This window comes from Geobacillus sp. B4113_201601 (assembly GCF_001587475.1).
GTDB lineage: Bacteria > Bacillota > Bacilli > Bacillales > Anoxybacillaceae > Geobacillus > Geobacillus icigianus.
In genome coordinates, this window is the sequence record NZ_LQYX01000047.1 from 1 (window position 1) to 54,102 (window position 54,102).

Here is a 54,102-nt window from a genome sequence, read left to right on the forward strand (position 1 = left end):
TTGTTTGACACCCCTGCATCATACCAAGAGGGCTTTTTTTGATCAAGTCCCCGGAAAAGCTCCTAACGGGAATGCTTCTTTTTGGTGAACATCCCGGGCATATAGGCGCTCTCTCGTGTCGTTCACGAATTCGCGCAGCTCCTTAAACTCCTCGTCCTCGCGCGCAAGCCGGCTGTAAATGTCGTCCAAAAGCTGCTTGTACCGCTCAAATGTTTCTTCGGAAATAATGCTTCGCTGAATTTCATGCTTCAGCCGCGTCATGCGATCTTCGAGCGTTTCAACGTCGATGCGCATTTCGTTGATTTGTTTCAACGCCGCGGCGAACTCCCCTTTTTCCAGCTGCTTGCGCAACATGAGCTGGTTGATCGACAACTGAAATTCGCTGTAAAACTCTTTCGTCGCAAACACAAGCTCCAACCCGTCTTCATCGAGCGTGTAATATTGCGTGTTCGTTTTCGCATCAAAACCGTGCGCTTTCAAAAGTGAATATTCGATCGCGCTCTCTTCGCGCCGTTCCCAATCGTAAAACGGATAGCTCCGCTTTTTTCCCGATGTCGGGCGGAACGTTTGAATAATCGTCCGCGCCAAATGTTCGCACGCTTCGTCATCCAATGCGTACACGTTTTCCGTCAATTGTTTTAAAAACGCCGCGAGCTGCTTAACTCCTGTTTTATACTGCCGCATCAGCTTTTGTTCGAAGAAAAAGAGGAGCGTCAACAGCCCGAGCCCTTTCATGTCAATCGGCTGCCCGCCGAGGTCGGCAAAGCGCATTCGTTCAAGGTCCAAAAGCGGGCTAAAAAGCGCCAGCCGCCTCATGCGCTCGCGATAGCCGTCTGTGACCCCTGCCAATTCTAGCTTGTCCACTGCCATTCCCTCCAAATGTGCTGCAATTCCCGCGTTTTAAGCGTCTCTTGCGGATAATACCGACCGGAGGCGAGCAGCTCGCAAAGCCGCTCTCGCTCATCGGGCGCAAAATAGGAAAGAAACGAAGCAAGCGCCTCCGTCCGCTCTATTTGATACTCTTTGCCGCGCGCCGGTTCTTTTTGCAAGCATGCCCGATAAAACGGAAGCGCGGGCAAAGCCGGCTTCTTTTGAAACAGCGAATGCCAAATCGCCACCCCTTCGCGGTCGATGTCCCCGAAATAATAAAAGCGATGGTCGGCTTTCACCGGATATTGCAGCGAGAATTGAGCGATGCTGCTGATGACGGTTTTTCCTTTCCCGTAAATGAGCGTCGAAAACACGGTATCCAAAAGCGCGGGCAACAGCGCTTGGTACGTCGTTTTATTTTCGACAATGAGATGAAGCTGCACCGCTTGCGCCATGTTCCCTGGATGGACGGCGAACATGAGCGGATCGGAAACGGGGATGATGCGGAGGCGATCGAAGAGGCCGATGCGCTCAAGCACCTCCCTCCCGCCGCCTTCCGTAATCCATTTCTCATCGCCGACCAGCTCCATGCTCCGCTCCGGCGCGGCCACGGCCTCGTGAGGAAGCGAATGCGTGTTCAAATAGTCGTCGATTTGCACAATAAACGGTTTGTCCCGCTCCCAAACGGACGGGTCTTTGCCGTAATATGCGTCAAGCTGAATCGCCGGATGAAGCCGATTTTGCCAGCGCTGCAGCTCGCGGTAATAATCTTCCATCAAGCGGTGTTTATGAATTCGATATTGAAACGCAAGCGACGGCGTCCGCGTCGTTCGCCCTCTTGCCTTTACCATCTCAAGCGTCCCGTCCGCCTCGAGCCCGAGCACGATTTCGGCAAACGCTTCGTACGTGCGTGCAAAAGGCTTTATGAGCTTCTCAAGCTCCACAAGCGAAATCGTCCGCTTTGGAAACGCCACCAGCCGCTTTTCGATTTGTTCCAACGTCGCGTCACTCCCACAAACTGGATTCTCTTTTTATTATACAAGAAAGGAGAAAGGGCGTATATGAATGATTCGCGGCAAATTTAAGAGAAATTCATAAGATGAAGACGGCATCCCGTTTTACGGCGATGGGCACAACGGCAATGTGCCGGACAAAACGTGGAATCCCGAGGGGCTCTCCCGTGTCCATGAACAGCTGAAGTAAGCCAAGATCCATTGACGTGGCGGATTCCGCTGCGATGACGAAAGACACACTGACACTCTTTTGCTTCTTCTCGTCGCCTTATCATAGAGACAAAACGCTTCCGTGAAGGTGTGCACCATCCGCCAAACGAGCGAATGCCCCCCAGACGGATGGATGATCATTGTGCGAGTAGTGCCAATTATTCCTAAGACACAAACCTCCGTGTGGGTAGTTGGTAGCACACCGATTCTAACCAAGGAATCGAGTTCATATCTCTTTTTTGTTTAGTTGTCAATTTATGTTAGCGAATTTGCTCATATACATTTATGAAAAAGAAAACTTTAATGAAAACAGTAATTTTGGCAGCTTCATTTTCTGTTTTATGTACTACTTTCACACCTCTCTCATCCGCTTTTGCAGCTGAAAATGATCATACAGAAGTTATTTTAGGCAAATGAAAATGGCCAAAATACTGCAATATCAAGGATTTCACGATGCGGATCCTAGAAGGCTGGTGAAAAACCGCTGTCGCACACCAATCGGCAGCATTTTCATTCAAAAAAGAAAGCTGGTTCTACAAAGTTTCTCTAATTGAGAAAAAGGTGGAATCAGTAGCATTTTGCACGAAATCACCAGTCTCCTAGAAAAAAATGCCAAATTTTATAAGGAAACGATTTATTAATAGGCATGTACATACGACGAGTTACACGCAAAAACAAGGATGGAACAACCGCAGCGTATCTTCAGCTTGCTCACAACGAATGGGATCCGAAGGCCAAAAGGTGAAAGCGAAGGGGATGGATTCGTTTGGGCGCGAAGACGAAGCGGATCGCGCTGTCTTGGAGCGTCTGGCCAAAAGCATTTCACAATTCCTTTATTGAAGACTGATTATCCAAAATCTTTGGCTAACACCGACGGAAATTCATCTCCCACTGATCGTTGGGCTACGCCCTTCACACGCTTGAAGTGGGAAACTTCTTGATGTTCGTCGCCTTAGGGCCCTCGTTTCCGCAAATAAAGAAGCGGCCATACAAAGCCGCTTCTCTATTTCCCGCTTATAAGGTCGGTGAAAAGCCGCTGTCCCAGTCCAATCAACGGCATTTTCATTCAAAAAAGAAAGCTGATGCAAAGTTTCTCTAATTAAGAAATGGTGGGATCAGTAACATTTTACACGAAATCACCGGCCTCTTATGCTGACGGGGATTTCTGTTTTTTTCCTTTTAAGAAAAACGCCATGACGAGCGCCACCACCGTTAAGCCAGTCGCGACGAAAAAGGCGTCGTTGATTCCTTCCACCGTGGCGCGCTGTTGCACCAAACCGTACAGCAGCTGGGCAATGGCGTCATCGCTCGGGATGACTTGCTTCAGCTGGCTGACGAGCCCCATAAAGAACGGATCGTTTTCCGTCATTTCATTGCGGTACGTTTCGACATGAAACTTGGCCCGGTTGGACATGATCGTCACCAAGAACGCCGTTCCGAGCGAAGCGGCCACTTGGCGAATCGTATTCGACATGGCCGTGCCATGGCTGTACAGATGGCGCGGCAAGGCGTTTAACCCTTCGGTCATGATCGGCATCCCGAGCATCGACATGCCGAACATTCGGAAAATGTAAAGCCAAATCAAATGGCTGTATGGCGTATCCATCGTCAGCTTGCTGAACTCCCACGTCGTCACAGCGGTGATGATCAAGCCGACAATGGCAAGCAGCCGCGCGCCGATGCGGTCAAACACCCAACCGGAAATCGGCGACATGATCGCCATGACGATCGCCCCCGGCAGCATGAGCAAACCAGCATCGAGCGGCGTAAAACCGCGCAAGTTTTGCAAATACACGGGAAGCAAAACCATCGCGGCAAACATCGCCATATTGATGACCGAACCGATGACGGTCGCCAACGTAAATACGGGGTAGCGGAACACGCGGAAATTAAGCACCGGATGTTCCGAACGGAGCGATCGCCATGTGAACATGATGAGAAACAGCACGCCGATAACGAGCGACACCACGACCTCCGTCTCGCCCCAGCCTTTGCTGCCGGCCTCGCTGAAGCCATATAAAACGCCGCCAAACCCGATCGTCGAGTAAATCGCCCCTTGCACGTCCAGCACCGGATTGCCTTTACGCGGCGTATGTTTCAGCCAGACGGAGGCAAGCACAATGTCTACCAGCGCGATCGGCAACACGACGTAAAACAGCAGCCGCCATGTGTAATGCTCGACAAGCCAGCCGGACAGCGTCGGCCCGATCGCCGGCGCAAACATCATGGCGATTCCCACCGTTCCCATCGCCACCCCGCGGCGTTCCGGCGGGAAAATCGACAACATAATGACCATCATCAGCTGCATAATAATGCCGGCACCCACCGCTTGCGTCAACCGCCCGGCAAGCATGACGGCAAACGACGGAGCGATCGAGCAGACAAACGCGCCGATGGCGAAAAACGACATGCCCGATAAAAACAGCCGTTTCGCCGGAAACTTGGCGATTAAAAACGGACTGATCGGGATGAGCACCCCGTTGACAAGCATATAGCCGGTCACGAGCCATTGAATCGTCGACGTTTCGACGTTGAAATCTTGCATCATATGCGGCAAAGCGACGTTGATTAACGTCTGGTTCAAAATGGCGACAAACGCACCGAGCATGACGGTCGCCACAACCTTGCCGCGGCTGCCGATCTCCCCGAGGCCGGTCGGCCCGCCGCCCGCCGCAGGACGTTCCTCTGCTTCCGTCGAAAGCGGCGGTCTTTCCGTTTCCTCTGCCGGCTGAACGCGACGGTCGGCCGCTTCGTCCTTTGCTTTCACCGCCGCCCGTCCGCGCCGGCGCAGCGCGATATTGGCGGCCGCCAAAATGAAAACGGCAAATATGATATAGCCAATGACAAAAGCTGTCATCATCGATCACCTACTTATGAATGCGGACGGTGACGTTCATGCCCGGCACAAGTCCGGCTCCGCTATAGTTGTCAATGGAAATCGTCACCGGAATGACTTGAGTTACTTTCGTGTAGTTGCCGGTTGCGTTCGAGCTTGGCAGCAGGCTGAACGTATTCGCTGTCGCGGTTCCGATTTTTTCAACTTTGCCGCTGAGCTTGCGATCCGGATAGGCGTCCACATAAATATCGACGTCTTGCCCGGCTTTCACATCTTCAATATCCGTCTCTTCAATATTCGCCGTCACCCACAAATCGTTCAAATCAAACCCGCGAACGAGCGGCGTCCCCGCGGCGACAAACGAGTCTTTGACCGCGTTTTGCTGGGCGATCGTCATCCGATGCGGCACGGTCACCGGCACCGTCATTTTCCCGTCAGACACCGCACCGATTTCTTCCCCGGCAGAAAACGTTTTTCCTGTCTCTCCCCGCCAAGATGTCAGCTTTCCGGACAGCGGCGCAGCAACCGAGATCACTTGGCCGTCAATGCGGGCGTTGTCCGTTTTAATGTAGTTGGTCGTTTCATTGATATAATAATAGGCGGCAAATCCTCCACCGACAAGCAAAATGAGCACAATGATATTGAATACGAGCAAACGTCTGACGTTCAACGCTCATTCCTCCTCAAGCAAAATCGTTTTAATTTTCTCATGCAGCTGCAAAAATTGTGCGATTTCTTCCTCTGAAACCCGTTCTGCGACGAGGCGAAGCCGCCGGCGCAGCACCGACTGCTCGCCAAACGCCAAGGCGACAATTTCTTTCCCTTTTTCCGTCAAGCTCAAAATGACCGCGCGCCGATCTTGTTTCGACGGCTCGCGAACAACAAGGCCGGCGCCGACGAGCCGGTCGACCGTGCCGCTCACATTGCTGTTGCTTAAATTGAGCTTTTCCGCCAAATCGTGAAGGCGGATGTGTTCCTTTTTCATCAGCGTGTACAGCACGACCAGTTGCACTTCCGTAATCCCAACGCGGGCGGCGTCTTCACGAATGAGGCGATACAGCGCCTTTTGCGTCCGAAACACCGCGTACATCAAGTCACGACTTGTTCCTTCCATCGCTTCCCTCCTTTCGTTCATCCCCTAAATAGTTTCAATGCGAATTATTTCTACACGAAATATGATTATAGCACGGAAAACGGAAAAAGCAACTATATTGTTCCCGATTTTTTTTTCAACTCATCACCCTGCGGCGCAAAGAAAAAAGCGCCCCCGTTTGGGACGCCTTTGTCTGTCGCTGGCAGAATCCGCGCCGCGGTTGCCGTCGGCTGAATGCAGTTTCTCAACCACGCTCCACCAAGTGGGTGTTCGCAGGAGCGTTCCTGTCGTCCTCCATCACGAATATTGAGGCGTGACATTCCCGCTCCAATGTAGAACTCCCTTTTTATTGCCATCGGTTGAAACTTCATTCTACAACGCACAACGCAGCAGCGGATTGGTGATTCTTATCATACACGATGTTCTTTCCGTTGACAAGAGGGACAACCATCCATTTTTTCAAACAGGATACACCCCGTGCTTCCGCTCAGAAAAGACCATATACTTGGACCTATAGGCTTCAAATCGACGGATCAGCTCATTGCGCAACTCGTTCGGCGCCACGATTCCATCGACGACGAGCTCGGAAGCGAGCCGATAAATGTCGATATCGCGCCGGTATTCCTCGCGTTTTTGTTCGACAAATGCTGTCCGCTCTTCTGGCGGCAGCTCGGCGATTTTGTTGGCGTAAACGGCGTTGACGGCCGCTTCCGGACCCATGACGGCGATTTGCGCATTCGGAAGCGCCAAACAGCAGTCCGGTTCAAACGCCGGCCCGGCCATGGCGTACAGTCCGGCCCCGTACGCTTTGCGGACGATGACCGAGATTTTCGGCACCGTCGCTTCCGACATGGCGGCGATCATTTTCGCCCCATGGCGGATAATGCCGGCCCGCTCGACTTTCGTGCCGATCATAAAGCCAGGGACGTCGGCCAAAAACAAAAGCGGGATATGGAACGCGTCGCAAAGCGTGATGAATTTCGCCGCTTTATCAGCCGAATCGTGGAACAACACGCCGCCTTTGATGCGCGGCTGGTTGGCGATGATGCCGATCGGCTGGCCGGCAAGGCGCGCCAGTCCAGTAATGATTTCCGGTGCAAACAGTTTTTTGATTTCACAAAACGATCCTTCGTCAATGATCCGCTCAATCAAATCATACATGTTGAACGGCGCATTTTGATTTTCCGGCACAATGTCTTCGATCGTTTTGTCAAACGATTTCGGCGGCTTGGCCTCGACCACCGGCGGCTTTTCGCTGTAATTGGATGGAAAATACGACAAGTAACGGCGCGCATAGGCGATCGCTTCTTCTTCCGTTTTCACGAGCACGTCGCCGCAGCCAGAAACGGTGCAATGCATGCGGGCGCCGCCCATCTCTTCGAGCGTCACTTTTTCCCCGATCACCATTTCCGCCATCCGCGGCGAGCCTAAGTACATCGAGGCATTGCCTTCCACCATGATGACGATATCGCAAAACGCGGGAATATAGGCGCCGCCGGCGGCTGATGGACCGAACAGCAGGCACACTTGCGGCACTTTGCCGGACAGCTTCACCTCATTGTAAAAGATGCGCCCCGCCCCGCGCCGGCCGGGGAACATTTCCAGCTGGTCGGTAATGCGGGCGCCGGCCGAGTCGACCAAATAAATGAGCGGACAACGCAGCTTTTCCGCCGTCTCTTGGATGCGAATAATTTTTTCGACCGTGCGCGCTCCCCACGAGCCGGCTTTGACGGTCGAATCGTTCGCCATCACGCAGACCGTGCGGCCGTTGATTTTGCCGATGCCGGTCACCACCCCGTCCGCCGGCAAATCGCCCGCCAAACAGTTGGCAAACAATCCGTCTTCCACTTCCAAACCGTGATCAAGCAGCAAATTCAGCCGCTCGCGAACAAACAATTTCCCTTGGGCCGCATTTTTTTCATGATATTTTGGCGCCCCGCCTTTCTTGATCTCCGCCGCTCTTTTCTCCAGCTCCGCGGCGAGCGTGCTGGGTTGGTTGGCTGTTTCCTTCATCTCGCTGTTTCCCCTCCTTGTTTTGATGGATCTGGCTGTTCCATCCCGCGTGTTCGTCTGGAACAAGGTTGGATGCCGTGCCGGATCCCCGCGAAAAGCCGGGTCGGCGAAAGCGCTTCGTGCGGCTTCCGGCCCCCTCCTTGTCTAAGCGGGCTTACTCGCCTTTGTACACCGGCTTCCGCTTTTCTTTAAACGCCTGCAACCCTTCCAACCGGTCTTTCGTCGGAATGGTCGCCTCATAGGCGAGCTGTTCAATGGCAAGACCGGTCTCCAAATCAACGTTAAATACGCTTTGGATCGCCCGTTTCGCCTGCCGGACGGCAATCGGCGCGTTTTCGGCGATTTGCCGGGCCAATTCAAGCGCCCGCTCCATCAGTTCGGCGCGCGGCACGGCGTATTCGACAAGGCCGATGCGCTCCGCCTCTTTGGCGGTGATGCGCTTGGCGGCAAAAATCAATTCTTTCGCCTTTCCAATGCCAACAAGGCGTGGGAGCCGCTGCGTTCCCCCCGCCCCCGGAATGATGCCGAGCGACGTTTCCGTCAGCCCAAGCTGGATGTCGTCGGCAGCCAACCGGATGTCACAAGCCAAGGCAAGCTCCAACCCGCCGCCAAACGCCGAGCCGTTTAAAACGGCGATGACCGGCTGCGGCACTTTCTCCACCTCGTTGATCGTTTTGCTGATCAAGGCAACGGTTTGCCGCACTTCCGTTTCATTCATCCCCGCCCGCTCTTTCAAATCAGCTCCGGCGCAAAATACTTTGTCTCCGGCTCCGGTCAGCAGGACAACGCGCACGTCTTTCCGAAATTTGATCTCCTGAAAGAGCGCGCCAAGCTCTAGGAGAAGCGCTCTGGACAGCGCGTTGGCCGCTTCCGGACGGTTTAAGGTCACAACGGCGATGCCATGTTCTTGTGTTTCAAACGATACAAGTGTGCCCACGTGTTTCCCCCCTATGATCGAACCGTTTGCAAATAGCGGCTCGAAAGCGGGCGGCCGATTTTGTCGCGGATAAACAAAGCCGCTTTCGTCAGCCGCTCGACATCGATGCCGGTGTCAATTCCCATGCCATGAAGCATATACACTAAATCATCGGTGGCGACGTTTCCCGATGCCCCTGGGGCGTACGGGCAGCCGCCGAGGCCGCCGAGCGAGCTGTCAAACGTCGTAATCCCCATTTCCATTGACACTACAATATTGGCGAGCGCCGTCCCTCTCGTGTCATGGAAATGCATCGCGATCCGATCCGCCGGAAAACGACGGAGCACCTCGGCAAGCACGTCTTCAACTTGTTTGGGCGTCGCCACGCCGATCGTATCGCCAAGCGACAGTTCGTCAACCCCCATCGCCAGCAGCCGGTCGGCGACCGTGAGCACTTGATCGACGGGGACCGCCCCTTCATACGGGCAGCCAAACACGGTCGAGACGTAGCCGCGCACCGTTTTTCCGGCTTGTTTGGCCGTCTTCACAACCGCTTCAAGCACCGGAAACGTGGCGGCGATCGTTTTGTTAATGTTTTTTTCGTTGTGCGTTTCGCTCGCTGACATGAAGACGCCGACTTCATCCACCCCGGCGCCAAGCGCCCGCTCAAGCCCCTTTTCGTTCGGGACGAGCGCCGCATACGTGACGCCGTCTTTGCGGCAGATGCCAGCTGCGACTTCGGCAGCATCGGCGAGCTGCGGAATCCATTTCGGATGGACGAAGGAAGTCACCTCAATGTACGACAGCCCCGTTTCTGACAATAGGTTGATCCAAGCGATTTTATCGGCGGTGGCGATCGGCGCTGCTTCGTTTTGCAGGCCGTCGCGCGGGCCGACTTCTTTGATCGTCACCTTCGCCGGCCATCGGCTCATGCGCTACTCCCCCTTTTCGCTTCGTCTCCGCCGTTTTGTCGTTGACCGTGCCAAACGGTCCCCTTCCCCTATCGTTGGCGGGTGTTAGTCAAGGGCGAATCCGGCTCTCCCCATCCCCCTCGATGCTCAATGAGGTCGGCGTGGAGTGTTCGTTCAGCGTTAGACGCTACCTGTTGGCGGAACCGTCTGCTTCCCTACTCGATCTCAACGAGCACGTCGCCTTCGTTCACAAAATCTCCTTCTTGCACATGAATGTGCTTCACAACGCCGGACGTCTCAGCGGCAACCGGAATTTCCATTTTCATTGATTCCAAAATGACGACGTCTTGCCCTTCTTCGACGCGGTCACCGACGGCAACGACAATTTTCCAGACGCTTCCGGCCATCGTGGCGGCAACTTGCTTCATCGTTTCTTCCTCCGTTTCTGCTTCATTTTGTTTTCGTTGGCTGCCAATAGTTGGCGAGAAAATCGGTCGTCGTTTCCCCGGCACGGAACGCCGGATGGGACAATACGGCTTCCAGCAGCGGAATGTTCGTTTTAATCCCTTCGACCCGATAGTCGCGCAGCGCGCCGAGCAAGCGTTCAATCGCCGTTTGTCGATCCGGGCCTTTCGCAATCAACTTCGCGATCATCGGGTCGTAAAACGGCGTGACCGTGATGCCGCTTTGAACCGCTGTTTCATGACGAATCCATTCGCCCTGCGGAGCCGAAAACGCCGTAATACGGCCGGGCGACGGGTAAAACGTGTTCGGGTCTTCGGCATAAATGCGCACTTCAATGGCGTGCCCGTCGCGGCGAATGGCTTCCTGCTGATAGCGGAGCGGCGCGCCGGCGGCGATGCGCAGCTGCTCTTCGACGATGTCGATGCCGGTGATCTCTTCCGTCACCGGGTGCTCGACTTGCAGCCGGGTGTTCATTTCAAGAAAATAAAAGCGTTTTTGTTCGTCGACCAAAAATTCCATCGTGCCGGCGTTCGCATAGCCGATGTAACGGGCGGCGCGCACGGCGGCTTCCCCCATCTTCCGCCGCGTTTCTTCATCCAAAAACGGCGACGGTGCTTCCTCCACCACTTTTTGGTGGCGGCGCTGGATCGAGCATTCGCGCTCCCATAAGTAAACGCAGTTGCCGCGCCCATCGGCGAGCAGCTGAATTTCAATATGGCGCGGGCGTTCAATATATTTTTCAATGTACATCGTCCCATCGCCGAAAAACGAAGCGGCCCGCTTTTGGCTCCCTTCAAACGCTTGGCGCAGCTCCGCTTCGTCGCGGGCGATGTGCATGCCGATGCCGCCGCCCCCGGCTGATGCCTTCAGCATGACCGGATACCCAATCGAAGCCGCCGCCTCCGCCGCCGCATCGGGGCTGTCCAACGCAAACGTGACGCCTGGAACGATCGGGACGCCGGCTTTTTCCATCGTCCGCCGCGCTTCGATTTTGCTGCCCATCGCGGCAATGACGTCCGCCTTCGGGCCGATAAAGACGATTCCTTCCTCCTCACAGCGGCGGGCGAACGCCGGGTTTTCCGAGAGCAGCCCGTAGCCGGGATGGATCGCCTCTGCTTTCGCCGCTTTGGCAACCTCAATGATTTTTTCGATATTTAAATAGCTTTCCGCCACGCGCGGCTTGCCGATCAAATATGCCTCATCCGCCAGCTTGACGTGGAGTGAATCGGCGTCCGCTTCCGAGTAGACGGCGACCGTTCGGATGCCGAGCTTTTGGCACGTGCGGATGACGCGGACGGCAATTTCGCCGCGGTTGGCAATCAACACTTTCGAAAACATGGTCTCACCCTTTCACGAAAACTGAGAATGCCGCCGGGCGGTTTCGTCCGCCCGGCGCGGCGGGTTACGTCGTCAAGCCGAGGCGCTGTTTCGCCATTTCTCGCAGCTTGAATTTTTGAATTTTCCCGGACGCTGTCATCGGGTATGAGTCGGTAAATTCGATGTAGCGCGGGATTTTATGGCGGGAGATGTTGCCGCGGCAAAACTCGCGAATTTCCTCGGCTGTCGCTGTTTCCCCGTCCTTTAAGATGATCCACGCCATCACTTCTTCGCCGTACACTTCATCGGGCACGCCGACGACTTGAACGTCCAAAATTTTCGGATGTTTGTACAAAAACTCCTCGATTTCGCGCGGATAAATGTTCTCCCCGCCGCGGATGATCATATCTTTCAGCCGGCCGGTGATGCGGCAGTAACCGTTCTCATCCATCGTCGCCAAATCGCCGGTATGCAGCCAGCCATCTGCGTCGATCGCTTCGTTGGTCGCTTCCGGGTTGTTGTAATATCCTTTCATGACATGATAACCGCGCGTGCACAGCTCCCCTTGCACGCCGCGCGGCACTTCCCTGTTCGTGCCCGGCTCGACGATTTTCACTTCCACGCCCGGCAAGGCGCGGCCGACCGTTTCGACGCGCAGCTCAAGCGGATCGTCGGTGCGCGTTTGCGTGATGACCGGCGACGCTTCCGTCTGCCCGTAGGCGATCGTAATGTCTGTCATCCCCATTTTTTCGATGACCCCCTTCATCACTTCGACCGGGCAAGGGGAGCCGGCCATAATGCCGGTGCGCAATGATGACAAATCGTATTGGTCGAAATCCGGGTCGTTCAGTTCGGCGATAAACATCGTCGGCACGCCGTGGAGCGCCGTGCACCGTTCGGCCGCCACCGTCTGGAGCACCCGCTTCGGATGAAACTCGACAACCGGCACCATCGTCGCCCCGACCGTCACGCAAGCCAACGTGCTCATCACGCAACCGAAGCAGTGGAAAAACGGCACGGGGATGCAAAGGCGGTCTCCTTCGCCAAGTCCCATGCATTGCGCGACTTGGTGAGCGTTGTTGACGACGTTGTAATGCGTCAACATGACCCCTTTCGGGAATCCGGTCGTCCCGGACGTGTATTGCATGTTGATCACATCGTGTGGGTCGAGGCTCGCCATCCGTTCATCGAGCTCTTCTTCTGACACGTCGTGCGCCATCGCCAAGATGTCGTTCCATGTAAACATGCCCGGGTACCGTTTGTCGCCAAGAAAAACCACGTTTTTCAGCTTCGGCAGCCGTTTCGATTGCAGCTGTCCGGGCGCCGACGTGCGCAATTCGGGAACGATTTCATATAAAATATCGATATACGACGAGTCGCGATATTGCTCAATCAAAAAGAGCGTCGTCGAATCGGACTGGCGAAGCAAATACTCAAGCTCGGCCGCGCGGTAGTTCGTATTGACCGTCACCAACACCGCCCCCATTTTCCCGGTCGCAAACTGGCAAGCGATCCATTCCGGAACGTTCGTCGCCCAAATGGCGACATGCTCCCCTTTTTCGATGCCAAGCCGCATCAAGCCGCGCGCGACGAGGCGGCAATAGTCGTTCAACTGTTGATACGTCAGACGCAAGTTGCGGTCGGCGTACACGACCGCCTCGCGATCCGCATATTGCCTAGCCCTCTCTTCCAACAATTTCCCCACCGTCACCGTCAACATCGGCCTTCTCCTCCCCTTTGTCCGAATTCACTGTTATGGATATGCGCATCGTTCCGCTTTTAGCATCCGAGTTGGCGAGCGATGACGAGCCGTTGAATTTCCGATGTGCCTTCGCCGATTTCCATGAGCTTGATATCCCGCAAATGGCGCTCAACGCCGTACTCTTTCATGTAACCATAGCCGCCGTGAATTTGGATCGCCTGATTGCAGACGCGAAACCCCATTTCCGACGCGAACAGCTTGGCGAACGACGCTTCTTTTGTAAACGGTTTCCCTTGATCTTTCAACCAAGCCGCCTTGTACACCATATTGCGGGCAAGCTCAATTTCCATCGCCATGTCAGCGAGCTTAAACTGAATCGCTTGAAACTTGGAAATCGGCTGGCCAAACTGAATGCGTTCTTTCGCATATTGAAGCGCTTTCTCAAACGCCGCTTGCGCGATGCCGACGGCTAAAGCGGCGATCGAAATGCGGCCGCCATCAAGCGTGTACAAAAACTGGTTAAACCCTTTTTGCGGGTCGCCTAAGACGTTTTCTTTCGGCACGCGGACGTTCTCGAAAACAAGCTCACACGTATTGGACGCGCGCACGCCCATCTTGTCGTAACTCGAACGGATTGTAAATCCTGGGGAGTCAGTTGGCACGATGAGAGCGGTGATGATGTTTTTGCCGCGCGCATCTTTGCCTGTCACAGCGGTGACAATGACTTGCCGCGCGTATTGGGCGTTCGTGATCCAGCATTTTTCGCCGTTAATGACATATTCATCGCCGTCGAGCACCGCCGTTGTGCGCGTGCCGCCAGCGTCGGACCCGGCGTTCGGCTCGGTGAGCCCAAAAGCGCCAAGCGTCTCTCCTTTGGCCATCGGCACGAGCCACGTTTGTTTCTGCTCCTCTGTTCCAAAGTAATAAATCGGACTCGCCCCAAGCGACACAGCGGCCGCGTAGCTTAGCCCGGTGCCGCCGCAGGCGCGGCCGATTTCCTCAACGGCGATGGCGTACGAAATCGTATCGCCCCCGGCGCCGCCGTATTCTTCCGGAAACGGCAGGCCCAACAGCCCGAGCTCGCCCATCTTGCGGAACACATGCAGCGGAAAATGCGCCTCTTCATCCCATTTCGCCGCGTATGGGGCAATTTCCTTCTCGGCAAAGTCGCGAACCATTTCTTTAATCATTTGTTGCTCTTTTGTTAATGAAAAATCCATCTTGTCCCTCTCCCCCATAAAAGTGTTCTATAAGTTTAAACCGACTAGTCGGTTTTGTGCAAACGACGTAGCCGCAAGCACCGCAGTAAAAACGCTTTCAAAACCGACTAGTTGGTCTGTAAGCGGTGCGCGGATCATTCCGCGGCGGGCGGCAACAAAAACCGCGCCGCTGTTGGGTTCTCCGGTGTGCGGAGCACCGCATGCAAAATGAAGTCAGCGAAATACGCCGCGATCTCCTCAATCGACAGCGGACCGTCCGGATTGTACCATTTGTACGTCCAGTTGACCATGCCGATGATCGACATGCCGGCAATTTCCACCGACAGTTCCGGACGAAATTCCTCGGCTTCAATCCCCTCGCGGATGACGCGAAAAATAATTTGTTTAAACTCTTCGCGCTTTTCATTGATCGGTTCAGCATATTCCGGTTTTAAGTACGTGCTTTCCTGATAAAAGACGGTAATATGTGGTTTATATAAATGAAAAACTTTTACAAATGACTGAACGATGGCGTACAAGCGCTCGGTCGGCGTTGAACAGCTTTCATACGCCTCCTGCGCTTTGGTCAGCGCATACGTAATAAAGACGTCATGAATATGGTACAGCAACTCGTCTTTCGATTTAAAATTATGGTAAAACCCGCCTTTGGACGTGTCACTTTCGGCAACGATGCGATCGACCGTCACGCCGTGGTAGCCGTACTTTTCAAACAAATGAAGCGCGGTGTCGATAATGCGGTCTCGAAGCGGTTTCTCTGCCATAACAGTCTCCTTCGTCTGAGCTGTAAAACATTTCGGAAAAAGCAAAATCTTCTTCTTGTTTATTAAGATACTCGACTCGGGCTGTCATTGTCAACAAAAATCGTTCGGCGCCCAAAAGCGAAGCGTCTTTCGCCGCCTCCGCATCGGGCAAGATGCCTCTTCTAGGAGACCGATGATTGAAGGGAGCAAGCTGCTTACCAAGCCCGTTTCTCCAATAGAAAAGCCTTGTCGCCTTAGGATCTCCTTTCAAATGATCCCTCATTGCTCAACAGAAACAACCGTTTTTCACCAGCCTTCTAGCCGCACAAGCAAAAAGAAAGCGGTCGCTCCGTACATAATCACGACCGTTTTTCCAAAAGATAAAACCGGAGGTGGTTTCGCTTGGAACCGATGCTATGTCCAAACTGCAAAACGAACCGGACGCGCTTTCACCTCATCGAGCAACACCCGCGGGCGGTCAAGCTCGACCCGCACACCGGCGACATTGAGCATGAATACACAAACGAAGCGCTCGAACCGTTCCATCTCCCGTATCGCGGCCCGAGCTACCGCGTCCAATGCGGCGTCTGCGGGCTGATCGAAGATGCGGATATGTTCATTCAGCGCGCTAAATCGTCTCCATTGGGGTGATTCCATATGGCGAACAAAAAACAAACACCTTCTTCCATCGTTGACCAAAAACAGCTCGTCAACGACAAGGCGAAAGCGATGCGGGAGCGCGGCGATCAGCACATTCGCCGCGTCACGCCGAACGGCGCAGACGGGCAATAAACGCCGGCTTGCTTCTGCGCAGAAGCAAGCCGGTGAAGCTTCCGCTTTTCGTTGCTAGCGGTACATCGTCCACAGCCCGATATCGCGAAACCCAAGGCGGTGGTAGATGCGGCCGGCGGCTGGATTGTCGTAAAACAGGCACGGCATCTTCCCTTCAGCAAGCAAATCGCAAACGAGCTTCGCCACGATGGCGCTCGCATACCCTTTCCCGCGGTGCTCCTGATCCGTGCAGACGCCGACGATCATCGCCGACAATGAATTTTCCGCTGATGTCGATGCCGCGGCCACCATTCGGCCATCTTGTTCCATGTAGTACGTTCTCGCTGAACTCGTTTCCATCGCCTTCACCAGCATATCGCGCGCCGTCGGTCTTGTGTCAAATTCAGGAATGCGGCCCCGCAAGTCGAGAATCCGGTCGACATCGGCCAATCCGGCTTTCTTGACGGCGAACGCCCCCTTTTCTTGGCGGGCGTATTCATCCGTCCGGCACTCGCAAAAGTAAAGCGTTCGCTTCGTCCCAAGCGGCAGCCGCCCTTCGAACTGCCTAGCAACTTCCTCTTTGCCGGACAGCTGAATGGACAAAGACGGGCCGGCCGTCTCGCGGATGAGACGAGCAAAGCCATCGGCATCAAAATCGCCAGGCGCGTACAGAATGTAGGAATCGTAATAACGGAGCAGCACCGCCTCCAGCGAGCCGTTGCCGTCAAACTGCCCCCAGACGTCCTGAAAATCGGCGTCATAGCCAAATGACTCAATATCGCCGATAATAAACAAGTTGAACGACGGGTCTTGCTGTAAAAATAAAAACACTTGCTCATGGTCTTCCTTCGTTAACCGACGAATCATGGCGCTCCCCCGCTTTTCGAATGATATTTTTTCTATTATACTATAGCGTATATCCGTTGCCAATGGCCAAAAACGCGGCCAGCCTCGGCCGAATGAGAAGAAAAGGAGGAAGTCCGCCCTTCACAAGCAGGGGCGGGCATGCGCATGAAGTTGATTGACGATCTGTACGACTATTACAAAGACCGGTTGACCGGAGATGAAGAAGACGCCGAAGCGGTGGCGATGTCGATTTTAGACGAGCTTGACCGCCGTCATGTGCTCAAGCTGATCAATGAGATGAGCGATGAAGAGCTGCTTGGAATGTTTGGTTTGTACGTATTCGAAAGCTTGAAAGCGAAAATGGCCCGCGAAGGCCTCGGCGCGACGCGGCCGCAACATGTACCGCACGTGCATTGAAAAAGCGGCTGTCCCTCGGTACAGACGACATCATCTGACCGGGGCAGCCGCCCTAGCGGAGACGCCTTAGCGCCTGCTCGGGACGGCTTCAGGCACAACCGCTCGTTCGAACAAACGGGACGCACGATCTTCGCGCGGCCGATTCAACGGGAAAATTGCACATCATATCCTTCTTTCAACAGCACTTGGTAAATTTGCTGAATATGGTCTTCGTTTTTCGTCTCGAGCGAAAAGTGAATTTCCGCCTGACCCGGCAGCACTTTGGCGCCGATGCGCTGATGATGAATAGACATAACGTTCGCCTCGAGCTCCGCAATGATGCGCAGCAGTTTGTTCAACTGGCCGGGCTTGTCGGAGATGACCGTTGTAAACGTAACGAATCGCCCGGCTTCGACAAGCCCCCGCTCAATGATGCGGGAGATGAGCGTCACATCGACGTTGCCGCCGCTTAGCACAGCGGCGACTTTTTTGCCGCGAAACGGGAGTTTTTGATACAACAATGCCGCCAACGGGCAAGCGGCCGAACCTTCGACAAGCAGCTTGTTCCGTTCCAGTAAGTAAAGCATCGTCCGTGAAATTTCCGCCTCTTCCACACAAACGACCCCATCGACGTATTGTTCAATATATTGGTACGTAAGATTGCCTGGTTTTTTCACCGCGATGCCATCAGCGATCGTATCGGAGGCGGCGATGGCGACCGGCTGTTTATGGCGGATGGCCGCCGTCATGCCCGGGCAAGCCGATGACTCGACGCCGTACACGTCAACCGACGGCTTCAGCTGTTTTAACGTAAACGCCAGCCCCGCAAGCAGGCCACCGCCGCCGACTGGACAAAGAACGATATCGACGTCGGGCAACTGTTCGATCAGCTCCAAGCCGATCGTCCCTTGGCCGGCGATGACGGCCAAATCGTCAAACGGATGAACAAACGTCATGCCCCGCTTGCGCTGCAGCTCGAGCGCATACTCGAGCGATTCATCGAACACATCGCCATGCAAAACCACTTCCGCCCCGTAGCTTTTCGTCGCTTCGATTTTGCTGAGCGGCGCCCCTTTTGGCATGACGATCGTGCACGGAATATGGAGCATGCTGCTTGCATAGGCCACCCCTTGAGCGTGGTTGCCGGCCGAGGCGGCGATGACGCCGCGCGCCCGCTCTTCATCGGTCAGTGACATGATTTTGTTGAACGACCCCCGCACTTTAAACGAACCGGTCTTTTGCAAATTTTCCAGCTTCATGTATACCTCATTACCGGACAGCCGGCTGAACGTTTGCGAATACTCCAAGGGCGTTTCGTGAACGATGCCTTTCATTTTCGCCCTCGCTTGTTCAATGTCTTTTAACGTTAACATCAAGAAACCATCCTTTCTTTCTACTCCGGCGAGCCGTCTTTTTTCCGCCGCATGGTGCGAAGGCGCTTCCATCGCTTGTCCCCGGCAGCACAGTTTTTCGATCTCAACACGAGCGCGCAGGCAAAAGACCGACCGCTTTCCGCAGCGCCGCGCCGAAAACACGCCGCGAACGCCTCCGCCCACCATGATTATACCGTAAACGGCTCACCGCTTCACATCCCTGTAGTTAGTTTGAAGTTCAGTTTCATTGATTATTTAGAACATAGTTTTATTTTTTAATAAAATCCGTTTTCGAATAGGCAAATAGAACGGAATTTGCTAATATGGAAGAAGGGAATGCGGAACGCGAAACCATGTTTGGCTAAGGGGTTTGAAAGCATGAATGACCAATGGGCAAGCCAGCGCATCAACGAACTGGAGCGGAAGCTGCGCGCCTATGAGCGGCTCATAGAGCAGCTTCCATTTCCGTTCACATTCGTCGACTACGAAAATGGGGTCACGATCGAAAAAAAGCGGGGGGCCGTCCAACCGCACCTTGCCTTCATTCCTCCGATTCCGCAAAAAGAGGTGGAATGGCGGTGGGACATCGACCTGTACCGCGACGTGCCGTTTGAAAAATTAGAAGCGTTTTTGACACCGTTGCTTGACTTGGTCCCGCATCATATCGTTTTCGTCGATGAGCGCGGCATCATCACGCTTTGCAATTTGCAGGCAGCGGCAGACACCGGCGTCGACCGCGACGCGATCATCGGCAAACATATTCGCGAGCTGCTGAAGCTGCCCGATGAACTGATTGCAACGATCCACTCGCTCGAGAAGCGCGAGCCGCTTTACAACTATGAGGTGCTTGATCGTTTCTACGGCATCGTCAACACCCGCTTTATTTATAACGATGACGGATCGATCAAACGGGTCATCAGTGTGTTCCAGTCGCTTAACATGATGAAAGAGACGGAAAAATTAGCGGTCGCCGGGCGGATCGCGGCGGGCATCGCCCACGAAATTCGCAACCCGTTGACGACCGTGCGCGGCTACTTGCAGCTGTTGAAACACGACTTGCCTGACCGAATGGCCTCGCTCGTCGAACGCCTTCTCATCCCTGAGCTTGATCGGGCCAACGGCATTATTACAGATTTTTTAAACATCGCCAAACCGGCCGATGTCAAAATGGAAACTTTCCATTTGCACCGTTTTTTGCGCGAAGATGTTGGCATTCTCTTGCAAAGCGAAGCGCTGCTCCATCACGTGAACGTCCATTTTGACCTCGATGGACAGCTTGACGACTACGAGATGAACGGCGACCGCCGCCAGCTTTTACAAGTATTTTTAAACTTATTTCACAACGCGATTGAGGCGAAAGTGAACAAAACGATGAACGTCACGATTCGCAGCCGGAAAAGGCCTCATCTCGTTCAACTGAGCTTTTGCGATGACGGGCCCGGCATTCCTCCGTCGGTCATCGGCCATATTTTTGACCCGTTTTTTTCAACGAAAGAAACAGGAACAGGACTCGGCTTATCGCTGTCCAAAAAAATTGTTGAATTGCACCGCGGAACGATGAAAGTGCAAAGCAGCCCGGCGGGGACATGCTTTATGATCGAGTTTCCGCTTCACAACCGGCCGCCGTTTTTTTCGCCCTAACCTGTTTCGCGACGGGCTGCGACCGCGCTCGAGAGATCGGGAACATCAAGGATTTTGCACAATGTTCCGTTTTTTCACAGACGGAAAGGAGGGTCATCATGGCAGCATCGGTTCCCGTAGATCACAAATGGCGACGTTTGTTCGCGTTGTTTCTTCCTATTTTCGTTTCCCAGGCCGGTCAGTACATGATGAACGTGGCTGATGTCGCGATGTCGGGACACGCGAGCGCGGAAGATTTGGCCGGCGTGGCGATCGGCTCAAGTTTGTGGGTGCCGGTATTTACCGGCATCGGCGGCATTTTGCTCGCGTTGTCTCCGATCGTTTCCCAGCACTTCGGGGCCGGACGCCACAAAGACATCGCGCACATTGTCACACAAGCGCTTTATTTGGCGGCTGCGCTCGCTGTGATCATCGTTCTCATCGGCGCCGGCGTGGTTCCGCTCGTCTTACGGTCCATGTCCTTGGCAACACATGTTCAATTCATTGCCGCCCATTATTTGCTGGCCTTGTCGTTGGGAATCATCCCGCTTTTTCTTTATTCGGCGCTACGCCATTGGATCGATGCGCTTGGGCAGACGAAAGTGACAATGTGGATTACGCTCACGGCTCTGCCGATAAACGTTTTGTTTAACTGGCTGTTCATTTACGGGCATTTCGGGTTTCCTCGCCTTGGCGGCATCGGCACCGGCTATGCAACGGCGATAACGTACGCGTACTGTTTTGCGGCCGCCGCCTTCGCCGCTCTGAAGTTTCGCCGCTTGTCGCGATACCGCGTGCTCGCTCGTTTTTACCGGCCTTCATGGGCCGCGTGGAAAGAGCTGCTTAAAACGGGCGCTCCGATCGGGGCAGCCATCTTTTTTGAAACGAGCATTTTTGCTGCCGTGACGCTCCTAGTCGGGCGATTTGGCGCGGAAACTGTCGCCGCTCACCAAAGCGCGATGAATTTCGCGTCCTTGCTGTATATGATCCCGCTCAGCTTGTCGACAGCGCTGACGATCGCCGTCGGTTTCGAGGCGGGAGCGAAACGCGAAGAAGCGGCAAAGCAATATTGCCTGATTGGCCTTGGCCTCTCGTTGTCAGTCGCCGCCGCTGCCGCCCTGCTCCTGTTTGTTTTCCGCGGCAGCATCGCGCAGCTGTACACCAACGATCCGACCGTAGCATCGTTGACAAAAACGTTTTTGTTGTACGCCATTTTCTTCCAATTTTCCGATGCGATCGCCGCTCCCATTCAAGGAGCGCTGCGCGGCTATAAAGAGGTCAAGGCGGTATTTTGGTCCGCCCTGCTCGCCTACTGGGGGATCGGGCTTCCGGTCGGCTGGGCGCTCGCCTCGCTGACTGACGCCGGGGCGTTTGGCTACTGGATCGGCCTCATCGCCGGATTGGCTGCCGGGGCGCTCTTTCTCAGCTTCCGCCTGCGGGCCGTCTGGCGCCGCCACGGAAATCGGCGCACGCCGCTCGCCTCGTAAGGCAGAGGCGCCCGGGCCGCGGCCTATCAACAAAGCGAAGGATGCCCATCATTCGGGGCATCCTTCATTGCGACGATGTCAAAACGGACAAGCCGCCAAACGTTCCGGTTGACAACCGGCTGTTGTTTAGTCCGCCGCCTTTGGCGACGGCTGTTGTTTCATATAGGCGAGCACGTCAAGGTCGATCTTTCCCTTTTCCAGCTCGCGCTCCTCAAAATTTTCCGTATGTATATACGTCGTCAGTGCCTGATGGAGCGCCTCATCGTCCGCTGCGCACGCCGCCGATACCTAAAAATGTTGACTGAACAGCGATGCCGAGCTCCCCCGTCGCCGGATCAAAGGCGACAATCGAAAACGTCGCCACTACGTCTTTCGGAATGCGTTTCATGTTCTCACCCTCCACGTTGTGTTGCATTTTGCTTCTTCTTACAAATTCTTCTCTCCCCCTCGACCTTCCTGCCTATGACAAAAGGGGAAAGCTGCCGTTGTCCGGCCGCTTCCCCCTCGCTTGCTCATCATCCGCTTAGCACCAAGTGGCTCCGACGATAATGAGCAAAATAAACAAGACGACGATCAACACGAACCCATAGCCGTAGCCAGGATAGCCGTAGCTAGGATAGCCAAAGCCGTAGCCACCGCAGCCCCAGCCCCCGTAGAAGCCGTATGGCATTTTCGTCACCTCCTTGCTAGCAGGTGGAGCTCATCAATAGACCCAACCACCGATACATGCGCATCCAACAATAATTAACAAGATGAACAGAACGACGATCAGCGCAAATCCGCCGCCGTAAGCTGCACCCATTTGCCAGCACCTCCTTCGTTTTTGTACTAGTAGACTATTCAAAAATCAGGAAATGGTTAGGTGTTTCAGCAAAAATGGGTATTTGTCGCGCATGGCGACGAGGAAAACATTTCCAAGCAAAAGAGCATTGCCCAAGATCGAGCGTCATTTGCCGCCCATGGCAATAAGAAAGACGGCCCGTCCACCGGGCCGCCGTTACGCTTGCAGCGAATTTCGCTTCCTATATAGCCCCTGCCTAATTTTATCTATACAAAAGTCCGGCAGGCCACAACAAAACGGGGCGGCACCCGTCCCCGCTTCCTTGCGGCTTTGCTTGGCCGCGCTGTTGACCTGTTTTCCGTGAAAATGCCGAACTGGCGTGGGATTTTCATCCATGGGTGAAGGGCAGATCGCGCTGCCCATGAAACGTTTCTGTTTTTCCATGTTGCCGCTTATCAACCGACACAAGCACAACCGACAATAATCAATAAAATAAACAAGACGATCACAAGTGTATAACCGCTGCTGACAAAACCGCTCATGGCGGGCACCTCCCTTATGGATTGACGGGACCATCATATGCGCCCGCCCGCCCAAATGGCCGGGCAAATGCCCATTTTTCCGGCAAAACCCTTATTTTTCTGTCGTTCCCGTCTCCCCCCACCAGCCTTTTCGTTTGAAATAGAGGGCGATGAGCGCGGCGACAGTGGCCATAAGGAGCAATGCGAGCGGATAACCGTATCTCCATTTCAGCTCCGGCATGAACGTAAAATTCATGCCATAGACGCTGGCCATAAACATCATCGGTAAAAAAATGACGCTCTCGACGGTTGGGATGTCCGTTCCATCGATCAGCCGTTTTTGGGCGAACGGGTGGAGCGACCATGACGAGAGAAGGCGCTCTAAATCCGGTTGGGATGCGGCGGTGAAATGGAGCCAGCATGGACCGGTTGCCCGCCGGCGCATAGCGCCTGTATGCCTCATCGACTGCCGGATGAAAGTGTTGTTGCATCGCCATCCATTGACGTCCTTTCTGTCATAAACCGTTCTAATCTGTTTGCTGGTTGCGAAAAAACTAGTCGTCAAAGGCGAGGATGGCTTCTACTAGGCCGCGGCGCGCCAACGGACGATTTTCCATCACCACCCGAGCTTCGCCGCCACCATTTTCTCGTTCGGATCCGTGCCTTTTCCTTTTTTTCTCTTCAAGGGAGCGCCGCCAACCGTAGCGGAAGCGATAGACAAACCGTCCGGCCTGATCTAACCTTGCCGTTCTGCGCGCGATTGCGGCTCAACGTGAACGTGCGTAGCTTGGATGTTGTGGCGCTTTTTCATTAAGCGCTCCACCTCGTCGGCGATCTCATGGCTTTTCGCCACCGTCAAGTGCGAGTCGACGCGAATCGTGACTTCGAGCACCACCTCATTGCCAAGCAAGCGAGCTTTAATATCGGCGACATCGCGAACGCCGCCAACCGCGGCGATTTCGTCTCTATACACCGCGAGCTTCCGCTCATCAAAACCGTCCGTCAGCGTATGCGCCGTATCGACAAACACGTCCCATGCCGTCTTGCAAATGACCGCGCCGATGACGAGCGCCGCCAATGGATCGAGCCACGGCCATTCGAAGCGGGCGCCGATGACACCCACGGCCGCCCCGACGCTTACGAGCGCGTCCGACAAATTGTCTTTTGCCACCGCCGCCAGCGCCGCGCTGTTCGTCTGGCGGGCGAGCCGCCGATTGATGGCGTAAATGCCCGTCATCAGCGCCGCTGAAACAGCAGCGGCCGCCGCGGCCAACGGATCGGGCACCGCCGTTGTTTCCTCTTGAAACAGCGAGCGGGCGCCGCCGGCAATGACATCGATGCCAATCGACATCATCAAAAAGGCGGCCAGTAGGGAAGAGATGTTCTCCGCGCGCGAGTGTCCGTACGGGTGGTTGCAATCGCGCGGTTTTCTGGCGATTTTCATGCCGACATAAACAGCCAAAGAAGCAATGATGTCGCTGAAATTATTCCAACCATCGGCTTTCAGTCCATCCGAACCGGCCGCCTCCCCAACCAGCAGCTTGCCGGCGGCAAGCAAAAGATAGACGACGATGCTCAAGAACGCCCCAGCCTCGGGCCGCTGTTTCCATTCCATATCCTTCACCAACCTAACGAATCTGATCGTTGCATGTATCAGTGTACCAGCTGAGAGGCGGTTGGGTCTACAGCAAGAAAATTTCCTTGCTGCACAAGTATAAAGACAAGCAAACTTTTTTTCCTAAAGGCAAAAAGAAGGGCGCCGGCGTATGATAAACTAAATCGAAGCGAAAGGAAGGAAGTCGATGCCTTCGTACTTGGATTGGCTGGCGGACATGGGAATTGACGGTGCCCATCCCGGCGGCTTTGAGTTAACAAAACAAATCTTACGTAAACTTAATATTGACCGCGCCACATCCGTGCTCGATGTCGGGTGCGGAACCGGTCAGACAGCCGCGTATATCGCCAAGCAGTATCGGGCGGACGTTGCCGCCATTGACCTCCATCCGACGATGATCGCCAAGGCCCAACAGCGCTTCGCCGCCCTGAAAGTTCCCGTCCAGCTGCAGCGCGCATCCGTCGAAGCGCTGCCGTTTCCTGCTGAAACGTTTGATCTCGTTCTTTCTGAATCGGTGCTCGCCTTCGTGTCCCTAAAAGAAGCGCTCGCCGAAATCCGGCGCGTGCTGAAACAAGGCGGCACATTCATCGGCATTGAAGCCTGCCATCAACGGCTGTCAGCCGCCGAACAGCAACGCATCGCCGCCTTTTACGGCTTTAGGCAGCTGTTGACGCCGGCGGAATGGAAAGAGGCGCTTCGTCAGAGCGAATTCCGTTGCCGGCATTTTTCCTATGCAGCGGCAGCAGAAGCGCCGCCCAACGCTGCCCCGATCATGATCGCCTTTCCGCCGGCGCCAGAAGCGGAACGCATATGGCAGACGCATCAACAGTTGACCGCTCAATTTGGCGATCGGCTTGGCTATTGCCTTTTTTGGTGTGAAAAGCCGCTTTCCGACGCTCTCTCCCAATGAACGACCTGCGCGCGAAGGCCCATGCTGCGCTGCCCGCGACAGCGGAGACGTCAAGCAGCAAGGGGAGAGGAAAAGAACGCGCTGTACAGCCGTTTCCCGCGATGCCGGATCGGTCAAAACGGCGGCGCCTCTCTAGCCGACGCGCGCCGCCACCTGACACCGGCGCTGCCGCGGCGTTTGGGCTCAAGAGGCGCCAAAGAGCTCTCCACCGCTGATCAGCGCGAAAAAGAAAGAGGTTCCGCCATGAGCGGAACCCCTTTTTCGTGAATTCACACGCCAAACGCGACCGGTTCTGGAAGGGCGGTGATGTAAGGAAATAACATGGCAAACCCGTATCTAGGATGAAATTCCCATCCTCCTAGACATCTCCACCGCGGCTGGCTACACTTTTTTCACCATTCGAAAATATTCTTCGAGCGTCAAGCCGCGCTTTTTCATCACCGCTGCTGCCTTTTTCCCGACATAACGGATGTGCCAAGGTTCATACTCGTAACCGGTCACCGCTTCCTTTTCTTTCGGATAGCGGATGATAAACCCGTACTCGTGCGCATGGGCGGCAACCCATCTCCCTTCTTTGGTCGCGCCGAACGCCGCCGTCAGCTGATAACCGGCCGAACGGCTGCTAATGTCCACAGCCAAACCAGTCTGATGTTCGCTTTGCCCCGGGTGGGCGACAGCTTGAACCGCTTGTTTCTCACCTTTTTTCCGCACTTCTGCAGCAAAAATCTCCTGCTGCCGCTCATACGACCGATAGGCGGACACAGCCACCAGCTCTACGCCGGTACGGCGGGCGGCGGCAAACATTTCCTCCAAGGCCGCCGCCGCTTCCGCTCGCATATACCGCTTTTCCGCCTTCGGGTCGGCAAAGGAAAACGGCACGCGCGGCGCCACTAAATCGGCCGGCTTATAGCCCGGTGGAAGCGACTGCTCTTTATTGACAAGCACCAAAATGTTGTCCGGATTCATGATCACTTTTTGTCCGTTTTGCACTTTGACGACATTCCAATATTTCTCCTCAAGCTGCAAGTCAGGAGCGGCCGGATGAGGGGAATGTGAGGATGCCCCCGGCTGACCGCCATTCGCTGCCGGCGGCGTCCCGCCGTTTGGTGGGCTTTTTGGGCCGTCTGGCGTTTCCCCTGATCGATCGCTCGGCGCCGCACTCACCGGCGGCTGTCCCGACGAGCCGGCCGTGTGGTGATCGGCGCTTTCCCCTGCTTGACAGCCGGCGAGCAATAAGCACGCCAGCATTGCCGCTTGCCATGGCTGTTTCATCGATTTTTCCCCTTTTCGTTCGAGGCCGCTTCCACACCTCATCACACGCCGCTGCGGATGGCGGCCTCCAGTGCTACTTCCATCATATCATGAAACGTCGTTTGCCGTTCTTCGGCGGTCGTTTCCTCACCGGTGAGAATATGATCGCTCACAGTCAGCACAGACAGCGCGCGGCAACCGAACTTGGCCGCCAGCGTATAGAGCGCCGCCGTCTCCATCTCGACCGCCAAGACGCCATAGCGAGCCCACGTTTCCCAGTTCGGCTCATCGTTGTAAAACATATCAGCGGTAAACACATTGCCGACTTTGAGCGCCAGCCCTTTTTCAACGCCCGCGTCATAGGCGGCCCTCAGCAACTGAAAGTCAGCGGTCGGCGCATAATCGCGGCCGCGGAAAATGAGCCGATTCATGTTCGAATCGGTCGAAGCGCTCATCGCCAAAATGACGTCGCGCACGCGCACATCCGGCTGAATTGCCCCGCACGTTCCAACGCGGATGAGCGTTTTCACCCCATAGCTTTGAATGAGCTCGTTGACATAAATGGAAATGGAAGGAACACCCATGCCCGTTCCTTGCACTGAAATGCGGTGCCCTTTGTACGTGCCCGTAAACCCGAGCATGCCGCGCACTTCGTTATAGCATACCGCTCCCTCAAGGAACGTTTCCGCGATGTATTTGGCGCGCAGCGGATCGCCCGGCAACAAAATGCGCTCCGCAATTTCCCCTTGTTTTGCTCCGATGTGGACGCTCAACGGAATTCCTCCTTTTGATGATCTCATCAGTCGATGCTCTCGTTTATCATATCACATCTTTGCGAAAAATGGCAGTCCTCGTTGAGAGTAGCGACAGCGGCGGGCGGGCACACGATGAAGGCCGGCATCAGCGGGAAAGGAGGGGCAGGAACGATGAAAAAGAAACTGGAGCAAGCCGTTGAATACGCCAACAAAACCAATCCGTCATCCAAATCGAACAACCAACCATCGACATCCAAAAAGGGAAAGACAAAATTTTAAGGGAGAGCCGCTCTCCCTTTTTCAAGATGTTTTGGAACGACGGTCATCGCCGCGATGACGGCGCGCCAAATATCGTTCGTTAATATACAGCACTTTTTTGTCTTCGCTGCGCGTATATTTTTTCTCGCGCTCGCGCCATCTAGCAGCGAGCCAGCAGGCAAACAAGTAAAGGGGCAAGACAAGCTGCATCGCACCGGCGAACACGTACCAAAAACCGCTGATGTCCGCCAAGTCGCGCAAATAAATGCCGATGCCGCTCCACCGGTAATACGAAGCCGCGACGACAGCAGCGATGACGACAATATTGACGGCATGGAGAAACGGAACGTTCCTCCAGCGGAACAACACCCGCTCGACTTGCCCTTTCAGCCAAAGCAACCCTGCGATCAAAGCACCGCATAATAGCAGCGATAACGCTAGTGCGGTCATCGTTTCGTCCCCTTCCTTCTTTTTTGCGCGCCCGCCTGCAAACATTTTCCGCCGATGAACCGCCGCCAGCCCGCATACACTACCAATGACAACGGTTCAAGGAGGGAAAACAATGGGCAAAAAGCACCGCAATCGCATCAACGGGCAGAAAAAGAACAACCATATCCCAAAGGAAGCGTTAATCGCTGAAGACGCCGCGCACGCCAAAGAGTACTCCGCCGCCGGCGGCCGGAAAAACGGGCCGGGTCATCACCAGCATCCAGAATCATAGCCAACCGCGGAGGTGTCCTAAAAGGACTGGGACACCCTCTCTCATCGCTATATAGAAGCACCAGCCGCTTCCTTGCCACAATCGTGTCTTTCTTGAGGGGAGGTCGCCTTTCCGGTCGGCCCCTATTGCGATTCCGCCGGTTCGGTTTCATCCCAGGCGAGCGTGACGACTCTCGTATAGTCCCCGCGCTCGATCTCTTCTTTCGTCGCCGGTTCGTTCAGCTCCTCGTCGTCGTCGATGCCCGGCGCCACTGTCGGCACGTCACGCCGCTGACGGCGAAATTCCATCGCCTTCGCCCCCTTTCCTTTCTTATCCGTTCCCTAAAGCGCCGGGCTTTATTCGACATTTTTCTTTTATTATACCATTTTCGCTCGCAGCAGGCGACTATCTTTTTGAATATTCCGTCAACAATCGTCTTAGCGTTCAATATGAATATTCCGTCAACAAACCGCTTGACGTTCGACTCGTTTCCAGCCGTCAGGACAAAGGCGATAGTACGTTTGTCCTTTCCGCCCTTCATCAATCAAGACGATATCCCCCGTCCCCATAAATCGGGCTTGGCAATGTTTCGGCATCAAGTCGGCAACATTGAACGTCCGATAGATGATCGACAGCGCCTCATCGTGGCTTGATGCCGTCACCGTCAGCCGGCACACTTGCCGATAGCCTTTTGGCTCCCCGCAACGCGGCGTTTGAAAAACGACGGCCTCGTACACGCGTTTGCTCATCCATCTCCGTTTCCCCCAGAAGCGAACCATCGTTTTCCTCTCCTTTCCCCTATAAATCGGTCGTCTGTATCTTATACTATTGGTGACTGCCAATGTCGATTCCTTCAGCAAAACCGCCCGTCTTTTGTCGAAAGGATATCCATTGGACGAAATCAAAGCCCTTCTACCCATCGAAAGGAGAGACGATCGATGCCCTTTCATCCGCTCGATTGGCTGCGCCACCCGCTGCAGCATGCCTATCGCTCTTTTTTGTACCGCCATCCGGTCCGCCTCGCCGACGCCGGTTTGCTTCACGAACTGATCGCTCGCCGCGCCGCCCGGCCGCCTCGCCCCGCGCGTCCGGAAGAGGAGGCGATCATCGCCGCCATCCGGCGGGCGACAGCGGAACAAAACCGCAACAACGTCACGCGCACCGCCGCTTACTTGGCCATGTTCGAGCGCTATCCCGAACTGCACTGGGCGCTTTTGGCCCATCTTGTCTCACGCAACGGCGGCTGGAATATGACCGACTTGCGCGGCGGTTTGCTGCCGCGCTTGCTGTCGAACGAAATGATCGCTCCCCTTTTTCTGTTTTTGGAGCGGGCCAACGCGTTAATTTTTCATGACGCTTATCCGCAGCTTCTGCTGTATGCGGAAAGCAAGCGCAGAGGAACGCCGCTCTTTCACCTGTTGCCGGCATTGGGCGTGTCCTCGTTTATGCAGCCGCTGTGGGAACTTTTTTGGCACACCGGGGACGCCCCGCTTCTCACGGTCGCCTTGATCGTGAACGAACAATACTACATCCAGCTCCGCGTCGTCGAGCACCCGTTTTTCCGCGCCCGCGTGCTGTCAAGCTGGCCGTTTATCGTCGAGCAATGGCTTGGTTTCAACGATGTGCTCATCCCGTTTGAGCAAAACGGCCGCGTCAATCTAGCGGGCACGACGGTGCGTGATTTCATCGATGTCCACCACCGCATTCATATCGGCAAAACGCTGTACAGCTTGCTTTTATTCGATGCTCGGCTGTTTCGCGGCGCTGTTCGGTTTGCCCGCCGCGTCCCTCATAGCGGCTCCCGCGCTGATTTTTGGCCGCAGCGGTTTACCGCCGACCGCGGCGGACACCGCCTTTACAGCCCAACGCTGGAATCCGTGTGGCCCGATCTCATTCATTCGTTTTCCGATCAGCGCGACTGGTTCACGGATCATACGATCATCCGCGCCCTTGAAACGCTTCCGCTCCCGGCTTCCGGCGACATGACCGGCCGCTACGAGCGGCATTTGGCCATGATGAAAGCCGCCGCTCAGGCAGCCGAGTGAGCTTTCCTCATGGCTTTCTTTCGCCAAGACGACAAAAACGACGAGCTGTCACTCGTCGTCGACATCGATTTCCTCATCAATCAGGCATTTTTCCAGCAAATAGTCAAACGTAATGTCAGCCAGTTCCGCAAGTTCCTCTTGCGTTGGCACAAATCCGCGGCGGATCAGCTGTTCATAAAAAAACTCCGCGATTTCTTCCGTGTCGATCACCACTTCAATTTCCTTCACTGCCTCTCGCCCCCTTTGTAATGTTGTATGTCACGGCTTTCTCCTTTATGTCAAAAATGACGCTGTTCTATCTTCGTTCTCTTCCCCATATGTATGTATTGACCATACGAAAACATGGAGGCGAAACCGATGGACAAGCCAACAGCGGCGGACAAAATGATGGAAACAGTCGTCAACGGGCTCGGCGCACTGGTCATGTGGGCTGGCGTTCCTTATTTTCTCTTCATCCTTTATCAGTTTCTATGTTTTGGTGATTGACGATCGTTCGTAGACGTTGGACAACCGTTTCCATCATTTGTTTATATTGTTCATCCCCGAACCATTCGTACAGCGCTTTATAATCATTGTACACATCGAGCAGTTCATCAACAGACGGCCCGCTGCTTCGGTTGTCGGCCGGCAGCGGCCAAAGTGCTGGCATCGCGATGACAATATCTTGCACGAGCGTGACGGACGTCTCTTCTCCTAGGGCCACCGGAATAATGTCTTCAAGCGGCACTTCAATCTCCCATCCGTCCGTCAACCGCTTCAACTCGTAAATCGTCTCTTCCCATCCTTCCCCGTAGTAGCGGTAAATTTCCGTCCGCACACCGACGACTTTAAACAAATGGCCGCCATAATCACGGACGCGGACGATCTCGCCAAGGAAAAACGGCAGTTCGATTTCGACCTCCTCGACAATCCATAAATCACCGGCAAACTCGGACAAGGCAACGAGCGCTTGCTCAGCAAACAAGCTATGGCTATGGTTGATTTCATATAAAAACGTGCCGTCAACCTGCTGAATGCCGGTGACGGTTCCGACCGTTCCGTACAATGTGTTGACGACGACATCGCCAATGGAAAACTTCGGGCGTTTCGGCGCGCTCATCGGCATCTCCCACCCTTTTGAACAAATGGTTAGTATAGTATATGCAAGGCAAACGAGGTGGACACCTTCTGGCGCGCGGAAAAAGACGTTGTGGAAGCGCTCCCATAAACAAAGCGGGAACGCCTCCTTACGATGCGGCGACCGCCCTCGCTGTCAGCGGGCTCGTGGCGACGCCTCATACACAAACTGCTCCCACAGTTCATCAAAGACGGCCATGCTTTCCAAATAATCGCCGTTCAACTCTAAATAGCCGCTTAGCTCTTCGTAATCGACCGATCCTTTCGGAAAACTATGGTCAGCATACGCCCCGTTCGCAAAACGAACGATCGGGTCTTCCGCATGCCCATAACGGAAACGCAATAAGTAGCGGTAAAATGTTTTTTCCATATTCCCCCATCCCTTTCCTTTCTCTTTGTTGCTATTATAATGAGCGCCGAACGGTTTGTGAAGTCGTTTTTTGCCTCTCGTATTGCCATCGTACGCAACAAGCGCTTTTTTCATGCCAATGATGGGCCGACCGGCAGCGCCAGCGGAACCGGAAGTTGGCCATTCGGTCCGCTAAGCGCGGGCAAAATAGGAGCGGAGCGTGAAAAAAAGACGCTCCCGGCAACAAGGAAGCGTCTTTCCATCGTCCTTTATATCCATGCCTTTTCGCCGACTTCGGCCTGTGGCGCCGGGGCAAACTCAATCTCAAATCCAAGGTCCTCAAGCATCTGATAGTCTGCCGATTTTTCTTGTCCGGCGGTCGTCAAATAGTCGCCGACAAAGATCGAGTTGGCGGCATACAGCCCGAGCGGCTGGAGCGAGCGCAAATTCACTTCCCGCCCGCCGGCGATGCGGATTTCTTTTGTCGGGTTGATATAGCGAAACAGCGCCAGCACCTTCAAACAGTAGCGCGGGTTCAGTTCGTTCGTCCCCGCCAGCGGTGTGCCGTCAATCGCATGCAAAAAGTTGATGGGAATGGAGTCGGCGTCAAGCGCCCGCAGGCTGCGCGCCATGTCGACGACATCTCGCTTCGTCTCTTTCATGCCGATAATGACCCCGGAACAAGGCGAAATCCCGGCTTCTTTCACCGTTTCCACCGTCCGCACCCGATCGTCATATGTATGGGACGTCGTAATGTTCGGATGGTGCTCTTTCGACGTGTTGATGTTGTGATTGTAGCGATCCACCCCCGCCTCTTTCAGCCGCGCAGCCTGCTCCGGCTTTAAGATCCCAAGGCAGGCGCACACTTTCAGCCCGAACCGCTCTTTAATTTCCTTGACCGCAGACACAACGATGTCGATCTCTTTATCGCTTGGCCCGCGCCCGCTTGCCACGATGCAGTAGGTGCCAATTTGCAGGCGATACGCCTCTTCCGCGCCGCGAATGAGCGTTTCTTTATTGACCATTTTATACGTTTGGACCGGCGCGGTTGAAATCGATGATTGCGAGCAATATCCGCAGTTTTCCGGACAGAGCCCGGATTTGGCGTTGATGATCATATTCAGTTTCACTTTGTTGCCGTAATAGGCGCGGCGGATGTGATACGCCCCTTGCATTAAGGCAAGCAGCTCCTCATCCGGACAGTCGAGAATCGCCAGCGCCTCGTCATCCGTCAACTCATGCCCTGCTAACACGCGTTCTGCCAATTCTATCCAATTCCCCATCATTCCGCTCCCCTTTCCACTTCGTTACATTTATCGTAGGGCACGGAGCAGAGTTTTGTCAACCTATTTAATGATTAAGTTTACTATTTTCACAAAAAACACCCATGAGTAAATTTTACTCCTCACCTAGGAGGCTGGTGATTTAACGGGGTATACAGCTTTCCAATGTCATTTCTCAATTAGAAAAACCTTGTTTTATCGGGCCTGCTTTTCAATCATTCTTCCATTGATGAAGGGAATCAGCGGTTTTTCACCAGCCTTCTAGGCATGAAAATCCATCTCTCCTTACCATAATGAATGATGAATGCAAACAGTTTGAAAAGACGTGCTTTTTAATAGTGGTTCGACCGTGTGCAAAACTGTTTGTGTCCATTGTGACCGATAAATAAGCATGTAGCTTATTCACCCGAACGCCAATCGCCCATGGATACTATGGAGAGGATGGGACTTCGTCAAGATGGTTCTGCTGGAAAAAATCTCACCGATCCGAAATACATTTTGGTTGAGGATCGAGCCCACTTGACGGATCTACCGAGGAAATATTATAATTATCCCTCAGTCTAACAAACATATCTTTTGCATAGTCAGATATGGTGCCATCAATAACTTGTCTGCGATATTTTACAACCAGAACAAGATGATAATACAACATTCATTATTATTATCATCTAATTTCATTGATATAACAATCTTTCATTTATATTAGAGGTGGAAGACTTCTTTCAAAAAATGTTAAATTCTCCAGCCTAGCGATCAATCTCTAATTTCAGTCCTTTTATACCCATCACTTTTTTGATTTCATATTCGTCTTCTGTATAGATATAACTTTCTTTTTCATGACTAATTGTCACTAACCATTCCTTTCCTTGTTTAAAGAAGGATAAATCTTCTGGTAAGTGAGGTTGAACCCAGTCGTATAAAGAATTTGTAACTTCTGTTAATACCTTATTAGCATTTGCATCCGTACGATAGTAATAAACTAGTGCTGTTTGGCCACTACCTAGAATCGTGCTTGCCCACTCTGATTCCTCTTTCATTACGATTAATGAATTTTCAAGCCTCTTTAAAATTGGTTCATATGTGGTTAAGGGTCCCATATCTTTTCTTAGCACCAGATGAAATTGATCACAAATTTCAAAAGATAAATCAAGCAAATTCCTGTATACATCTTTCTCTGGATTTTGTTTAATAACAATCATTTGTATTCTTCCTCCCACATGAAAAGAAATCGAATCATCTTTATTTTTCACGCTGCAACAGGTGTTGGAGGAGATCGACCAGACGATCGCCGAAGAACGGGACAAGATGCGGTATGACTTGAAAGACAAGCGGACGGTCGCCAAGATCGAGCGACTTTTTATTCTTTTCCTAAAAACACGCGTTAGCGTAGCATTTGGGGTCAGCCCCTTTTCATTTTCCTAATTTTTCCACGATGTCGCGGGCGATCCAGACGCCGCAGGCGCTCGCCTGTGCCAAACCGCGCGTAATCCCCGCGCCGTCGCCGCCGACATACAGCCCGGCGATCTCGGTTTCAAAACGGTCGTTCAGCTTCGGACGCGCCGAGTAAAATTTCGCTTCGACTCCATAGAATAACGTATGCTCAGAGGCAAGCCCCGGAGTGACATGGTTGAGCGCCTCCGTCATTTCGATCAAGCTTTTCATCGTGTTGTACGGCAAAACGAGGCCTAAATCGCCCGGCACTGCTTCTTTGAGCGTCGGTTCGATGAACCCTTCTTTGATGCGCTTTTCCGTCGAGCGCCTTCCTTTGAGAATGTCGCCGTATTTTTGCACGATGATGCCGCCGTTGGACAAAGCGTTCGCCAGCCGAGAAATTTCATGGGCGTATTCGTTCGGCTTGTCAAATGGATCGGAAAACTTATGTGAAACAAGAAGGGCAAAGTTCGTATTGTCGCTGCCGAGTTTTGGATCTTTGTACGCGTGGCCGTTGGCGAGCATAATGCCGGAGTGATTTTCCACCACGACGTGTCCGGACGGGTTGCTGCAAAACGTGCGCACTTGCGTTCCAACCGATGTGTTGAAAATGAACTTTCCTTCATACAGATGTTCGTTAATTTCTTGCATGACGATGTTCGATGTTTCCACGCGCACGCCGATGTCCACCTGATTGTTGATCATCCGCAAACGGCGCTTGCGCAAGATTTTGCTCAACCAAACCGAGCCGTCGCGCCCCGGAGCGATGACGATCTTTTCCGCCGTCAGCGTTTCCCCGTTTTTCAACATGACTCCCTTGACCCGGTGGCCGCTCTCTGTCCGCTCTGTCACGATATCCTCCACTTCCGTTGTAAAGCGCATCGCGATCCGCTCGCGCAAATATTCAAAAATGCTTTTTAAAATTTCCAAGTTTTGTTCGGTACCTAAATGACGGACATAGGCGCGCAATAGCTTCAATCCGGCCGCGTAGGCGCGCCGCTCGATCTCTTTCACTTTGTCCGTCATCGGGTCGGTGATCGATGTCGTCGCTCCGTGCTTCAAGTTGATCTCATCGACATAGCGGATGAGCTCAAGTACAGTCGAAGCTGGCAAATAGTCGGTCATCCAGCCGCCGAATTCGCTCGTGATGTTGAACTTGCCGTCCGAATACGCCCCCGCTCCGCCGAAGCCGTTCGTGATCGAACAGGCCGGCACACAGCCGGCGTAATCTTTTTTTCCGGCCGGCGGCGGGCATTTCTCAATTTTTTTCTGTAAAATCGGACAGTTGCGCTTATAGATATCATGCCCTTTATCAATCAAGAGCACGTTCGCTCTAGGCAGTTTGCGCGTCAGTTCGTAGCAAGTGAAAATGCCGGCCGGCCCGGCGCCGACCACGATGACATCATAATGATTGTTCATGATCCATCCCCCATTTTTCAAGTTCCATTCGAAAGTATACGGAACATTTGGGGATTCGTCAATAAAAAAACGAACTTTTTTTATTTAAATGAAATTAATGTTCGTCTTTTGTTGGTTGTGCAACTTTAAAAAAACTGGTATGGTGAGAGAAAGAAAGGGAAAGGGAGGAGAACGATGCGTTTTTTCATGAAAAATTTTGTAAACGGCATGCTGACGATCGTGCCGATTTTGTTGGCCGTCTATGTATGCTACAAAGTGTTTGCGATGTTGGACGGGCTGCTCGGCCAGTATGTGCGGCCGTATTTGGACGGCCGTTATATCCCCGGACTCGGCCTGCTCGCCACGGTGGCGCTCATCACGGTGTGCGGCTGGCTGTCGACGCAATATGTAAGCGGCCGCCTCATCCGATTGGCCGGCCGCCTGCTCGAAAGCATCCCTTTGATGAAAACCGTTTATTCGGTCGCCAAAGATACGATCGCTTCGTTCGTCGGGGAAAAACGATCGTTTTCGCAAGTCGTGCTTATTACCGTGCCCGAAAGCGGCTGGAAATGCCTTGGCTTTATTACGATGGACGATGTCGGCGCCTGGCACGACCCGCTTGCCGATTATGTGGCGGTCTATATTCCACAGACATTTCAAGTCGCCGGGCTTACCCTTCTCGTTCCGAAAGAGCAGGTCGAAGTCATCGACATCGCACCGGAAGAGGCGATGAAATTTATCCTCTCTGGCGGCGTCGCGGCCCGCAAACAAAAACGGCTGCCCGAATGACAGGGCAGCCGTTTTTGCTTCCATAGCGGCCAATGCTTGGCCATGCCGCTCGACCGTTTTGTTTCGTTGAAAAATTTGTCTGAAAAGCGGCTTCTCGCTTTATGTTTCCCGATGTCGGTAAAAGGCTCGCGCCGCTTTTTCGCCCTCTCTGCACCAACGAAAAGCCGCTCGTTCGTCAAAAATACCGCTTTTTCCAAAAGACGTACGCCGTTGCTGCCGACAGCGAACCAGCGAGCGCCATCGCGATCAAAAAGGCGTACGGAGAGTGTTGATACGGAATCGGCACGTTCATGCCGTAAAAACTCGCCACCATCGTCGGCAACGAAATGACGATCGTAATGGCAGTCAAAAACTTCATCACGATGTTTAAGTTGTTCGAGATGACGGAGGCGAACGCATCCATCATGCCGCTTAAAATGCTGCTGTACACTTCCGCCATTTCGATCGCCTGCTTGTTTTCGATAATGACATCTTGCAGCAAATCTTGATCATCTTCGTACATGCGCAAATAGTTGAGGCGCAAAAGCCGCTCCATGACGATGTTGTTTGCTTTGAGCGATGTCATGAAATACACCAAGCTTTTTTCCATGCTGAGAAGCGAAAACAGCTCTTTGTTTTTCATCGATTGGTGCAGCTCTTTTTCGATTTCGCTCGTGCGCCGGTTGATTTGCTTCAAATAGCGCAAATAATACGTCGAAATCATGTAGAGCATTTGCAAGGCGAACCGCGTTTTCATAAACGTGTAAAAGTTTTTGATTTTGTTTTTTGAAAACTCTTCGAAAATTGGATTCTCCTGCAAACAAACGGTGATAAAGCACGTATTGGTAATAATCATACCGATTGGAATCGTTTCATACATCGGGCCGTCGACTTCATCGTGAGCAACAATCGGGATGTCAACGATAATCAATACATGGTTATCCTCTTTTTCGATGCGCGACCGCTCTTCATCGTCCAACGCGTCTTTGATCGAATCGATCGGAATGTCCAAATGGTGGGCGATGTAACGAATTTCTTCCTCCGTCGGGGCGACGAGATTGATCCAGCAGCCGTTTTCAATCCGGTCGATTTCCCGCATTTTGCCGCTGGCATCGGATAAATACATTTTCATCATCTGGCATCCTTCCTCCTTTTCCCGCGAGGAAGGCGGCGCCTCTTCCTTTCCGTCCGGAGCTCGTTTTCGTATGATGAGCAGCGGGCGGGAAAAGGAACAGGCCGCGTTCCCCGCTATATTCCGGTTCTGGTTCGTTCAGACTCGAACTACTCATATACGAAAACGTCACTCCTTTCAAAACATGTTCCTCAAATAATGATAACGCGGACCGGCCTATTTGTATAGTAGCTGCCATGAAAAAAAGCAGCCTACTGGCTACTTTATTCATCAAAAACGAAACTGTGAAACCAATCGATTCCGACAAAGCTAAGCCTACTAGCTACTTTATTCATCAAAAACAGCGGTTGTTCCCGCTTCGTTATTCGCTCGATGGCGTTGTGTTGAAAAAATCGGGCGCTTGTTTGCCGGTTGGTTGTCGTTCCGAGCGGTGCGGATGTGTTTTGCTGTTTTTCCCCATCACCCCGTCGGATTCGTAGCTTGGCGCAAATGGTCGTTTTTTATTCATCCCGCTCACCTCCCTCGCTTTTACTGTTTGCCTTCATCGCCCTTTTTACTCGCGCGCCTGAGGGCAAAAGGCCGCCACTTTGTGGAAAGGGGCCGCTGACATTGTCAGCCAATGTTCATCGTTTTACCGGCTGGTGTTTATTCGCTTATAATAAACGTGAGGAGGGGAAGCTATGAACATTGTGATCACGAAAAAGGCGTTTGACTGGTACAAGCGGGAGCTCGGATTGAAGCCGGGCGATGCGATTCGCTTTTTCGCCCGCTACGGAGGATGCGGCACCGTGCAAAAAGGCTTTTCGCTCGGCATGGCGAAAGATGAGCCAGCCGGAGAGCCAGCCGCACAGACGACGATTGATGGCGTGACCTTTTTTGTCGATGACAGCGACCAATGGTATTTTGACGGGCGCGATTTGACGGTCGATTTGGACGAAACAGGCGATGAGCCGGTATTTCTGCTCCAATAAACGAGGAAAAAGCTAGCCTTGGCGCTAGCTTTTTCGAATGATGGCGATCGTGCAGCGGGAGACGCAGACGAGCTGCCCTTGTTCGTCGGTGATGCGTATATCCCACACCATCGTCGTCCGGCCGCGGTGCAGCACTGTTCCCGTCGCCGTCACCGTTCCGCTGCGGACGGCGCGAACGTGGTTGGCATTAATTTCCAACCCAACGACGTTTTCTGTTTGCGGATCGACAAGCGCATACGCACCGATGCTCGCCACCGTTTCAGCGAGCGCGACCGAGGCGCCGCCATGCAACAGCCCGGCCGGCTGGTGCGTGCGCTGGTCGACCGGCATCGTCGCAACGACGCGGCCTTCGCCAAGCTCGACCAGTTCGATGCCGAGCGTATCGATCAACGTATGTTTCGCCATTTCCTTCACAGCGGTCAAATCGATCATCTCTTTTTCCCCCGTTTCGTGAATCGTTCGAGTTCAAACAGCCGTCCTTCTTGCCGCAACACGCGCCTTTGCGTCTCGCCGAGCAAGTCGAAATGCGGAAACTCGCCGCGCCGGTCGATCCACTCTTCTTTCAGCCCGTATTGCCGCCCCCAAGCGGTCAGCTGAGCGATATCGGCGCAGCCGACTTTCGTCACCGTCGTACAATCGGGAAACCGCTCGTCATACCAATAATGGGTCAAAAAGGCGATCTCGCCGCGCTTCACTTTCTCTTTCCACGCCTCAAGCTCATGACGGCGGATGCCAAACGCCATCGCACCGCACCCCTTTACCGCTTCGCCCGCTCGTACGCTTCGTGCCAAGCGGGAAAATATTTGCGGATCACAATCGGTCGAAACGTCTCGCGCTTGACGCAAACGTGTTGCGACTTGCCGGTGACGGCCACTTCGCCGTCCGGAGCGAGAATTTCGTAGCCGTACGTGACGCGGATGCCGTCATAAGCGTCGATCCACGTGCGGACGGTCGCCGTCTCCCCGTAGTGAAGCGGTTTTTTGTACGACACTTGCAAATCGATGACCGGCGAAATAATTCCTTCTTTCTCCATCTCCGCGTAATGGAAGCCAAGCTGTTTGATCAGTTCTGTGCGCCCGACTTCCATCCAAACTAAGTAGTTCGCATGGTAAACGACGCCCATTTGATCCGTTTCCGCATAGCGCACTTCGATTTGTTTTTCTACCACCTTCACGTTTGTTCTCCCTCCATTTTTTGCCGGGCTCTTCTTTCATGTTACCACTCATCCGTTCGTTGGCTCAAGCCGGCAAATGAAAAAACAAAGCCGCCCAAATCAAGGCGGCTTCATTTCGTTTATTGGTAGCCGTGTTCCCGCGCAGCAGCTTCGTCCTTAATTTCCGCGCGCATCGCCGCGATCGCTTCCTCGCGGCGGCGGTTTTTCTCCGCAATCTTCTTCCGTTCCTCCGGCGAAGCAAACTGCATCGTTTCCTCGGCTTTTTCCATATTCTCGATCGTATGTTGCACCATTTCTTGCAGCTTTTCCACATTATCGCTGCGGTCATCCGGTTTCGGACGTGGCATGGACGCTTCCTCCTTCACGCGAGTTTGCCCTATTCACCCTTCGTCTGAATCACTTGGGCGTGCTGGCCGGATTGGTCCTGCATTTGTTTGCCTTTGTTTCCCCCAGCGGCGCGAGGCTGTGTGCCGATATGGTTCGGCACGAAATGTTTTCGGCTTCCTTTCGGATTGCTCATCTTGTTCGCCTCCTCGCCATCTAGTCTGTCCGCCCGGAGAACCGCTATGCATGGGTTATTCTGCTTTTTTGAGCATCCGCTCTTCCAGCCTTTTCTCGATTTTTTCGAGCGCTTCCCGATCGTTCAATAACTGCCGTTTGTTCTCGCTGATCAATTCTTGGAGAGTCATTTTGCGGGATCGTCTCATCGCTTCAACCTCCCCTCACTTTTATTGTAATCTTATTCATGCCCAAAAAAGATAAAAATTATGACAACTTTTTGAAAAATAGTGGCGCATGAAAAAAAGCGCTGTCCGTCGCCGTTGATTGGTCAACGAAAGAGCGCTGTCGCGTTCTCGAGCCGAGCTGCCGTCACCGGGCCGACGATCTTTTTCCGGATGACGCCGTTCGGGTCGATGATATACGTTGTCGGAATGGTCTGGACTCGATAATGATAAAACGCCTCGCCGCGGACATCCAAGGCGACTGGCAACGTCAAGTTCCTGCTTTTCGCAAATCGCTCGGCGTTATCGAGCGTATCTCGCGTAGTCAAATGGACCGCCAGCACCGCGACTTCGTGGCCATGCTGTTTGTAAAACTTTTCGAGTTCCGGCATTTCTTCTTTGCATGGCGGACACCATGACGTCCAAAAGTTAAGAACGACCGCTTTGCCGCGCCAAGCGGAAAGTTTGACCGGCTCACCGCCAAGCGTCGGCAGCGCCAAGTCGGGGGCCGGGTGGCCTACCCTCGGGCCGGCAGCAACCGCTTCGTTCGTTTTGCCGGCGGCCATCGCGTTCCAAAGGCCATAGCCGGCAACCGCCAAAAATAGCAATAGGACGAACCACTTTCGCACGCTTTTCCCTCCCGGCCGGCGTCTTCGCCGTTCTGGCCTTCATTATAGCACATACGTTTGTCTTTGCCAACGTTGCTGCCTACGACAAAAAACGAGGGGGGCGCCCTCGTCGTTACCGGATGTTTTGATGGTCATTTTTCATTTTTTCCGCTTCCACTTCGGCGTAGGAAGCGAATTCGCTCGTCCATTCATTAAAGTCGTTTTTCTTTTTCGCGTTGTTATTCCGTTGGGCATTCGCATTGCCAAGCTTTGTCCGGCCCATGCGCTCTCCTCCTCTTGTTCCGTCGGTTCACACATAGTATCGCCCGCCGGAGAAAAATGATGCACGAGACCACGGTGCCCCTAGCTCGACGCTTGAAAAACACGTATTGATTCCGATCCTTCGCCTTCAAGATGTCCTGCCCGTTTCAACGGCTCTTTGACGACGATCTATTGACCATACTTTGCCTTCAAGGCCATTGGCATCCGCTTGAAAAACGTCTATGCTGAAGAGGAAGGATCACCCGTTTCGACCGGGTGGTTCGGATAGGAAATCCAATCGCTGAAACTGCCGACATACAGCCGGACGTTGCGGTAACCGGCTTCCTTTAAAGCGAGCACGTTCGGACAGGCGGTGACACCGGAACCGCAGTAGACGATCAGCGGTGTCTCGCGGTCAAGATCAGCAAAGCGCGCCGCTTGCTCATCTGGGCGTTTCCAGTAGCCGCCTTCTGCCACCCCATCTTTCCAAAACCGATGCACCGCCCCAGGAATGCGGCCAGCCACCCGGTCGATCGGCTCTTCCAAACCGATGTACCGCTTCCACTCGCGCGAATCGATCAGCACAGCCGAGCGATCGCGCACAGCGGTGCGCACATCCTCAACCGTCGCCAGCCATGACCGGTCAGGCCGCGGTTGAAACCGCCGCGGCGCTACGGCAGGAATGCCGTCCGTCACCGGATGGCCTTTCTTTTTCCACTCGCTGTAATTGCCGTCTAACACGTAAACGCGCTCATGGCCGAAATAGCGAAGCAGCCACCAACAGCGCGCGGCCATCGCTCCATCTTGGTCATCGTAGGCAACGACCGTCATCGTTTCATCGATGCCGGCGCGGCCAAACACAGCCGCCGCTTGCTCGGCCGATGGCAGCGGATGGCGGCCGCCGTGCTCCGCCACCGGACCGGACAAATCGCGCTCCAAATCGATATACACTGCACCGGGAATATGATCGTCCCGGTAAGCCGAGGCGCCTTTGGACGGGGCGCCGAGCCAAAATCGACAATCAAGAATCCGAACGGTTTCTTCGGACAAATGGGCATGCAGCCATTCGTGGGAAACGAGCGACGCCATTGTTTTTCTCCCCCTTTTCGTTTTGCCTGCCGCTCCCACTTGCTTACGCGCTTTGGGCGCGTCAGTCGGACGCTGATGGAAGGGAACGGGTAGCTTCCCATTCTCGTTTTTCAAATCGAACCATTTGGCAGCATCGATCCTTTGTTTCGCACGTTCCCTCACCGATGAGAGGGAAACGGCCGTTGTTCAACGACTTTCTAGGAGGCTGGTGATTGAAGGGAGCAAGCCGCTGATCAAGCCCGTTTCTCAAATCGAAAAGCCTTGTCGCATCAGGGTCGCCTTTCAAACGATCCCCCATTGCTCAAAAGAAGCAACCGTTTTTCACCAATCTTCTAGAAGGTCGGTGATGAAAGGTGTCAGTTGCCTCACCGCCTTGTTTCTCAAATGGAGAAACTTTATGACATCGGCTTTTCGTTTCATGTCATCCGCCGTGAGCTAGGGGCGATCGCTGTTTTTCACCAACCTTCTAGGCTCAAGCGTGCTGGCCGTCTTCTCTGTTCCCTTGTGGCGGCCGTTTCCCTTCCAGCCGGCTCACATAGTCGCGCACCATTTCCGGCGTCACATACCGGCGCACCGGCACGAGACCGCCTTTGGCCAGTTCGTTCATTTGTTTCGTCACTTCATTGATCAGCTCGACCGTAAACGGCTCGCCGCGGCGGCAGCGCTCGACCGCTTCTTCGATATGCCGCTCGCGCTCGGCATCGAGCATGGAAAACTTTTTCAAGACGGCATGCTGTTTTTGTACGTGGGCGGTAATCGCCTGATGCACTTCGCTCACTAGCTCTCGTCCTTTCCTGCTTCTTTTTCCATCAACCGCTTGACGTTCGGTTTCGGTGTCCAACAGTTGAACCGGTAGTTCGGTTTCGTCGCATAGCCAAGCCGGCGGCAATACGTGTAGAGCCCATCGGCCCGTTTTTCGATGCCGTAGTGGATGCATGTCGTACAAGCGTGAAACCGGTTCATGGCTGCGCCTCCTCGCTTTGAACGGGAAGAAGACGGCGAAGCGCCGCTTCGATGCGGCGGAGCGTCTCACCGTCCCCCCTGTTGGCGAGCGCCGCCATCCAACCGTCCATATAGCTGTCGACTTGGTCAGCGAGCGCGGCGGCCAACGCGGCGACGGCCGTCTCGTATTGCTCACCATAAGCGGAGACGAGCCGCTCTTTTTGCTCGGCCAAATACTGATCGACCGGCTCCATGAGCGCGGTTTCGATTTCCTCTTTCATCCGCCGCTTTTCATCGCGTTCAAAAAACGATTTGGCGTTTTTATAGAGCGAAAGCGCCTTGGCAAACCGCGCCCGATCCACATCGCTAAGGGCGGTGGCGAACTCCGGCGCCGCAAAAACAGCCGTTTCCGGCGGCGTAAGAGCCACTGACGGATCGAGGCTTCGAAGCTCACGGCCAAGACGGGCAAACTGCTCATCCAGCCGCTTGCGCAAAAAGGACTCTACCCGCAAGCTTGTCGCCCTCATCTCCTGCGCCAAATCAAAGCCGACCGCCGCAAGCAGCTCGTCAAGACAGCGCGCAAGCACTTGGCGCATCGGCCCTTGGCCGTCGCGGAGCACCGATGGATGGAACGCTTCCTTAAACAGATCGTTCAAGCGCAGGAACACGCGCTGTTTCACGTAATAGAGCAGCTCCTCCACCTCTTGGCGGAGCGCTTGCCGGCCGTGGGCGTCATCGGCGCCGGCGAGCAGCGCCTGCATCTCTTCGCGAAGGCGCCCGAGCATTTGTTGTTTCTCCGCTTTTTCCGCCTCACTCTGTCCAGCAGCCCGAGCGTACTCCGCGGCTGCCTGATGCGCCCGCGCAAGCTCGGCGCAGGCGCTCTCGACCGCCACTTCGGCCAGCTCTTCGGTCAAGAAGCGGAAAAAGTCGGCCTCAAAAGCGGGCAGCCCTGAATCCGCCAAAACGTCGTGCGGCACGGGTCCCGCCCCGGTTTTCTCCGCCAGCGCCATGCGGCTCGAGAGCGCATAAAGGCGCGGAAAACGGATGCCGAAGCGGGCGAGTTCGCTGTTCATATAGGAGACGACCGCATCGAGCTCCTCCCGCGACTGAGCCAAATCAGCGGCATTAATGACAAAAAACATTTTGTCAAGGGAAAACGCATCCTTAACGCGCCCAAGCTGAAGCAAAAATTCGCGATCCGCTTTCGAAAAGGCGTGGTTGTAGTACGTCACAAACAGCAGCGCATCGGCATTCTTCATATAATGGAACGCCACTCCGGTATGCCGGGCGTTGAGCGAATCGACCCCCGGCGTATCGACAAGCGTCACCCCTTGGCGGGTGAGCGGGCAATCGACATACAGGACGACCTCGTCTAAGAAACACGATACCGCCTCATCCGCAACATACCGCTCTAATTCGTCAAAGCCGACCGACAACGCCGCGCCGAGCTGGCCACCCATCCGTTTATAACCGGCCGCGACGGCCGCCAAAAAGGCGAGGTGCGGCTTTTGCGCCGGATGCATGGCTCCGGATTCGGCGAGGCGGGCGCACAGGCGAAGCGCCTCCTCCCATGTAGCGGCCTTTAGTCCAAACTGGCGGAGCGATGTTTGAACATCGTCCCACATTTGCCGCTCGCTTTTGACGTTGACCACCGCCATTCCGTGCGGATGCTCTTCGTCAGGCGGCGCGATTTTGCTGATGGCAGCGGTGGTCGGATTGGGCGATGAAGGCAAAAGCGGCGCGCCGAGCAAGGCGTTGGCGAGCGACGATTTACCGGCGCTGAAAGCACCAAACAAAGCGACCGTAAACGAGCGCTCACGGAGCCGCCGCGCTTTGACGCGCAGGGGGCTGGCAAAACGAGCAAGCAGTTCGGACCGCTCGAGCCAAGCGGCCGCCGCCTCCAGCCGCTCGGCCGCTTCTTCGCTTCGCAGTTTTTGTCCGACAGGCCGCGCCCGCGAGAAATCGTCCCGTTCTCGCGCCGCCCGGCTGCCGGCCGCTCTTTTCTGACTGAGCGCTTGCTCTTCGGAAACACGATTCATGGCCTCCCGCGGCTCATGCGGCCGCACCGCCGCCTCGGCATGGCGCACCTTCTGGAACGAAGGGGCAGCAGTCAGCATAGCCAGCTGTTTTTCATCGAGCGTTTGGCCATCGTTCGGGGTGGGGGCGACGAGCAGCTGCTCGAGCATGCGCCGCCGCTCTTCCCGCTCCGCTTCAAGGCGGGCCAAATGAGCGGCGAGCTCCGCTTTTTCGCGCGCTGCCGACAACTTGACACGCAATGCCGCGATTTGCTCGGCCGCCCGGTTGGCCGTTTGTTCCCCAAGCTCCGCCACCAAAGCGAGCGCTGAGTCGCGGTACCGTTTTTTGAGCGCCGCCGCGACATCATCGGTATAATTCAACAGCGCCGCACCGCGCGAATCCGTTCCGTGTTTGACGAGGCCTGCAAGCAGCGATTCATCCCACTCCACCGTCCACTGTTGACACTTGCCAAGCCAGGCGGCATCGGCATCCCACTCATGTCCAAACCGCAGCAGCAATTGGCGGACATGCCATTCGATCTGCGCAGTCGCCTGTGCTTTCACGCTCTCATAAAACGCCGCCAACCGCCGTTTGCGCTCCTCTTCCGTCTTCGTCTTGGAAAACAGCCATCCGACCTTAAAGCTAGGCTGCATGGCTTCCAAGTACGCTCCGGCCCGCTCTCTCGTTTCAAACGGCATTAAATAAGCATTGTGCAGCACGCGCTCCAGCTCCGTGCGAACCGACTCTTCCAGCCGCGCGGCCGCTGTTTGCGTCTCGGCAAGCTCGGCTTCCAAGCGATGAAGCTCTTCGGCGGCCGCCTCACCTGCACCCCCACCAAGCGCGGTAAACCGCTCCTGCATCTCTTGCGCCAGTTTCTCATGCTGAGCGCACAACTGCTCAAGATGGCGGGCGGCGATCCATTTCAACGATGATTCAGCGCCGCGAACGAGCCATTCATCCTTGTCAGCAAACAGCCGACGCAAGCAACTTGACAACGCCTGCCACTCGCTGTGCGGATGGGACGGCGCTTTTAACGAGAGGAAAAACAGTCCGGCCGCCTCGATCCCCCAGCGTTGGAACGCCTCGACCACCGAAGCGCGAAACGCCGCGAATGGCAGCTCCTCTTCGCGATGTTTGTCAATTTGATTGATGACCAAATACACCGTTTTTCCTTCATCGGTCAACTGTTTCGTAAATTGAACGTTTAATTCCGCCTGGACATGGTTATAATCCATCACATAAAAGATGACATCCGCCAGATGGAGGGCCGACTCCGTCGCCAGCCGGTGGGCGTCGTCCGTCGAGTCGATGCCCGGCGTGTCCAAGATGGCGACGCCCGGCGGAATGGCGCCCGTTTCACAGCTGATTTCAATCCACTCGATCGTCTCCCCGTCCCGGCATTGCGCGCGGATGAGGTCCGGATCATACGGCGGTTCGTACTCCACCGGCGCCTCGCGGCGATAAAAGACGCGCACAGAATCCCGGCCGGCCTTCACTTTGACAAGATTGGCGCTCGTCGGAATCGGGCTCGACGGCAATAGCGGCTCACCGAGCAGCGCATTAATCAAGCTGGATTTGCCGGCGGAAAAATGGCCGCAAAAGGCGACAACGAGCTCCCCGGCCGCCGTTTTTTCAATGAGCTGCTTCACTTTACTGGCATTATCTGAATCCCCCGTTTGATGGAGCAGCTCATGCATCTTCATCATTTTCGCCAGCCACGGCCGCAATGACGGCGGTCTAACAGCAACATTCCCCATGATTCAAACCCCTTTGTTTCCGTCAATGTCATTTACATTCATTTTACTGCATTTTGTTCCGTTTCCCAATAGGAAAAACGAAAAATCCCGCCCATCAACAAGGCGGGAGCGCATGAAAATATCGATCAACAGGGAAAAGGGGGCTTTTCTCCATCTTTTTAGAAAGGCGTCAACCTTCGGGAGATGCTTGGCCAAAAGCGCGGCCGGGCGCGAAACGCTTCCTGATAGTCTGTCAATGCCGCCAACGCCCGCTCCTCTGTTTTGATGCGAACGAACAGCAGCAACGCATTAAGAAATGAAAAGACAACGGCCGTCAATCGCGCCTGAAACAAAAGTGGCAGCAGCGCGATCTCCAAAACGACGACCGCATAGTTCGGATGACGAATCCACCGGTATGGCCCTTTTTTCACGACCGGACGGTTGGGCACAATCAAAATTTTCGTATTCCAAAAGCGACCGAGCGACAAAATCGTCCATACGCGCAGCCCTTCAACGGCGAGAAAGAGTGGAAACAAAAGCGGCCAGCGCCGCGACGGGCGGGCGCCTTTTCGAAGCGCCTCGACAGCCAGCGACAAAAGAAAAAGCACATGCATTAACACGATCCACGGATAATGGCGGGCGCCCACCTCTTTTGCTCCGAGCGCTTTCACATACCGTTCGTGCCGTTTTGCAAGCCAAAGCTCAACCAAACGCATCCCGACCACCGTAAAAAACACGAAGGCAAACCGCATCATCATTCCTCCCATTTGAGCAGCACCATCTCGGCGCTAAAGCCGGGGCCGAGGGCAACGAGCAGCCCATACCCGAGCGCAAGCGGCTGCCGCATCACTTCCTCGAGCACAAAATAAACGGTGGCTGACGACATATTGCCATATCGGGCCAACACCTCTCTGGCCGCCTTGGTCTGTTCCATGCCGAATCCGAACGCTTCCTCATACGCCTCCATCACCTTTTTCCCGCCCGGGTGGGCGATAAAATAGCGAAGGTCGCGAAGCCCTAGTCTGTTCTCCTGCAAAAACGACTCCACTTGCGGGCGTAGCCATGCGCGGACGATCGACGGAATGTCTTTTGAAAAGACGACAAACAGCCCTTCATCGCGAATCTCCCACCCCATCACATCTTCCGAGCGGGGCATCAGCGCCGATCGGGCGGCGATGATGCGCGGCGCACCGCTATTTGGCGCTGCTTCATCGCCGGCGACAAGCACGCAGGCCACGCCGTCGGAAAAAAGCGATGTGCCGATCACATTACTTTTGGATACGTCATCCGCCTGAAATGTCAAACTGCAAAACTCAGCGGCAATCACAAGCGCCTTCGCCTTCGGAAACGCCCGGCAATAATCGGCCGCCCGCGCAAGGCCCGCTGCTCCTCCCGCACAGCCGAGCCCCCAAACCGGCACCCGCACGACGGAAGGAGAAAACGGCAGCACGTTCATCAGCCGCGCCTCGATGCTCGGCGTAGACAGTCCGGTCGTTGAGATGTAAAACAGCGCATCGATCGCCTCATGGGGAACCGAGCCGTCAGGAGTGTTCTGCAAGCAATTGTTGGCTGCCTCGCCGCTGTAGCGGACGGCGCAATCCGTATATACAGCATTTTTCTCGCCGAAACCGCGCGGTGTGCTGTACCAGGCAAGCGGCTGAACAAACGCGCGCGTCCGAATGCCGCCGTTGTCAAAGGCCTGAAGCAGTCGCTCGGCGCGCGCGAGGCGACCGGCAAACAGCCCGGCGACATGCTGCTTCACTTCTTCTTGGGAAACGATATATGGCATCGTTGCCGTGCCGATCGATAAAAGGGTCGGCATACAAACACCTCAGTTTGTTCCTCTTTTTGCTTAGGATGCGCAAAAAAGCAAACCGTATGCAGACAAAAAGCATCCCGTGCGTCTTATGATTGGAAAACCGCTGATCATCCAAAAGAAGGACACATGAAGAAACAGGCGCGGACAAAGCCGGCCTGTTTTTGGGAAGGAAAACGGACTCAAGTGAGGATATGAACTGAGATGCTTAGCGTTATTTCGCTTTCAAAGCGCGGATTTCACTCTCATGCTCAAGCAGATGCAACGCGAGGGATTGAAGAACGAGCTCTTGCCTAGCTTGTCCGGTGATGATTTCATCGATTTTCTGCTGCATTTGGGCAACGGTTTGCTTGATCGTTGACACGTCTCGCAGCGTCTCCAATGTCTCCATAACGGCTTGCCGAATAAACGGCAATTCGGCGACATCTTCCTTTGTTGCCATCGTCTGCTCGACGCGCTCAACGCGTTCTTCTATACGTCCCATGCGGGCATCCATGTGCTCGAAGCGCTCTTCCATACGCCCCATACGGGCATCCATGTGCTCGAAGCGCTCTTCCATACGCCCCATACGGGCATCCGTGTGCTCAACGCGTTCTTCCATACGTCCGACGCGTGCATCCAACGACGCCACATCCTCCCGCATGGCCACCACCGTTTGTTCCAGCTGCCCGAGGCGTTCGTTCGTCTGCGCCACGTCTTCTTTCGTCGCCATCGTCTGCTCAACGCGCTCAACGCGTTCCTCCATGCGTCCCATACGGGCATCCATATGCTCGACGCGCTCTTCCACACGCCCGACGCGCGCATCCAAAGACGCCATATCCTCCCGCATGGCCACCACCGTTTGTTCCAGCTGCCCGAGGCGTTCGTTCGTCTGCGCCACGTCTTCTTTCACCGTGGTCATCGTCTGTTCAAGCCGCTCGATGCGCTCATTCGCTTGGGCGATGTCGGCCTTCGTTGCCATCTCCGCCCGCATTTGCCGCAGCTCGTCAAACAGGCGCACCACCCATTCGTCCACGGTTTCACCTCCTTTCCCTTTCCATTATATCACCGCACTTCCACCGTCTTCTACTCTTTTCTTTAAAAATCGACACGCAACAAAAAAGCCTTTTTTGCTTCCCAAGCTGATCGCGGGAAGCAAAGAAGGCGACGAAACCGATGACCTTGACACGTTTACGAGATTTTTTGTTCCTGTAGCGGCAGAGCAGCTGATTTTCTCGCCCTGCCGAGATGGAAGACAGCGTTTAAGAGAATGGCGGTCATGCTGCCGGCGACGATGCCGCTGTCGGTCAAAATGCGGAGGCCAGCCGGGAGCTCGGCAAACAAGTTCGGCACCGCCGTCACCCCGAGCCCGATGCCGATCGAGCAGGCGATAATGAGCAAGTTTTCTTGCACCGCCAAGTCAACGTGGCTTAGCATTTTCACGCCGTAGGCGATGACCATGCCAAACATGGCGAGCATCGCTCCGCCAAGCACTGGAGCTGGAATGATCGTCGCGACAGCCGCAATTTTCGGCACAAATCCAAGCAAGATGAGAAACAGAGCGGCGGCGTAAATGACGTTTCGCGTTTTCACGCCCGACAACTGCACAAGGCCGACGTTTTGCGAGTATGTCGTATACGGGAACGCATTGAGCAGCCCACCGATCATGATCGCCAGCCCTTCGGCGCGGTAACCGCCCGCCAAATCCTCTTCCGTCAGCCGGCGGCGGCAAATGTCAGACAAAGCGAAGTAGACGCCGGTCGATTCAACGAGGCTGACAATGGCGACCAACACCATCGTCAAGATGGCCGGGCCATGGAATGACGGAACGCCGAAATAAAACGGCTGCGGCAGGTGAACCCACGACGCTGCGGCGACGGCCGTCCAGTCCACTTTTCCCATCGCCGCCGCGACAGCAGTGCCGACGGCCATCCCAAGCAAAATAGCAATCGAACGGACAAAGCCTTTGAAGCAGCGATAGAGCACAACAATAAGCGCGAGCACGCCAAACGACAACACCAAGTTGGCCGGGTCGCCGAAATCTTTCGCCCCTTGCCCGCCCGCCATATTGTTCACGGCTGCCGGGATGAGCGTCAAGCCGATCACCGTGACGACGGAACCGGTGACAACCGGCGGAAACAGCGCCCGCAGCTTGCCGAAATACGGGCTGATCAACACGACGACAAGCCCGGCACAAAGAATCGACCCGTACACGGCCGGCATTCCGTATTGTCCGCCGATGGCGATCATCGGCCCGACCGCCGTAAACGTACAGCCAAGCATGACCGGCAAACCGATGCCAACCCATCGATTTTTCCATACTTGTAAAAACGTCGCGATGCCGCATGTCAATAGGTCAACGGCCACTAAATACGTCAGCTGCTCCCCCGACAGCCGAAGCGCGCCGCCGACGACAAGGGGGACGACGATCGCCCCCGCATACATCGCTAACACGTGCTGGATGCCTAATGACCCGATTTGCCACCATTTCATGTTCATCCGTTCATCACCTCTTCGTGAAATCGAATGACGCCATCCGCAAGCGAAGCGATGCGGGCGAGCGAAACGACGCGAAGTCCGCGCGAACGAAGCAGCCGGCCGCCGTCTTGAAACGCTTTTTCAATGACAATGCCGATGCCAACGACAGCCGCTCCCGCTTGACGAACGACCTCCACCATCCCGAGCGCCGCCTGGCCGTTGGCTAAAAAGTCGTCGATAATGAGCACCCGGTCAAAGCCATCAAGCAGTGAACGGGAAACGACGATCTCGTTGGCCTCCTGCTTCGTAAACGAATACACTTCCGCGCGATACACCTCACCGGTCATCGTCAACGGCCGCCGCTTGCGGGCAACGACAAGCGGAACAGCGAGTTCATAGGCCGTCATAAGCGCCGGGCTGATGCCTGATGACTCGAGCGTCAATACTTTTGTCGGCCGCTCGCCGCGAAACTGATTAGCGAACTCCTCACCGATCCGCTTCATTAATCGCGGGTCGACTTGGTGGTTTAAGAAGCGGTCGACTTTGAGCACCCCGCCGGCGACAACCTCCCCTTCAGCGGCAATTTTCTCGAGCAATGCGCGCATACCGATTCCCTCCCAATAAAAAAAGCTTAAAAAACACCGGCCTCACTCATTCCATGAGTCAGGCAATGTCTTTTAAGCCAACAGCAAACCGAAGGCGCAAAGCGGCCATGGCCGCCTTCCTTCCGACATTGCCACTCATAGTCAGCCGATTTACGGTCGGCTGGTAGAGACTCGCAAGCCGTATTCTTGCGATTATATGAGTGAGTCAGCGTGATTCAGTTATTAGCAGTATACCATGACCAGCGGCGGTTGAGAAGCGTTTTTTGCTAAAAAAGACGAACGTTAAAGGACAAAAAATACAGATTATTCGCTTTTATCTCTTTGTTGGTACGAAGCCACGCTTCGGTTTTTGATTTCAAACCGTTTCGAGTCGCGCCCGACCGAAGGACCATCATCGGTGGTGGCTTTTCTGTCCATCGTTTTCATACATTGTTCACAATCGTCACCATTTGTTCAAACTTCCCGCATCGTTTTTGTGAGAAAAGTCACTGTTGCCTTTGTTTTCTACAGTTATGATAGTGTCAAAGCAGGGAAATCCGCGGTTGACGCGCCTGCCTCACCGATGTGATGGGGGATGAATTCAAAAAAGAGGAGGGATGCAACATGAAACTAGAATCGACCAAACCGACGGCGGCGATCCGGCAACCAAAAAACGAGAAAGAGCCGGCGCTCGGCGGCACGCTAGCGTCTGTGTTTTTGCTCGGCTTTTTCATCATTTTCGCTTGGGTCAGCGTCTACTTTTTATTTTTGCACCGCCTGTAAGCGGCAAAGGAGGGACTGGAGATGCACATTCACAAGTACGAAAAAATTTGGCTGACGTTTGGCATCGGCTGTCTCGTTGTCTTTTTAACCGTCGTCGGCGTGAGCGCTTTCGCCTCCGGACAGCAGCCGCCAAGCTGCCTGACGACGATCGATCCAGAGAAAGTGGACACAACCCCGCCCTTCAATCAGCCGGGGCTTGTCAAAAAAGGAAACAACGAGTACGAACTGAACATCGTCGTCGCGGCGTTTTCCTTTACGCCAAATGCCATCGAAATTCCGAAAGGAGCGAAAGTGACGATCAACGTCACCTCGAAGGATGTGATCCACGGGTTTGAAATCCCGGGAACCAACATCAACATGATGGTTGAACCCGGCTATATCAACAGCTTGACGACGACGTTTGATCAGCCCGGCGAATATACGATTCTTTGCAATGAATATTGCGGCGCCGGCCACCATATGATGACGGCGCGCATGAAGGTGGTGGATTAATATGGTACAACCGTTGGAAAAAGTTGATCGACGCGACGCCAAACTAGCCTTAGCACATATGGTTGTTGCTTTTACCGCCCTTGCGCTCGGAGGACTGGCCGGTTTATTGCAGACGCTTGTCCGTTCCGGCAAGTTTGAACTGCCAGCCGGCATCAGCTATTATACGATTTTAACGACGCACGGCGTCCTGCTCGGGCTTGTGCTGACAACGTTTTTCATTATCGGCTTTCAGTTTGCCGCCGTCAGCCGCACGACCGGAGCGCTTTCGAGCGGTTCGCGCCGGTTTGGCTGGATCGGCTTTTGGATGATGACGATCGGCACAGGCATGAGCGCCTTCTT

66 protein-coding genes, 1 other RNA gene, 6 pseudogenes and 1 riboswitch (1 of these 74 only partly in view) are annotated in these 54,102 nt (G+C 54.4%); of the genes and pseudogenes, 18 read left to right on the forward strand and 55 right to left on the reverse strand.

The genetic code is table 11. The features are described 5' to 3' along the window. Positions 1-75 precede the first annotated feature (75 nt). Both B4113_RS07230 and B4113_RS07235 read right to left on the reverse strand, forming a co-directional pair. Positions 76-870 (reverse strand): annotated as a pseudogene (locus B4113_RS07230) (replicative DNA helicase); the annotation flags it as partial. Then, positions 852-1,868 carry a Wadjet anti-phage system protein JetD domain-containing protein gene (locus tag B4113_RS07235; RefSeq protein ID WP_033843925.1) on the reverse strand — a complete coding sequence of 339 codons (1,017 nt, stop codon included), beginning with the start codon at positions 1,866-1,868 and terminating at the stop codon, positions 852-854. The gene B4113_RS07235 and the pseudogene B4113_RS07230, both read right to left, overlap by 19 nt. 100 nt (positions 1,869-1,968) lie before the next feature. Between B4113_RS07235 and B4113_RS21125 the strand changes: the two are divergent. After that, positions 1,969-2,125: pseudogene (locus B4113_RS21125) on the forward strand (transposase); the annotation flags it as partial. A 7-nt stretch (positions 2,126-2,132) separates the two neighbouring features. On the opposite strand, the pseudogene B4113_RS21130 reads toward B4113_RS21125, so the two are convergent. Then, positions 2,133-2,253, reverse strand: a pseudogene (locus tag B4113_RS21130) (IS701 family transposase); the annotation flags it as partial. A 486-nt stretch (positions 2,254-2,739) separates the two neighbouring features. On the opposite strand from B4113_RS21130, the pseudogene B4113_RS20400 reads away from it, so the two are divergent. Continuing rightward, positions 2,740-2,927, forward strand: a pseudogene (locus tag B4113_RS20400) (transposase); the annotation flags it as partial. Positions 2,928-3,240: 313 nt separating this feature from the next. Here B4113_RS20400 and B4113_RS07240 read toward each other — a convergent pair. The 12 genes from B4113_RS07240 to B4113_RS07295 form a co-directional block, all read right to left on the reverse strand. Beyond that, positions 3,241-4,950, reverse strand: coding sequence for a DHA2 family efflux MFS transporter permease subunit (locus tag B4113_RS07240; protein WP_033019906.1), 1,710 nt, complete (start codon positions 4,948-4,950; stop codon positions 3,241-3,243). A gap of 10 nt (positions 4,951-4,960) precedes the next feature. Next, the gene (locus B4113_RS07245) at positions 4,961-5,599 is read right to left on the reverse strand and encodes an HlyD family efflux transporter periplasmic adaptor subunit (protein WP_033019908.1); all 639 of its coding nucleotides are present in this window, start codon (positions 5,597-5,599) and stop codon (positions 4,961-4,963) included. A 3-nt stretch (positions 5,600-5,602) separates the two neighbouring features. Continuing rightward, a complete protein-coding gene (locus tag B4113_RS07250) occupies positions 5,603-6,043 on the reverse strand; it encodes a MarR family winged helix-turn-helix transcriptional regulator (RefSeq protein ID WP_033019910.1) in 441 nt (146 codons plus the stop codon). 186 nt (positions 6,044-6,229) lie between these two features. Then, positions 6,230-6,419: non-coding RNA, 6S RNA (ssrS, locus tag B4113_RS07255), on the reverse strand. Between the two features lie 62 nt (positions 6,420-6,481). After that, the gene (locus B4113_RS07260; protein ID WP_033019914.1) at positions 6,482-8,035 is read right to left on the reverse strand and encodes an acyl-CoA carboxylase subunit beta; all 1,554 of its coding nucleotides are present in this window, start codon (positions 8,033-8,035) and stop codon (positions 6,482-6,484) included. A 154-nt stretch (positions 8,036-8,189) separates the two neighbouring features. Beyond that, positions 8,190-8,972 (reverse strand): enoyl-CoA hydratase, encoded by a 783-nt coding sequence (locus tag B4113_RS07265; protein WP_033019915.1) that lies wholly within the window; start codon positions 8,970-8,972, stop codon positions 8,190-8,192. 11 nt (positions 8,973-8,983) lie between these two features. After that, entirely contained in the window at positions 8,984-9,883 is a 900-nt protein-coding gene (locus tag B4113_RS07270; protein ID WP_033019917.1) for a hydroxymethylglutaryl-CoA lyase, read from the reverse strand. A 194-nt stretch (positions 9,884-10,077) separates the two neighbouring features. Then, a complete protein-coding gene (locus B4113_RS07275; protein ID WP_031409738.1) occupies positions 10,078-10,290 on the reverse strand; it encodes an acetyl-CoA carboxylase biotin carboxyl carrier protein subunit in 213 nt (70 codons plus the stop codon). Positions 10,291-10,312: 22 nt separating this feature from the next. Beyond that, positions 10,313-11,665 (reverse strand): acetyl-CoA carboxylase biotin carboxylase subunit, encoded by a 1,353-nt coding sequence (locus B4113_RS07280; protein WP_061912378.1) that lies wholly within the window; start codon positions 11,663-11,665, stop codon positions 10,313-10,315. Between the two features lie 64 nt (positions 11,666-11,729). Continuing rightward, positions 11,730-13,364 carry an AMP-binding protein gene (locus tag B4113_RS07285; RefSeq protein WP_033843936.1) on the reverse strand — a complete coding sequence of 545 codons (1,635 nt, stop codon included), beginning with the start codon at positions 13,362-13,364 and terminating at the stop codon, positions 11,730-11,732. A gap of 59 nt (positions 13,365-13,423) precedes the next feature. After that, positions 13,424-14,566 (reverse strand): acyl-CoA dehydrogenase, encoded by a 1,143-nt coding sequence (locus B4113_RS07290; protein WP_033843937.1) that lies wholly within the window; start codon positions 14,564-14,566, stop codon positions 13,424-13,426. Between the two features lie 134 nt (positions 14,567-14,700). Continuing rightward, on the reverse strand, positions 14,701-15,327 hold the full coding sequence (locus B4113_RS07295) for a TetR/AcrR family transcriptional regulator (RefSeq protein ID WP_033843938.1): 627 nt from the start codon (positions 15,325-15,327) through the stop codon (positions 14,701-14,703). A gap of 381 nt (positions 15,328-15,708) precedes the next feature. Between B4113_RS07295 and B4113_RS07300 the strand changes: the two genes are divergently transcribed. Then, entirely contained in the window at positions 15,709-15,957 is a 249-nt protein-coding gene (locus B4113_RS07300; RefSeq protein ID WP_033019930.1) for a hypothetical protein, read from the forward strand. 6 nt (positions 15,958-15,963) lie between these two features. Beyond that, positions 15,964-16,098, forward strand: coding sequence for a hypothetical protein (locus B4113_RS20940; RefSeq protein WP_255358703.1), 135 nt, complete (start codon positions 15,964-15,966; stop codon positions 16,096-16,098). 54 nt (positions 16,099-16,152) lie between these two features. Here B4113_RS20940 and B4113_RS07305 read toward each other — a convergent pair whose 3' ends face one another. After that, positions 16,153-16,944: a GNAT family N-acetyltransferase gene (locus B4113_RS07305; RefSeq protein ID WP_033843939.1), complete on the reverse strand. Its 792-nt coding sequence runs from the start codon at positions 16,942-16,944 to the stop codon at positions 16,153-16,155. A 138-nt stretch (positions 16,945-17,082) separates the two neighbouring features. On the opposite strand from B4113_RS07305, the gene B4113_RS07310 reads away from it, so the two are divergent. Then, complete coding sequence (locus tag B4113_RS07310; protein ID WP_033843940.1) at positions 17,083-17,340, forward strand: DUF6154 family protein; 258 nt, start codon at positions 17,083-17,085, stop codon at positions 17,338-17,340. Between the two features lie 143 nt (positions 17,341-17,483). Here the strand turns inward: B4113_RS07310 and ilvA are convergent, their stop codons facing one another. After that, positions 17,484-18,692, reverse strand: a complete 1,209-nt coding sequence (gene ilvA / locus B4113_RS07315; RefSeq protein ID WP_033844924.1) for a threonine ammonia-lyase — start codon at positions 18,690-18,692, stop codon at positions 17,484-17,486. A 378-nt stretch (positions 18,693-19,070) separates the two neighbouring features. On the opposite strand from ilvA, the gene B4113_RS07320 reads away from it, so the two are divergent. Beyond that, positions 19,071-20,333, forward strand: coding sequence for a nitrogen regulation protein NR(II) (locus B4113_RS07320; RefSeq protein WP_033843942.1), 1,263 nt, complete (start codon positions 19,071-19,073; stop codon positions 20,331-20,333). A 98-nt stretch (positions 20,334-20,431) separates the two neighbouring features. Beyond that, entirely contained in the window at positions 20,432-21,799 is a 1,368-nt protein-coding gene (locus B4113_RS07325; RefSeq protein ID WP_033843943.1) for an MATE family efflux transporter, read from the forward strand. A gap of 126 nt (positions 21,800-21,925) precedes the next feature. Here the strand turns inward: B4113_RS07325 and B4113_RS21135 are convergent, their stop codons facing one another. From B4113_RS21135 to B4113_RS18640, 4 genes and pseudogenes are all read right to left on the reverse strand, one after another. Then, positions 21,926-22,042 (reverse strand): putative peptidoglycan binding domain-containing protein, encoded by a 117-nt coding sequence (locus tag B4113_RS21135; RefSeq protein WP_081897301.1) that lies wholly within the window; start codon positions 22,040-22,042, stop codon positions 21,926-21,928. A 31-nt stretch (positions 22,043-22,073) separates the two neighbouring features. Next, positions 22,074-22,187: pseudogene (locus tag B4113_RS19455) on the reverse strand (DUF1028 domain-containing protein); the annotation flags it as partial. A gap of 135 nt (positions 22,188-22,322) precedes the next feature. Next, complete coding sequence (locus B4113_RS18635) at positions 22,323-22,469, reverse strand: YjcZ family sporulation protein (RefSeq protein ID WP_081897218.1); 147 nt, start codon at positions 22,467-22,469, stop codon at positions 22,323-22,325. Positions 22,470-22,502: 33 nt separating this feature from the next. Next, a complete protein-coding gene (locus B4113_RS18640; RefSeq protein WP_011231081.1) occupies positions 22,503-22,601 on the reverse strand; it encodes a YjcZ family sporulation protein in 99 nt (32 codons plus the stop codon). A 60-nt stretch (positions 22,602-22,661) separates the two neighbouring features. On the opposite strand from B4113_RS18640, the gene B4113_RS19845 reads away from it, so the two are divergent. Next, positions 22,662-22,829 carry a hypothetical protein gene (locus B4113_RS19845; protein ID WP_156102723.1) on the forward strand — a complete coding sequence of 56 codons (168 nt, stop codon included), beginning with the start codon at positions 22,662-22,664 and terminating at the stop codon, positions 22,827-22,829. 206 nt (positions 22,830-23,035) lie between these two features. Here B4113_RS19845 and B4113_RS21140 read toward each other — a convergent pair whose 3' ends face one another. The 3 genes from B4113_RS21140 to B4113_RS07335 form a co-directional block, all read right to left on the reverse strand. Next, on the reverse strand, positions 23,036-23,122 hold the full coding sequence (locus B4113_RS21140) for a YjcZ family sporulation protein (protein ID WP_153017139.1): 87 nt from the start codon (positions 23,120-23,122) through the stop codon (positions 23,036-23,038). Between the two features lie 91 nt (positions 23,123-23,213). Then, positions 23,214-23,546 (reverse strand): Loki-CTERM sorting domain-containing protein, encoded by a 333-nt coding sequence (locus tag B4113_RS18650; RefSeq protein WP_231559835.1) that lies wholly within the window; start codon positions 23,544-23,546, stop codon positions 23,214-23,216. 291 nt (positions 23,547-23,837) lie between these two features. Beyond that, complete coding sequence (locus B4113_RS07335) at positions 23,838-24,716, reverse strand: cation diffusion facilitator family transporter (RefSeq protein WP_172418547.1); 879 nt, start codon at positions 24,714-24,716, stop codon at positions 23,838-23,840. Between the two features lie 187 nt (positions 24,717-24,903). Between B4113_RS07335 and B4113_RS07340 the strand changes: the two genes are divergently transcribed. Further along, complete coding sequence (locus B4113_RS07340; RefSeq protein ID WP_033843945.1) at positions 24,904-25,626, forward strand: class I SAM-dependent methyltransferase; 723 nt, start codon at positions 24,904-24,906, stop codon at positions 25,624-25,626. A gap of 381 nt (positions 25,627-26,007) precedes the next feature. Here B4113_RS07340 and B4113_RS07345 read toward each other — a convergent pair whose 3' ends face one another. Next, positions 26,008-26,898 (reverse strand): D-alanyl-D-alanine carboxypeptidase family protein, encoded by an 891-nt coding sequence (locus tag B4113_RS07345; RefSeq protein ID WP_033843946.1) that lies wholly within the window; start codon positions 26,896-26,898, stop codon positions 26,008-26,010. 41 nt (positions 26,899-26,939) lie between these two features. Beyond that, complete coding sequence (deoD, locus tag B4113_RS07350) at positions 26,940-27,650, reverse strand: purine-nucleoside phosphorylase (protein WP_033843947.1); 711 nt, start codon at positions 27,648-27,650, stop codon at positions 26,940-26,942. 81 nt (positions 27,651-27,731) lie between these two features. On the opposite strand from deoD, the gene B4113_RS19460 reads away from it, so the two are divergent. Beyond that, a complete protein-coding gene (locus tag B4113_RS19460; protein WP_153017138.1) occupies positions 27,732-27,911 on the forward strand; it encodes a hypothetical protein in 180 nt (59 codons plus the stop codon). A 21-nt stretch (positions 27,912-27,932) separates the two neighbouring features. Here B4113_RS19460 and B4113_RS07355 read toward each other — a convergent pair whose 3' ends face one another. Next, a complete protein-coding gene (locus tag B4113_RS07355; protein WP_033019945.1) occupies positions 27,933-28,340 on the reverse strand; it encodes a hypothetical protein in 408 nt (135 codons plus the stop codon). A gap of 112 nt (positions 28,341-28,452) precedes the next feature. On the opposite strand from B4113_RS07355, the gene B4113_RS20075 reads away from it, so the two are divergent. Continuing rightward, entirely contained in the window at positions 28,453-28,611 is a 159-nt protein-coding gene (locus tag B4113_RS20075) for a hypothetical protein (protein WP_165570926.1), read from the forward strand. A gap of 122 nt (positions 28,612-28,733) precedes the next feature. Here the strand turns inward: B4113_RS20075 and B4113_RS20080 are convergent, their stop codons facing one another. Beyond that, entirely contained in the window at positions 28,734-28,898 is a 165-nt protein-coding gene (locus B4113_RS20080) for a hypothetical protein (RefSeq protein ID WP_165570927.1), read from the reverse strand. Positions 28,899-29,051: 153 nt separating this feature from the next. Continuing rightward, positions 29,052-29,369, reverse strand: a complete 318-nt coding sequence (locus B4113_RS07360) for a hypothetical protein (protein ID WP_033843948.1) — start codon at positions 29,367-29,369, stop codon at positions 29,052-29,054. Between the two features lie 159 nt (positions 29,370-29,528). Between B4113_RS07360 and B4113_RS07365 the strand changes: the two genes are divergently transcribed. After that, on the forward strand, positions 29,529-30,635 hold the full coding sequence (locus B4113_RS07365; protein WP_033843949.1) for a DUF2515 family protein: 1,107 nt from the start codon (positions 29,529-29,531) through the stop codon (positions 30,633-30,635). A 48-nt stretch (positions 30,636-30,683) separates the two neighbouring features. On the opposite strand, the gene B4113_RS07370 is transcribed toward B4113_RS07365, so the two are convergent. Then, the gene (locus B4113_RS07370; RefSeq protein ID WP_033019951.1) at positions 30,684-30,863 is read right to left on the reverse strand and encodes a YozD family protein; all 180 of its coding nucleotides are present in this window, start codon (positions 30,861-30,863) and stop codon (positions 30,684-30,686) included. A gap of 129 nt (positions 30,864-30,992) precedes the next feature. Here B4113_RS07370 and B4113_RS20945 point away from each other — a divergent pair, with 129 nt between their 5' ends. Then, positions 30,993-31,121, forward strand: coding sequence for a hypothetical protein (locus B4113_RS20945; RefSeq protein ID WP_255358704.1), 129 nt, complete (start codon positions 30,993-30,995; stop codon positions 31,119-31,121). Here the strand turns inward: B4113_RS20945 and B4113_RS07375 are convergent. The 6 genes and pseudogenes from B4113_RS07375 to B4113_RS07395 form a co-directional block, all read right to left on the reverse strand. Then, positions 31,087-31,734, reverse strand: a complete 648-nt coding sequence (locus tag B4113_RS07375) for a hypothetical protein (protein WP_033019961.1) — start codon at positions 31,732-31,734, stop codon at positions 31,087-31,089. The two genes, B4113_RS20945 and B4113_RS07375, sit on opposite strands and share 35 nt — an antisense overlap. A gap of 153 nt (positions 31,735-31,887) precedes the next feature. After that, positions 31,888-32,121 (reverse strand): YozE family protein, encoded by a 234-nt coding sequence (locus tag B4113_RS07380; RefSeq protein ID WP_033019954.1) that lies wholly within the window; start codon positions 32,119-32,121, stop codon positions 31,888-31,890. 248 nt (positions 32,122-32,369) lie between these two features. After that, the gene (gene bioB / locus B4113_RS07385) at positions 32,370-33,383 is read right to left on the reverse strand and encodes a biotin synthase BioB (protein WP_033843950.1); all 1,014 of its coding nucleotides are present in this window, start codon (positions 33,381-33,383) and stop codon (positions 32,370-32,372) included. Positions 33,384-33,891: 508 nt separating this feature from the next. After that, positions 33,892-34,061 (reverse strand): annotated as a pseudogene (locus B4113_RS18655) (transposase); the annotation flags it as partial. Between the two features lie 68 nt (positions 34,062-34,129). Next, positions 34,130-34,582: a stage III sporulation protein AH gene (locus B4113_RS07390; protein ID WP_081897220.1), complete on the reverse strand. Its 453-nt coding sequence runs from the start codon at positions 34,580-34,582 to the stop codon at positions 34,130-34,132. A gap of 211 nt (positions 34,583-34,793) precedes the next feature. Beyond that, positions 34,794-36,233: an NAD(P)/FAD-dependent oxidoreductase gene (locus B4113_RS07395; RefSeq protein WP_033843951.1), complete on the reverse strand. Its 1,440-nt coding sequence runs from the start codon at positions 36,231-36,233 to the stop codon at positions 34,794-34,796. Between the two features lie 174 nt (positions 36,234-36,407). On the opposite strand from B4113_RS07395, the gene B4113_RS07400 reads away from it, so the two are divergent. Beyond that, complete coding sequence (locus B4113_RS07400) at positions 36,408-37,001, forward strand: DUF502 domain-containing protein (protein ID WP_033843952.1); 594 nt, start codon at positions 36,408-36,410, stop codon at positions 36,999-37,001. 175 nt (positions 37,002-37,176) lie between these two features. Here B4113_RS07400 and B4113_RS07405 read toward each other — a convergent pair whose 3' ends face one another. After that, positions 37,177-38,115, reverse strand: coding sequence for a magnesium transporter CorA family protein (locus B4113_RS07405; RefSeq protein WP_033021416.1), 939 nt, complete (start codon positions 38,113-38,115; stop codon positions 37,177-37,179). A gap of 358 nt (positions 38,116-38,473) precedes the next feature. Next, entirely contained in the window at positions 38,474-38,620 is a 147-nt protein-coding gene (locus B4113_RS20085) for a hypothetical protein (RefSeq protein ID WP_165570942.1), read from the reverse strand. Between the two features lie 172 nt (positions 38,621-38,792). Here B4113_RS20085 and B4113_RS07410 point away from each other — a divergent pair, with 172 nt between their 5' ends. Beyond that, entirely contained in the window at positions 38,793-39,083 is a 291-nt protein-coding gene (locus B4113_RS07410; protein ID WP_033021414.1) for a HesB/YadR/YfhF family protein, read from the forward strand. 24 nt (positions 39,084-39,107) lie between these two features. Here the strand turns inward: B4113_RS07410 and B4113_RS07415 are convergent, their stop codons facing one another. The 17 genes from B4113_RS07415 to B4113_RS07485 form a co-directional block, all read right to left on the reverse strand. Next, positions 39,108-39,515 (reverse strand): hotdog fold thioesterase, encoded by a 408-nt coding sequence (locus B4113_RS07415; RefSeq protein ID WP_033021412.1) that lies wholly within the window; start codon positions 39,513-39,515, stop codon positions 39,108-39,110. After that, complete coding sequence (locus B4113_RS07420) at positions 39,512-39,826, reverse strand: hypothetical protein (RefSeq protein WP_033021411.1); 315 nt, start codon at positions 39,824-39,826, stop codon at positions 39,512-39,514. The genes B4113_RS07415 and B4113_RS07420 overlap by 4 nt, the downstream gene beginning before the upstream one ends. Before the next feature lie 14 nt (positions 39,827-39,840). Further along, positions 39,841-40,257, reverse strand: coding sequence for a thioesterase family protein (locus tag B4113_RS07425; protein WP_033021409.1), 417 nt, complete (start codon positions 40,255-40,257; stop codon positions 39,841-39,843). Positions 40,258-40,376: 119 nt separating this feature from the next. Next, positions 40,377-40,604: a small acid-soluble spore protein Tlp gene (tlp, locus tag B4113_RS07430; protein WP_033021407.1), complete on the reverse strand. Its 228-nt coding sequence runs from the start codon at positions 40,602-40,604 to the stop codon at positions 40,377-40,379. Between the two features lie 29 nt (positions 40,605-40,633). Then, on the reverse strand, positions 40,634-40,777 hold the full coding sequence (locus B4113_RS07435) for an acid-soluble spore protein N (RefSeq protein ID WP_011231056.1): 144 nt from the start codon (positions 40,775-40,777) through the stop codon (positions 40,634-40,636). Positions 40,778-40,832: 55 nt separating this feature from the next. Further along, entirely contained in the window at positions 40,833-40,964 is a 132-nt protein-coding gene (locus B4113_RS18660) for an FbpB family small basic protein (RefSeq protein ID WP_081897221.1), read from the reverse strand. 122 nt (positions 40,965-41,086) lie between these two features. Next, complete coding sequence (locus tag B4113_RS07440) at positions 41,087-41,608, reverse strand: TlpA disulfide reductase family protein (RefSeq protein ID WP_033021406.1); 522 nt, start codon at positions 41,606-41,608, stop codon at positions 41,087-41,089. A gap of 112 nt (positions 41,609-41,720) precedes the next feature. Further along, entirely contained in the window at positions 41,721-41,870 is a 150-nt protein-coding gene (locus B4113_RS20090) for a hypothetical protein (RefSeq protein ID WP_172418546.1), read from the reverse strand. Positions 41,871-42,088: 218 nt separating this feature from the next. Further along, entirely contained in the window at positions 42,089-42,937 is an 849-nt protein-coding gene (locus tag B4113_RS07445) for a sulfurtransferase (RefSeq protein ID WP_033843955.1), read from the reverse strand. 472 nt (positions 42,938-43,409) lie between these two features. Next, positions 43,410-43,715 (reverse strand): YpbS family protein, encoded by a 306-nt coding sequence (locus B4113_RS07450; RefSeq protein WP_051962699.1) that lies wholly within the window; start codon positions 43,713-43,715, stop codon positions 43,410-43,412. Continuing rightward, positions 43,715-43,900, reverse strand: coding sequence for a hypothetical protein (locus B4113_RS07455; RefSeq protein ID WP_033843956.1), 186 nt, complete (start codon positions 43,898-43,900; stop codon positions 43,715-43,717). Before B4113_RS07455 ends, B4113_RS07450 begins: the two co-directional genes overlap by 1 nt. Beyond that, positions 43,897-47,652, reverse strand: coding sequence for a dynamin family protein (locus B4113_RS07460; protein WP_033843957.1), 3,756 nt, complete (start codon positions 47,650-47,652; stop codon positions 43,897-43,899). Before B4113_RS07460 ends, B4113_RS07455 begins: the two co-directional genes overlap by 4 nt. Positions 47,653-47,810: 158 nt before the next feature. Continuing rightward, positions 47,811-48,389, reverse strand: a complete 579-nt coding sequence (locus B4113_RS07465; protein WP_033844927.1) for an isoprenylcysteine carboxyl methyltransferase family protein — start codon at positions 48,387-48,389, stop codon at positions 47,811-47,813. Continuing rightward, positions 48,386-49,453, reverse strand: coding sequence for a type III polyketide synthase (locus B4113_RS07470; RefSeq protein ID WP_033843958.1), 1,068 nt, complete (start codon positions 49,451-49,453; stop codon positions 48,386-48,388). The genes B4113_RS07465 and B4113_RS07470 overlap by 4 nt, the downstream gene beginning before the upstream one ends. Positions 49,454-49,661: 208 nt before the next feature. Continuing rightward, entirely contained in the window at positions 49,662-50,462 is an 801-nt protein-coding gene (locus tag B4113_RS07475) for a hypothetical protein (protein ID WP_033843959.1), read from the reverse strand. Positions 50,463-50,617: 155 nt separating this feature from the next. Then, complete coding sequence (locus tag B4113_RS07480) at positions 50,618-51,925, reverse strand: nucleobase:cation symporter-2 family protein (protein WP_033843961.1); 1,308 nt, start codon at positions 51,923-51,925, stop codon at positions 50,618-50,620. Next, positions 51,922-52,509 (reverse strand): xanthine phosphoribosyltransferase, encoded by a 588-nt coding sequence (locus B4113_RS07485; protein WP_033843962.1) that lies wholly within the window; start codon positions 52,507-52,509, stop codon positions 51,922-51,924. Before B4113_RS07485 ends, B4113_RS07480 begins: the two co-directional genes overlap by 4 nt. A gap of 118 nt (positions 52,510-52,627) precedes the next feature. Further along, positions 52,628-52,729, reverse strand: a riboswitch (purine riboswitch). Between the two features lie 383 nt (positions 52,730-53,112). On the opposite strand from B4113_RS07485, the gene B4113_RS07490 reads away from it, so the two are divergent. The 3 genes in view from B4113_RS07490 to B4113_RS07500 are tightly spaced (at most 21 nt apart) and all read left to right on the forward strand, a layout consistent with a single transcriptional unit that may run on beyond the window. Beyond that, positions 53,113-53,271 (forward strand): cytochrome c oxidase subunit 2A, encoded by a 159-nt coding sequence (locus tag B4113_RS07490; RefSeq protein WP_033843963.1) that lies wholly within the window; start codon positions 53,113-53,115, stop codon positions 53,269-53,271. A gap of 21 nt (positions 53,272-53,292) precedes the next feature. Beyond that, complete coding sequence (locus B4113_RS07495) at positions 53,293-53,763, forward strand: cytochrome c oxidase subunit II (protein ID WP_033843965.1); 471 nt, start codon at positions 53,293-53,295, stop codon at positions 53,761-53,763. 1 nt (position 53,764) lies between these two features. Beyond that, positions 53,765-54,102 carry the 5' end (the start) of a b(o/a)3-type cytochrome-c oxidase subunit 1 gene (locus B4113_RS07500; RefSeq protein WP_033843966.1) on the forward strand. It continues 1,312 nt past the right edge of the window, so the window shows 338 of its 1,650 coding nt (coding positions 1-338); the start codon lies at positions 53,765-53,767; its stop codon lies off the right edge, out of view.

Coding starts and splice junctions, on each gene's coding strand:
- B4113_RS07240 (WP_033019906.1), bottom strand. CDS start 4,950: ATGACAGCTTTTGTCATTGGCTATATCATATTTGCCGTTTTCATTTTG.
- B4113_RS07250 (WP_033019910.1), bottom strand. CDS start 6,043: ATGGAAGGAACAAGTCGTGACTTGATGTACGCGGTGTTTCGGACGCAA.
- B4113_RS07260 (WP_033019914.1), bottom strand. CDS start 8,035: ATGAAGGAAACAGCCAACCAACCCAGCACGCTCGCCGCGGAGCTGGAG.
- B4113_RS07270 (WP_033019917.1), bottom strand. CDS start 9,883: ATGAGCCGATGGCCGGCGAAGGTGACGATCAAAGAAGTCGGCCCGCGC.
- B4113_RS07275 (WP_031409738.1), bottom strand. CDS start 10,290: ATGAAGCAAGTTGCCGCCACGATGGCCGGAAGCGTCTGGAAAATTGTC.
- B4113_RS07280 (WP_061912378.1), bottom strand. CDS start 11,665: ATGTTTTCGAAAGTGTTGATTGCCAACCGCGGCGAAATTGCCGTCCGC.
- B4113_RS07285 (WP_033843936.1), bottom strand. CDS start 13,364: ATGTTGACGGTGACGGTGGGGAAATTGTTGGAAGAGAGGGCTAGGCAA.
- B4113_RS07290 (WP_033843937.1), bottom strand. CDS start 14,566: ATGGATTTTTCATTAACAAAAGAGCAACAAATGATTAAAGAAATGGTT.
- B4113_RS07295 (WP_033843938.1), bottom strand. CDS start 15,327: ATGGCAGAGAAACCGCTTCGAGACCGCATTATCGACACCGCGCTTCAT.
- B4113_RS20940 (WP_255358703.1), top strand. CDS start 15,964: ATGGCGAACAAAAAACAAACACCTTCTTCCATCGTTGACCAAAAACAG.
- B4113_RS07305 (WP_033843939.1), bottom strand. CDS start 16,944: ATGATTCGTCGGTTAACGAAGGAAGACCATGAGCAAGTGTTTTTATTT.
- B4113_RS07310 (WP_033843940.1), top strand. CDS start 17,083: ATGCGCATGAAGTTGATTGACGATCTGTACGACTATTACAAAGACCGG.
- ilvA (WP_033844924.1), bottom strand. CDS start 18,692: ATGTTAACGTTAAAAGACATTGAACAAGCGAGGGCGAAAATGAAAGGC.
- B4113_RS07320 (WP_033843942.1), top strand. CDS start 19,071: ATGAATGACCAATGGGCAAGCCAGCGCATCAACGAACTGGAGCGGAAG.
- B4113_RS07325 (WP_033843943.1), top strand. CDS start 20,432: ATGGCAGCATCGGTTCCCGTAGATCACAAATGGCGACGTTTGTTCGCG.
- B4113_RS18635 (WP_081897218.1), bottom strand. CDS start 22,469: ATGCCATACGGCTTCTACGGGGGCTGGGGCTGCGGTGGCTACGGCTTT.
- B4113_RS18640 (WP_011231081.1), bottom strand. CDS start 22,601: ATGGGTGCAGCTTACGGCGGCGGATTTGCGCTGATCGTCGTTCTGTTC.
- B4113_RS21140 (WP_153017139.1), bottom strand. CDS start 23,122: ATGAGCGGTTTTGTCAGCAGCGGTTATACACTTGTGATCGTCTTGTTT.
- B4113_RS18650 (WP_231559835.1), bottom strand. CDS start 23,546: ATGCGCCGGCGGGCAACCGGTCCATGCTGGCTCCATTTCACCGCCGCA.
- B4113_RS07335 (WP_172418547.1), bottom strand. CDS start 24,716: ATGGAATGGAAACAGCGGCCCGAGGCTGGGGCGTTCTTGAGCATCGTC.
- B4113_RS07340 (WP_033843945.1), top strand. CDS start 24,904: ATGCCTTCGTACTTGGATTGGCTGGCGGACATGGGAATTGACGGTGCC.
- B4113_RS07345 (WP_033843946.1), bottom strand. CDS start 26,898: ATGAAACAGCCATGGCAAGCGGCAATGCTGGCGTGCTTATTGCTCGCC.
- B4113_RS07355 (WP_033019945.1), bottom strand. CDS start 28,340: ATGACCGCACTAGCGTTATCGCTGCTATTATGCGGTGCTTTGATCGCA.
- B4113_RS20075 (WP_165570926.1), top strand. CDS start 28,453: ATGGGCAAAAAGCACCGCAATCGCATCAACGGGCAGAAAAAGAACAAC.
- B4113_RS20080 (WP_165570927.1), bottom strand. CDS start 28,898: ATGGAATTTCGCCGTCAGCGGCGTGACGTGCCGACAGTGGCGCCGGGC.
- B4113_RS07360 (WP_033843948.1), bottom strand. CDS start 29,369: ATGGTTCGCTTCTGGGGGAAACGGAGATGGATGAGCAAACGCGTGTAC.
- B4113_RS07365 (WP_033843949.1), top strand. CDS start 29,529: ATGCCCTTTCATCCGCTCGATTGGCTGCGCCACCCGCTGCAGCATGCC.
- B4113_RS20945 (WP_255358704.1), top strand. CDS start 30,993: ATGGACAAGCCAACAGCGGCGGACAAAATGATGGAAACAGTCGTCAAC.
- B4113_RS07375 (WP_033019961.1), bottom strand. CDS start 31,734: ATGAGCGCGCCGAAACGCCCGAAGTTTTCCATTGGCGATGTCGTCGTC.
- B4113_RS07380 (WP_033019954.1), bottom strand. CDS start 32,121: ATGGAAAAAACATTTTACCGCTACTTATTGCGTTTCCGTTATGGGCAT.
- bioB (WP_033843950.1), bottom strand. CDS start 33,383: ATGGGGAATTGGATAGAATTGGCAGAACGCGTGTTAGCAGGGCATGAG.
- B4113_RS07390 (WP_081897220.1), bottom strand. CDS start 34,582: ATGATTGTTATTAAACAAAATCCAGAGAAAGATGTATACAGGAATTTG.
- B4113_RS07395 (WP_033843951.1), bottom strand. CDS start 36,233: ATGAACAATCATTATGATGTCATCGTGGTCGGCGCCGGGCCGGCCGGC.
- B4113_RS07400 (WP_033843952.1), top strand. CDS start 36,408: ATGCGTTTTTTCATGAAAAATTTTGTAAACGGCATGCTGACGATCGTG.
- B4113_RS07405 (WP_033021416.1), bottom strand. CDS start 38,115: ATGATGAAAATGTATTTATCCGATGCCAGCGGCAAAATGCGGGAAATC.
- B4113_RS20085 (WP_165570942.1), bottom strand. CDS start 38,620: ATGAATAAAAAACGACCATTTGCGCCAAGCTACGAATCCGACGGGGTG.
- B4113_RS07410 (WP_033021414.1), top strand. CDS start 38,793: ATGAACATTGTGATCACGAAAAAGGCGTTTGACTGGTACAAGCGGGAG.
- B4113_RS07415 (WP_033021412.1), bottom strand. CDS start 39,515: ATGATCGATTTGACCGCTGTGAAGGAAATGGCGAAACATACGTTGATC.
- B4113_RS07420 (WP_033021411.1), bottom strand. CDS start 39,826: ATGGCGTTTGGCATCCGCCGTCATGAGCTTGAGGCGTGGAAAGAGAAA.
- tlp (WP_033021407.1), bottom strand. CDS start 40,604: ATGCCACGTCCGAAACCGGATGACCGCAGCGATAATGTGGAAAAGCTG.
- B4113_RS07435 (WP_011231056.1), bottom strand. CDS start 40,777: ATGAGCAATCCGAAAGGAAGCCGAAAACATTTCGTGCCGAACCATATC.
- B4113_RS18660 (WP_081897221.1), bottom strand. CDS start 40,964: ATGAGACGATCCCGCAAAATGACTCTCCAAGAATTGATCAGCGAGAAC.
- B4113_RS20090 (WP_172418546.1), bottom strand. CDS start 41,870: ATGGGCCGGACAAAGCTTGGCAATGCGAATGCCCAACGGAATAACAAC.
- B4113_RS07445 (WP_033843955.1), bottom strand. CDS start 42,937: ATGGCGTCGCTCGTTTCCCACGAATGGCTGCATGCCCATTTGTCCGAA.
- B4113_RS07455 (WP_033843956.1), bottom strand. CDS start 43,900: ATGAACCGGTTTCACGCTTGTACGACATGCATCCACTACGGCATCGAA.
- B4113_RS07460 (WP_033843957.1), bottom strand. CDS start 47,652: ATGGGGAATGTTGCTGTTAGACCGCCGTCATTGCGGCCGTGGCTGGCG.
- B4113_RS07465 (WP_033844927.1), bottom strand. CDS start 48,389: ATGATGATGCGGTTTGCCTTCGTGTTTTTTACGGTGGTCGGGATGCGT.
- B4113_RS07470 (WP_033843958.1), bottom strand. CDS start 49,453: ATGCCGACCCTTTTATCGATCGGCACGGCAACGATGCCATATATCGTT.
- B4113_RS07480 (WP_033843961.1), bottom strand. CDS start 51,925: ATGAACATGAAATGGTGGCAAATCGGGTCATTAGGCATCCAGCACGTG.
- B4113_RS07485 (WP_033843962.1), bottom strand. CDS start 52,509: ATGCGCGCATTGCTCGAGAAAATTGCCGCTGAAGGGGAGGTTGTCGCC.
- B4113_RS07490 (WP_033843963.1), top strand. CDS start 53,113: ATGAAACTAGAATCGACCAAACCGACGGCGGCGATCCGGCAACCAAAA.
- B4113_RS07495 (WP_033843965.1), top strand. CDS start 53,293: ATGCACATTCACAAGTACGAAAAAATTTGGCTGACGTTTGGCATCGGC.